The sequence below is a fragment of the Streptomyces roseolilacinus genome (genome assembly GCF_014649335.1).
GTDB classification, from domain to species: Bacteria; Actinomycetota; Actinomycetes; order Streptomycetales; family Streptomycetaceae; genus Streptomyces; species Streptomyces roseolilacinus.
In genome coordinates this window covers 114,905-170,934 of sequence record NZ_BMSV01000006.1, presented here as the reverse complement: position 1 = coordinate 170,934, position 56,030 = coordinate 114,905, and the positions used below count along the sequence as shown (strand labels likewise).

Genomic DNA, 56,030 nt, shown 5'->3' with positions numbered 1-56,030 from the left:
GACCTCGGGCTGCTGCTGGGGCGGATGCCGGCGAAGGGGTACGCCAGCCACGGCGAGTCCTGGTCGTACGCGCTCGCGCTGCGGCTGGCCTCGTACGACCTGCTGCGCGCGGAGGGCAACGAACCCGTGCTCGTGCTGGACGACGTCTTCGCCGAGCTGGACGCGAGGCGGCGGGAGCGGCTGGCGGAGCTGGTCGCCCCCGGTGAGCAGGTGCTGGTGACGGCCGCCGTCGACGGCGACGTGCCGGGGGTGCTGGCGGGGGTGCGGTACGCGGTGTCGGAAGGGGCGGTGGAACGCGTATGAGCACGCAGTCGCCGCAGCCGGCGGGCCCCGTGCGGGCCCCGGCCCCCGAGCCGTCCGGCGTGGACCTCGCGCGCGTGGCGCTGCGCGCGGCCAAGGAGCAGGCGAAGGCGCGGGGCGCCGCCGCCCAGCAGAAGAAGCAGGCGCGGCGCGGCGGCGGGCTGCGCTCCGGGGCGCGCGCCGACGGGCGCGACCCGCTGCCGCTGGGCGCGGCGATCAACCGGCTGATCACCGAGCGCGGCTGGGAGGCGCCCGCGGCGGTCGGCGGCGTCATGGGCCGGTGGCCGCAGATCGTCGGCGAGGACCTGGCGAAGCACTGCGTGCCGCTGCGGTACGACGAGGACCCCGACGAGCGCGTCCTCACCGTCCAGTGCGACTCCACGGCGTGGGCGACGCAGCTGCGGCTGCTCGCCCCCCGGCTGGTGGCCCGGCTGAACGAGGACCTGGGCCACGGGACGGTGCGCCACATCCGGGTGCTCGGGCCCGGCGGCCCGCGCCGCGGGTACGGCCCGCTGCGGGCGCCCGGCAGCACCGGGGCCGGCGACACCTACGGCTGACGGCCCCGCCGGAGGGGCGGGACCCGGCCATTCCCGGGGGCGTACCGGCCGGGATCGGGGCCGGATCGGGCCCCCGGCCGCGCCCCCGCGCGCGCACCGAGCGGCCCCGGGGGTTCCCACCGGCCGGCCGGAGGCGGTGAACAACGCCGTGACCTGGTGCGCAAGGGGTGGCGGAGGGGTTTTCGGAGGGCCGTGGAGGGAGGCGCCCCGGAAGCGGTCGCGGTGGTTGCGGGTGGTTGACAGGCCGAAGCGCTGAGTGCCCGCGTGAGCCTCTTGGAGCCCCTTCCCACATATGGGGAGTCGGCGGGCGCTGGTTCAGAGCGGCACATGCGTACTCAGGTACCGGCAAACCCCCATGAGTGTCAGCGCTACCGGTAGACTGGTAGGTAATCCCGCCCACTGCGGAACATGTCGAACGACGCAGCCACTCCGGGGCTTCCCGAGAGGTGGCTCGCGCTGTGCCAGAAAGGGCGCTTCGTGGCCGATTCCGGCAACCCCAACGAGAACATCCCGTCCACTCCTGCCGGCGAGAGCCGCGAGGTCCCGGCGCCGGGCTCCTCGGCGTACGACGCCAGCGCGATCACCGTCCTCGAGGGTCTGGACGCGGTCCGCAAGCGGCCTGGCATGTACATCGGCTCGACCGGTGAGCGTGGACTCCACCACATGGTGCAGGAGGTCGTCGACAACTCCGTCGACGAGGCCCTGGCCGGCTACGCGGACACCATCGACGTCACGATCCTCGCCGACGGCGGCGTGCGCGTCGTGGACAACGGCCGCGGCATCCCGGTCGACATCCACCCCGTGGAGAAGAAGCCGGCCGTCGAGGTCGTGCTGACCGTCCTGCACGCGGGCGGCAAGTTCGGCGGCGGCGGCTACGCCGTCTCCGGTGGTCTGCACGGCGTGGGCGTCTCCGTCGTGAACGCCCTGTCGAGCCGCGTCTCCGTGGAGATCAAGCGCGACGGCTACCGCTGGACGCAGGACTACAAGCTCGGCGTCCCGACCGCGCCGCTCGCCAAGCACGAGGCGGTCGAGGACTCCGGCACGTCCGTCACCTTCTGGGCCGACCCGGACGTCTTCGAGTCGACCGAGTACTCCTTCGAGACGCTGTCGCGGCGCTTCCAGGAGATGGCGTTCCTCAACAAGGGCCTGACGATCACGCTCACCGACGAGCGCGAGTCGGCCAAGGCGACGATGAACGCCGACGACGCCGACGCCTCCGCCGAGGCGGTGGAGAAGCAGCCGGCGCGCACGGTGACGTACTACTACGAAGGCGGCATCGTCGACTTCGTCAAGTACCTCAACTCCCGCAAGGGCGAGCTGATCCACCCCACGGTCATCGCCGTCGAGGCCGAGGACAAGGACCGGCTGCTCTCGGTCGAGATCGCGATGCAGTGGAACTCGCAGTACACGGAGGGCGTGTACTCGTTCGCGAACACGATCCACACGCACGAGGGCGGCACGCACGAGGAGGGCTTCCGCGCGGCGCTCACCGGCCTCGTCAACCGCTACGCGCGCGACAGGAAGCTGCTGCGGGAGAAGGATGACAACCTCACGGGTGAGGACATTCGCGAGGGCCTGACCGCGATCATCTCGGTCAAGCTCGGCGAGCCGCAGTTCGAGGGCCAGACCAAGACCAAGCTGGGCAACACGGAGGCGAAGACCTTCGTGCAGAAGGTCGTCCACGAGCACCTGTCGGACTGGTTCGACCGCAACCCGAACGAGGCGGCGGACATCATCCGCAAGGCCATCCAGGCCGCCACCGCGCGCGTGGCCGCCCGCAAGGCGCGCGACCTGACGCGCCGCAAGGGCCTGCTGGAGTCGGCGTCCCTGCCGGGCAAGCTGTCCGACTGCCAGTCGAACGACCCGGCCAAGTGCGAGATCTTCATCGTCGAGGGCGACTCCGCCGGCGGCTCCGCCAAGTCCGGCCGGAACCCCGAGTTCCAGGCCATCCTGCCGATCCGCGGCAAGATCCTGAACGTCGAGAAGGCGCGGATCGACAAGATCCTGCAGAACACCGAGGTCCAGGCGCTGATCTCGGCCTTCGGCACCGGTGTGCACGAGGACTTCGACATCGAGAAGCTCCGCTATCACAAGATCATCCTGATGGCGGACGCCGACGTCGACGGCCAGCACATCAACACCCTGCTGCTGACCTTCCTCTTCCGCTTCATGCGGCCGCTGGTCGAGGCCGGCCACGTCTACCTCTCCCGCCCCCCGCTGTACAAGATCAAGTGGGGCCGGGACGACTTCGAGTACGCCTACTCGGACCGCGAGCGCGACGCGCTCGTCGAGCTCGGCAAGCAGAACGGCAAGCGCATCCGCGAGGACTCCATCCAGCGCTTCAAGGGCCTGGGCGAGATGAACGCCGAGGAGCTGCGCATCACCACCATGGACCAGGACCACCGGGTGCTCGGCCAGGTCACCCTGGACGACGCGGCCCAGGCCGACGACCTGTTCTCGGTGCTGATGGGCGAGGACGTGGAGGCACGGCGCTCGTTCATCCAGCGCAACGCCAAGGACGTCCGCTTCCTCGACATCTGAGTCGGTCTCAGCTGACCGTACGAAAGGACTGAAGACCAGCAATGGCCGACGAGATCACCCCCGCCGCCGTGACGCCCGAAGAGGAGCCCGCCGTCCCCGGCGCGGGCCTGCGCGTCGAGCCCGTCGGGCTCGAGACCGAGATGCAGCGCTCGTACCTCGACTACGCGATGTCCGTCATCGTGTCGCGCGCGCTGCCCGACGTGCGGGACGGCCTCAAGCCCGTCCACCGCCGCGTCCTGTACGCCATGTACGACGGCGGCTACCGGCCCGAGAAGGGCTTCTACAAGTGCGCCCGCGTCGTCGGTGACGTCATGGGCACGTACCACCCGCACGGCGACTCCTCCATCTACGACGCCCTGGTCCGCCTGGCCCAGCCGTGGTCGATGCGCATGCCGCTGGTGGACTCCAACGGCAACTTCGGCTCCCCGGGCAACGACCCGGCCGCCGCCATGCGCTACACCGAGTGCAAGATGGCGCCGCTGTCCATGGAGATGCTCCGGGACATCGACGAGGAGACCGTCGACTTCACGGACAACTACGACGGCCGCAACCAGGAGCCGACGGTCCTGCCGGCGCGCTTCCCGAACCTGCTGGTCAACGGCTCCGCCGGCATCGCGGTCGGCATGGCGACCAACATCCCGCCGCACAACCTGCGCGAGGTCGCGGCCGGTGCCCAGTGGGCGCTGGAGCACCCCGAGGCCACCCACGAGGAGCTCCTGGACGCGCTGATCGAGCGCATCAAGGGCCCCGACTTCCCGACCGGCGCCCTCGTCGTGGGCCGCAAGGGCATCGAGGAGGCGTACCGCACGGGCCGCGGCTCCGTCACGATGCGCGCGGTCGTCGAGGTCGAGGAGATCCAGAACCGGCAGTGCCTGGTCGTCACCGAGCTGCCGTACCAGGTCAACCCGGACAACCTCGCGCAGAAGATCGCCGACCTGGTGAAGGACGGCAAGATCGGCGGCATCGCGGACGTCCGCGACGAGACCAGCTCCCGCACGGGCCAGCGGCTCGTCATCGTCCTCAAGCGGGACGCGGTCGCCAAGGTCGTCCTCAACAACCTCTACAAGCACACCGACCTCCAGACGAACTTCGGCGCGAACATGCTCGCGCTGGTCGACGGCGTGCCGCGCACGCTCTCGCTGGACGCGTTCATCCGCCACTGGGTGACGCACCAGATCGAGGTCATCGTCCGCCGCACGCGCTTCCGGCTGCGCAAGGCCGAGGAGCGGGCGCACATCCTGCGCGGCCTGCTCAAGGCGCTCGACGCGATCGACGAGGTCATCGCCCTCATCCGGCGCAGCGACACGGTGGAGGTCGCGCGCGGGGGCCTGATGGGCCTGCTGGAGATCGACGAGATCCAGGCCAACGCCATCCTGGAGATGCAGCTGCGCCGCCTGGCCGCCCTGGAGCGCCAGAAGATCGTCGCGGAGCACGACGAGCTCCAGGAGAAGATCGACGACTACAACTCCATCCTCGCCTCCGAGTCCCGCCAGCGGCAGATCGTCAGCGAGGAGCTGGCGCAGCTGGTGGAGAAGTTCGGCGACGACCGCCGCACGCAGCTCGTGCCGTTCGACGGCGACATGTCCATGGAGGACCTGATCGCCGAGGAGGACATCGTCGTCACCATCACGCGTGGCGGCTACGTGAAGCGCACGAAGACCGACGACTACCGGTCGCAGAAGCGCGGCGGCAAGGGCGTGCGGGGCGCGAAGCTGAAGGAAGACGACATCGTCGACCACTTCTTCGTCTCCACCACCCACCACTGGCTGCTGTTCTTCACCAACAAGGGCCGCGTCTACCGCGCCAAGGCGTACGAGCTCCCCGACGCCGGCCGGGACGCCCGCGGCCAGCACGTCGCCAACCTGCTGGCCTTCCAGCCGGACGAGCAGATCGCCGAGATCCTCGCGATCCGCGACTACGAGGCGGCGCCCTACCTGGTCCTCGCGACCAAGGCCGGCCTGGTGAAGAAGACCCCGCTCAAGGACTACGACTCCCCGCGCTCGGGCGGCGTCATCGCCATCAACCTGCGCGAGCGGGAGGACGGCGGCGACGACGAGCTGATCGGTGCCGAGCTGGTCTCCGCCGAGGACGACCTGCTGCTCATCAGCCGGAAGGCCCAGTCCATCCGCTTCACCGCGACGGACGACGCGCTGCGCCCGATGGGCCGGGCCACGTCCGGTGTGAAGGGCATGAGCTTCCGCGAGGGCGACGAACTCCTCTCGATGAACGTCGTCCGCCCCGGTACGTTCGTCTTCACGGCGACGGACGGCGGCTACGCCAAGCGGACGGCCGTCGACGAGTACCGCGTCCAGGGCCGTGGCGGCCTCGGCATCAAGGCTGCGAAGATCGTGGAGGACCGCGGTTCGCTCGTCGGCGCGCTGGTGGTCGAGGAGGGTGACGAGATCCTCGCCATCACGCTGTCCGGTGGTGTGATTCGCACGCGCGTCAGCGAAGTCAGGGAGACCGGCCGTGACACCATGGGCGTCCAGCTGATCAACCTGGGCAAGCGCGATGCCGTCGTGGGCATCGCGCGGAACGCCGAGGCCGGCGCCGAAGCCGAAGAGGTCGAACTGACCGACGCGGCGGACGGCACGGCCACGGACGCGGAAGGGACCGAGGCCGCCGCCGGTACCGGCGCCGCGGTCGAGGCAGCCGAGGGCACGGAGCCCTCGGCCGGGGAGCACGAGGAGTAAAGCGTGAGCGGAGCCACGGGCGCCGGTTCGGCCGGCTCGGCCGCTTCGAAAAAGAACGGTGCCCGTGGCCCAGCCACGGACTCCCAGGGGGTTGCGGTGACCGACACCCGGGGGCCGAAGCCCCCGTTCGAGACGTACGACGACGGCCCGCTGCCCGGTGAGCGGCCGCCCGCCCAGCAGACGGCCCAGCCGTACCACCCGCCGCAGGCGTACGCGGCGGGTGGGGCCGGCGGGGGCGTCCCGGACGCCGGCACGGTGCGCCGGCCCCGTACGGGCGCCAAGACGACGCCGCGGACGCGCAAGGCGCGGCTGCGGGTGGCCAAGGCCGACCCGTGGTCGGTGATGAAGGTCAGCTTCCTGCTCTCCATCGCGCTGGGCATCTGCACGGTCGTCGCGGCGGCCGTGCTGTGGATGGTCATGGACGCGATGGGCGTCTTCTCGACGGTCGGCGCGACGATCAGCGACGCGACCGGCTCCACCGAGAGCAACGGGTTCGACCTGCAGGCGTTCCTGTCGCTGCCGCGCGTCCTCATCTTCACGTCGGTGATCGCCGTGATCGACGTCGTGCTCGCCACGGCGCTGGCCACGCTGGGCGCCTTCGTCTACAACCTCGCGGCCGGTTTCGTGGGGGGCGTGGAGCTGACACTCGCGGAGGACGAGTAGCGATTTTGGCTGGAGCCGCCCTGTGCGCTAATCTTCAGAGGTCAGCGCGCAGCGCGGAGGGGCTATAGCTCAGTTGGTTAGAGCGCATCCCTGATAAGGATGAGGCCACAGGTTCAAATCCTGTTAGCCCCACAGAATCGAAGGCCCCGGTCGAAAGACCGGGGCCTTCGGCGTTCTCCGTCTCGGGACTCGGTGGCCGCCCGGCGGGACGTCGGGACGGTGTCGTACTGTCGTGCGGGGCTAGGTCACCGATTGATATCGGTTGGTGTGTATAGTCGGGCGCCATAAGGTCCCCTACGTCAACGAAAGACGAGGTCGCGCGGTGAAGAAGCTTCTCCTGGTCGCACTGGCCGCCATCGGCGGGCTCCTCGTGTACCGCCAGATCCAGGCGGATCGCGCCGAGCAGGATCTGTGGACGGAGGCGACCGACTCCGTGCCCGCGGGTTCGTGAGCGCGCCACAGATATGAAGGGCCCCGCCGCTGAGAAGCGGCCGGGGCCCTTCTCCGTCACGGGACCGTGACGGCCCCGCCCTTGAGTTCGCCCACGCGAATCCCTAGCTTGCATGAGCAAAAAGCACGGCCGCCTCCGGGCCGGTCGCCGTCGCGGGCGGCGGCGCCCGCCGGGCAGGATGGTGCGGCCGGGAAGACGACGAGGGGAAGCGCGTGAACGGGCGGGGCTGGAGCGGTGGCGCGGCTGGGGACGGCGGGGCGGGGACGACCGGTGCGGGACGCGTGACGGCGGCCCCGCGCGCGGGGAGGGGCCGCGGGACCGCGCGGGCCGGTGCGGCGGCGGTGGCGGCCGGGGCGGTCGTCCTCACGTCGGGACTGTGCGCGCCGGCGGCCCTGGCGGCCGGTGGACCCGCCCCGTACGCCTTCGCCGAGGACGCCCGGACGGTCAAGGGCTCCCCGACCACGAGCGACGCCCCCCGGCTGACCGCCGGCGCGGTCTACCGGGACGCCCTCCCCCGGGACGGCAAGCTGATCTACCGCGTCGACCTGGACGCCGTCAGCCACGCGTACGTCTCCGCCGTGGCCGTGCCGCCGCCGGGCGCCGGGCTCTCCTTCCAGGACGAGCTGAAGATCTCCCTCCAGGACCGGGACGGCTCCGACTGCAGCAGCGCCACCGCGCGGTTCGGCTCCGCCGAGTTCGCCCGGCCCGTCGCCGCGTACGCCGACCGCACGCTCGACCCCGACCGGTCGCTGTGCCAGGAGGCCGGGTCGTACTACGTCGTCGTCGAGCGGGACGGCAAGGAGACGTCGTCGGGGGAGCCCTGGGGGCTGGAGCTCCGGCACGTCCTGGAACCGCGGCTGAAGGCGCCCGGCCCGACCGCGGCGCCCACGGCCTGGCCCAGCGCCTCGCCCCAGCCGCCCGCGGGCGGGCCCCGCGAGCGGGCCGGCGGCACCGGCTTCTTCGACGCTCCCGGCCTCGCCGAGGGCGAGTGGACCGACCGCATCAAGCCCGGCGAGAGCCGCTTCTACCGCGTCCCCGTCGACTGGGGGCAGCAACTGTTCGTCAGCGCGGACTTGGGCAGTTCGGCCGGTGACGGCTTCGTGGGCAGCGCGCTGCCCGTGTCGCTGTACAACCCGGCGCTCGGCCTCGTCGACAGCGAGGACACCCTGTCGTACGACGGCAGGCAGAAGTCGGCGGCCTTCGAGCCGCTGCCCCCGGTGGCGTACGAGAACCGCTTCAGCTCCGACTCCGAGACCAACGCCCTGCGCTTCGCGGGCTGGTACTACCTGCGCGTCAGCCTCGACCCGGAGGTCGGGGAGAAGTTCGGCGAGAAGCCGTACGGGCTGACCCTGCGCGTCAACGTCGAGGGCGAGGCCGGGGCGGCGCCGCCGTACGCCGGCCCGGCCGGGATCTTCGCGGTCACCGAGGACGACCGGCAGGCGGCGGCCGACGGGGAGAGCGGCCCGCGGGCGGAGGACACCGGCGCGATGAGGCTGGTCGCGGCGGGCGGCATCGGCACCGGGACGGTCCTGCTGCTCGCCCTGGGCCTGTGGACCGCCCTGGCGCGGCGCCGCGCGGCCGGTACGGGTGGTGCGGCCGGTACGGGTGGTGCGGGGGCGGCGGCCCCGGTGGCGGGCGGGCCCGTGCCACCGTCGCCGGACGCGTCGACGCTGTACGGGCCGTCGCGGGGCCGGTAACCCGGGGCCGATGGTCCGGGGCCGATGGTCCGGGGCCGGTGGCCCGGGGCCGATGGTCCGGGGCCTCAGATCCGGGTGAGCGCCCAGATGCCGACGGCGTAGCAGACCAGGGCCAGGAGCACGACCGGGACCGCCACCGCGCGCGGCGGACCCGGCCGCCTCCGCGGAGCGGGTACGGGCGCGGGCACCGTGGCCGCCGCCTCCGGGGCCGTGGTCGTGGCCGGTGTCGGCGCCGGTGCCGGTGCGCCCGGGGCCGGGTACGGCGCCCCGGGGGAGGGGCCGTACGGCTGCGGCGCCGTGGCGGGCGGTGTCGCGGCGGGCGGGGGCGTGGCGGACCGGGGCTGGGGCTGGTGGGACCGCTGGGGCGGCGGGGCGAGGTGGAAACTGCCCGTCTGGGACGGCGCGGGCGCCCCCTGCGCCGGGACGGACGGATGCTCGGGTACGAACGGGGGCGCGGGCGCCGGTACGGGCACGGGGCCGTCGGGGCCGTACCCGGGCGGCAGCGGGCCGAGCTGGTCGAAGACCTCGACCGGCTCTTCCTCGCCGGCCGGGCCGGGCAGCAGCTCCACCGCGGACGCCAGCGCCTTGCGCGCGCCGTTGGCCGTACGGAACCGGGCCTCCGGGTCGGGCTGGAGCAGCCCCGCCAGGACCTGCCACAGCGGTTCCGGGATGCCCGCGGGGGCACCCGGCGTGCCGTGCGCCAGGAAGTGCGCCACGAGCGCCTGGGAGTCCGGCTTCCGGCCCTGGAGCAGGTACAGGGCGACCAGGCCGGCCGCGAACAGGTCGGCCGGGAAGTCCGGTTCGGCGCCCATGAGCTGCTCGGGGGCGAAGTAGCCGGGCGTGCCGACCACGTAGTCGGTCTCGGTCAGGCGCGGTTCGCCCTTGCGCATGGAGATGCCGAAGTCGGACAGCCGCAGGTGCGGCCGCCCCGTGCCGGTGGCCTCCAGCAGGATGTTCGCCGGCTTGATGTCGCGGTGCACGACCCCCTCCGCGTGCACCGCGGCCAGTCCGGACAGCAACTGGTCGAGGAGGGTGCAGACGAACCGCGTCGGCAGCGGTCCGTAGTCCCCGATCACGTGCGCCAGGGAGCCACCGCTGACCAGGTCCATGGTGAACAGGACCTTGTCGTCGTCGGCGGCCCAGCTCGCCGGGGCGAGGACGTGCGGGTGGTCGATGCGCAGGGCCTGCTCGCGCACGAAGCGCAGCAGGGTGTGCGCGTCGCTCTGCTGGAGCACCTTCGCCGCCACGTACCGGCGGCGCCGCTGGTCCCAGGCGCGCCAGACGGCTCCCACGCCGCCCCGCCCGATCGGGTCGATCAGCTCGTACCGCCCCGCGAAGACCTCACCCATCGCGCTGTGTCGCTCCCCGTCCCGTGGCCGCGTCGTCGCCGCGGCGCCGTCGTGCCGCTGTCGTCTTCGCCCTGTCCGCCGCCGTCAGTTCTGATGCGACTCGTAGTGCGCGACCGCGTCCGCGGTGCGACCGGCGCCGTACACCCGGAGGAACTCTGCCAGTTCGGGGTGGGTGGGGGCGAGCGAGTCGGCGGCGTCGATGATGTCGCCGGCCGCCGCGACCGAGCGCAGCAGCGACTGGATCTCCCGGACGACGCGGCGCACCGTGGGCGCGCCCGAGCCGGCGGGGGCCTGGCCGGAGGCCGTCAGGACCGAACCGCCCTGCGACTTCTTGATCTCCTCCATCCGGTCCGTCGCCTCGACGGCGCTGACGCTGCCGTCGGCGACCTGGCCGGCGAGCTCCTGGAGGGCCTGGACGCGCTGGACGACGGCCGGATTGCCGATCTTCGCGCGCTGTCCGCTCATCAGCTGCGACAGCATGGGGGCGGAGAGCCCCAGTATGGCGGCGAGCCGGGCCTGGTTGAGGCCGAGATCGTCGATCAGCCTGCGGAAAAGAGCCCCCAGCGGTTCCCCGTACCAGCTGCGCTGGAGCTCTCTGGCTCTGGCGGTCGCTTCCTGCTGTGCAGCATCCATGGCGTCTCCCCATCGCTTCGGTTCGCTGCTGCGAACCTCGCGGAGCATCTTACGGAGAGCGGTTGCGCACGGGGAGCCCCAATACTTTTGCGGGACACCCCCCGTCACCCGGTACTCTGGTCTGCGACCGCCGCGACCCGGCGGTCTCCGGGGCCTTAGCTCAGTTGGTAGAGCGCTGTCTTTGCATGGCAGATGTCAGGGGTTCGACTCCCCTAGGCTCCACCGCCCGAAGACCCCTCCCACCTGCGTCGACACGCGGTGGGAGGGGTCTTCGCCGTATCCGGGGCGGAAAGGCGCGGCGGGGCCGCGCGCGAGGACGGCGGCATAGGGCCCCGACGGCGGGAGCGCCAGCCGGGAGGGGCCGTACGGGTGGTGTTCATCGGAAGATCTGCGCGTGGGCGGCGTCGCTCCCCCGGATTCCGAGATGCGTACACATCATGAGGAAGGTATGTAGATCGCCCAATCCGCAACGTGATGGGAAAGCGAGGGGCCATGGCCGCCGGCAAGGTCAAGCAGTTCTGGACCGCAATCGTCTCCTTCTTCTGCGAGCTGCTCGCCTCCCTCAGGCCCGCGGCGCCCGTCGCGGACCGGCACCCCGGCGCCGCGGCCACCCGTACGGCCCTGGCCGGTGCCGTGTCCCTGCCGGCGCAGCGGACCGCCGCGGCTCCCGCGACCGGCGCCGGGTGCGGGGCCGGGCGGGGGCGGGGGGTGCCGCGCGAGCGGGCGCTGCCGCCGACGATCAAGCAGCGGATCCGCGCCGAGGCCCACGGAGCCTCCCCCGCCGTACGCCGCCTGCCCGCCGCCGGTGCCCTGGTGGCGGACCGTCCGGCGGACCGGCGGACCGACGACGAGGACGCCGAAGCGGCCGCACCCGCGGGTACGGCCGCCGCGCGCTGACCGCGTACCGGTCGGCGCCCGTCGTGCGCCGACGGACGCCGGTGGAACTCCTCGCCGGACGCCGGCGGAGCTTGCCGCCGGGCGTCGGTGAAGTTCCTCGCCGGGCACCGGGGGACCGTGCCACCGGACGCCGGTGAAGTTCCTCGCCGGGCGTCAGCGGAGTTCGTCGCCGTTCTCCGGCCTCTCCGCCTCGACGGTCCGGGCCTCCGCCTTCGACGAGGCCGGCTCGCTGCCGTCGACCGACGTGAGCGTGGCCCCCTCGGAGACCTCCGTGGGCGGCTCAACCAGCCAGTCGGGGTTGGCCTGGTTGTCCCACCACTTCCACACGGCCACGGCGCCGCCGAAGACCGCGCCCAGGACGACGATCCCCTTCATCGTCCGCCGGGTGCGGGCACGGCGCTCCTGCCGGCGGATCAGCTTCCTGACCTCCTTCGCCGTCACCTGGCCGCGCAGCGCGGCGAGGGCGGCGACCGAACGGGACATCGCCTCCTCCCGTGCGGGACCCGCCGCGGCCCTCGCCTGCTCCAGCCGGGGCGCGGTGTAGGAGGCGGCCTGACGCGCGGCCCTGCGGGTCTGGTACGCGGCGCGGTGCGCCGCCGCGTCGAGCTTCGGCGGTACGTGCGGCGCGACGTACACGCCGTACTGGACGCGCGCCTGCTGAGCGGCTTTGGAGACCTTCGGCGCCATCCTGACGCGCGCCTCGTGCGCGTAGTGCGCGGCTTGGTCCCTGGCTGCGCCGGCGTAGGGCGCCACCACGTCCGCGGCGTGCAGCACGCTCTCCTTCGCCGAATCGGTGGCGGCGCGCACGCTGTCCATGCGGGTCACGGGATCCTCCTCCTCGGTGGCGGTTCGATACCTCACCTTTCCGCCGTTTTGGAAATCATGCCCCGGTGGTTCATGGTCGGCATGCGGTGCGGGCATCCGGGGCATTCCCGTGCGACGCTCCCGGCTTTTCTTCCCCGCCGCGGCTTCCGTGCGAGGATCGGACCCGTAAGAGAAGACCTAAGGAAGGCACATCGTGGCCGAGCAGCTTTACGCCACCCTGAAGACGAACCACGGCGACATCGAGGTCCGGCTCTTCCCGGACCACGCGCCGGTCACGGTTCGCAACTTCGTCGAGCTCGCCAAGGGTGAGCGCGAGTGGACGAACCCGGCGACGGGCCAGAAGACCACCGCTCCGCTGTACGACGGCACGGTCTTCCACCGCGTCATCAGCGGCTTCATGATCCAGGGCGGCGACCCGCTGGGCAACGGCACGGGCGGCCCGGGGTACGAGTTCAAGGACGAGTTCCACCCGGACCTCGGGTTCACCAAGCCGTACCTCCTGGCCATGGCCAACGCCGGCCCGGGCACCAACGGCTCGCAGTTCTTCATCACCGTCTCGCCGACCACCTGGCTGACCGGCAAGCACACGATCTTCGGTGAGGTCACCAGCGAGGCGGGCAAGAAGGTCGTCGACGCCATCGCCGGCACGCGGACGAACCCGCGCACGGACCGCCCGGTCCAGGACGTGGTCATCGAGTCCGTCGTGATCGAGACGCGCTGACGTTCCGGGCGGCCCGCCGCCGCCCCGGTTCCCCCCGGGGGAACCTTTCCGCCCCGCTCGTCCGTAAGGATGGGCGGGGCGTTGGTACGCGCACGACGACGAGGGGATCCCATGGAGCAGGACCAGGCGCCGAACGGGCTGTCGAGCTGCTACCGCCACCCCGGGGTGGAGACCGGTGTCCGCTGCACGCGCTGCGAGCGGCCGATCTGCCCGGACTGCATGGTCGAGGCGTCGGTCGGCTTCCAGTGCCCCGAGTGCGTGCGGAACGGGTCGGGCACGGGCCACGGGCCGGACGCCTCCCGGCCGCGGAACATCGCGGGCGGCGCCATCGCCGGCGGTGACCAGCAACTGGTCACCAAGGTCCTGATCGGGATCAACCTGCTGGTGTTCCTGGCCGGCCTGTTCTTCTCGGGCCTCGTCGACGAGCTGGTGATGATCGGCCTGGCCTTCGACCCGGAGCTGTTCCGGGTGGTCGGGGTGGCCGACGGGGAGTGGTACCGGCTGCTGACGGCGGTGTTCCTGCACCAGGAGGTGTGGCACGTCGGCTTCAACATGATCGGCCTGTGGGTGCTGGGCGGACCGCTGGAGGCGGCCCTCGGCCGTGTCCGCTACCTCGCGCTGTACCTGCTCTCCGGACTCGCGGGCAGTGCGCTCACCTACGCGATCGTGGCGCCGAACCAGCCCTCCCTGGGCGCGTCCGGAGCGGTCTTCGGACTGATGGGCGCGACGTTCGTGCTGTTCCGCCGGCTCCGGTACGACCTGCGGCCGGTGCTGGGCCTGATCGCGCTGAACGTGCTGATCACGGTCGTCTTCCGGGACACCATCGCGTGGGAGGCCCACCTCGGCGGCCTGGTCGGCGGGGCGGTCCTCGCGTACGGCATGGTGAGCGGGCCGCGCGGGAAGCGCCCGCTGCTGCAGTGGGGGGCGGGCGCGCTGGTGCTGGCCGCGGTGGTGGTGACGGCCGTCATGAGGACGGCCGCGCTCAGCTGAGCGGGAGCTTTCCCCAGAGTTGTCCACAGCCGGTGACGACGCTGCTGCAGGGGGTCGGGAACGCCTGTACCCCTCGTCGCTGACCTGGGTGTTTCCAGGGCGGCGAGGGGCAGGTACGGCGGGCTGCGGAGAGGCGTGCGGTCACATCGGCGTCAATGCCATCTGCGTTATCCACAGATCGTCTGAACTTTTCCACGGCTGTGCACAATGCTGTGGATAACCCGAACGAGTGCTTGACGGCGCGAAGGGTCTTCCGCTACTCCGCTACTTCCACTGGGTGGAAACCGCGAAGCCGGCGGCGATGAAGCCGAAGCCGACGGCGACGTTCCAGTTCCTCAGCGACGCCATGGGGAGCGTGCCGTCGGTGACGAAGAAGACCACGATCCACGCCAGCCCGATCGCGAACAGCGCCAGCATGACCGGAGCGACCCAGCTGCGGTTGGTCAGCTTGATGGCGGTCGCCTGCTTCGCGGCGGGGGGCGGCGTGAAGTCGGCCTTCTTGCGGATACGTGACTTCGGCACGAGGAACTCTCCTGTCGATGCGCTGCGTGACCGCGCGGAAACGGTGACTTGTGCTGGTACGGGCTGAGAGTGAGGTGACCCGCCTCCTCGCCCAGGCGTCCGTTAGCGTAGTGCTTCCGCGACGCCTAAGGAGATAAGGGTACGTTGAGCAATTCCGCCGACTCTCCCACGGAGCCGGCCCGGCGCGGCACGTGGCGGCCGGTACGGCTGCTGACGGCTGCCGTCTTCGCGCTCGCGGGCCTGATCTTCGTCACCAGCTTCAACACCGCCAAGGGCACCAACATCCGCACGGACGACTCCCTGCTGCGGCTCTCCGACCTCGTCCGGGACCGCAGCGACAAGAACGCCGAGCTGGAGGAGTCCACCGCGGCCGTACGCGACGAGGTCGACGGACTGGCCCGCCGCGACGACGGCTCCAGCGACGCCGAGGACGCGCGGCTCGGCGCCCTGGAGAAGTCCGCGGGCACCACGGAGGTATCCGGCGACGGCCTCACGGTCACGCTCAACGACGCCCCGCCGGACGCCCGGGCGGCCCCCGGCTACCCCGAACCGCAGGCCAACGACCTGGTCATCCACCAGCAGGACCTCCAGGCCGTGGTCAACGCCCTCTGGCAGGGCGGCGCCCAGGGCATCCAGGTCATGGACCAGCGCCTGATCTCCACCAGCGCCGTGCGCTGCGTCGGCAACACCCTGATCCTCCAGGGCCGCGTCTACTCCCCGCCCTACAAGGTCACGGCCGTCGGCGACACCGGCAGGCTGCGCGAGGCCCTCGCCGCCTCCCCCGCGATCCGGAACTACCAGCTCTACGTGAAGGCGTACGGCCTGGGCTGGAAGGTCGAGGAGCGCGGCGCGATGACCCTGCCCGGCTACGCGGGCACGGTGGACCTGCGGTACGCGCAACCGGCTGCCTAGCGCGGAGCGTCCACGTTTTCCACAGCGGCCCCACCGGGAGGGGAACGCCCCGTACTCTGGTGCGGTATCGAAGGAAGGGACGGCAGACGTCATGTACGGCTGGATCTGGCGGCATCTCCCGGGCAACGCATGGGTGCGGGGGCTGATCTCGCTCGTGCTCGCCCTCGGCGTCGTCTTCCTGCTCTTCCAGTACGTGTTCCCCTGGGCGGAGCCCCTGCTTCCCTTCAACGATGTGACGGTGGACGGACAGTGAGCGCACGCATCCTCGTCGTCGACAACTACGACAGCTTCGTCTTCAACCTCGTCCAGTACCTCTACCAGCTCGGCGCGGAGTGCGAGGTCGTCCGCAACGACCAGGTCGAGCTGGCCCACGCCCAGGACGGCTTCGACGGCGTCCTGCTCTCGCCCGGCCCGGGCACGCCCGAGGAGGCCGGCGTCTGCGTGGACATGGTCCGGCACTGCGCCGGGACGGGCGTCCCCGTCTTCGGCGTCTGCCTCGGCATGCAGTCGATGGCCGTGGCGTACGGCGGGGTCGTCGACCGCGCCCCCGAGCTGCTGCACGGCAAGACGTCCCTCGTCGTCCACGGGGGCCAGGGGGTGTTCGCCGGGGTGCCGTCCCCGTTCACCGCGACCCGGTACCACTCGCTGGCCGCCGAACCGACCGCGCTGCCGGACGTCCTGGAGGTCACGGCGCGCACCGAGGACGGGATCATCATGGGGCTCCGGCACCGTGAGCACGCCGTGGAGGGCGTGCAGTTCCACCCCGAGTCGGTGCTGACCGAGCACGGCCACCTGATGCTCGCCAACTGGCTGGAGCGGTGCGGCGACACCGGTGCGGTCGGCCGCTCCGTGGGCCTCGCGCCGGTGGTGGGCAAGGCCGTCGCGTGACCTCGGCGCGCCCGGAGCACGACGCGGCCGGGGGCGGCTCGGAGGGGTCGCCCTGGTTCCGGGACACGAACCAGCACCCGCGGCAGGAGGACCCGGTGCCCGGAGCCGTGCCGGAGCCCCAGGAGTGGCGGCAGCAGCCGTACGGGGCGCCCGGAGGACCGCCGGGGACGGCCGGGACGTACGAGGCCCCGTACGAGGCGTACGCCCCGTACGGGGCCCAGGGCGACCCGCAGGCCCCGTACGCGGTACCCCAGCAGTACGACGCGTCCCCGCAGTACACCGCACCCCCGCAGTACGACGTGCCCCCGCAGTACGCCGCGCCCCAGCCGCCGCCCGGCGCCGGGCCGCAGGGCCGGGCCCCCCTGGCGTACGACACCCCGCAGCCCTACGACACCCCGCAGCCCTACGCGCGGCCGCAGGGGCACCACGGGCCGGGCCCGTACGAGCAGCCGCACGCGGCGCACGCCCCGGCCGCTCCCGCCCCCGCGACCGAGGTCGGCGCGACGGCGGCGCTCCCCGTCGTCGACGCCACCGACCCGACGGCCGGCCCAGCCGCCGCCCCCGACCCCGGCCCGGCGGCGCCTCCCGCGCGGCGGGACGCCGAGGAACCGCGGACCGGGGGCCGGGCCGAGCGGCGCCGTGCCGCCGCGAAGGGCCGCGGCGGCGGCCGTCGCCGCGCCCCCGGAACCCCGCCCCCGGCGGCCCCTCCGTCCGGTGCCCCCCTGTCCCGGGTCGAGGCGCGCCGCGCCGCCCGCGCCGCGAAGGACGGCTTCGGCGTCATCGCCAGCCGCGTCATGGGCGAGATCTTCATCACGTTCGGCGTGGTCATGCTGCTCTTCGTCGCCTACCAGCTGTGGTGGACGAACGTCCAGGCGGGCCTGGAGGTCGACAAGGCGAAGGACCGGATCGCGCAGGACTGGGCGAAGGACGACTCCGCCCGGAAGCCGGGCGTCTTCGAGGCCGGTGAGGGCTTCGCGATACTCCACATCCCCAAGCTCGACGTCGTCGTGCCGGTCGCCGAGGGCATCGACAAGGAGAAGGTCCTCGACAAGGGCATGGCCGGCCACTACGCCGAGGGAGCGCTGAAGACCGCCATGCCGTCCGACAAGGAGGGCAACTTCGCGGTCGCCGGGCACCGCAACACCCACGGCGAGCCGTTCCGGTACATCAACCAGCTGCGCCCCGGCGACCCCATCGTCGTCGAGACCCGCGAGGCGTACTACACCTACGCGATGGCCAGTATCCTGCCGCAGACCCCGCCGTCGAACGTCTCGGTGCTCAAGCCCGTCCCCGACGGCTCCGGGTTCACCGGTCCGGGCCGGTACATCACGCTGACCACGTGCACCCCGGAGTTCACCAGTACCTACCGCATGATCGTGTGGGGCAAGATGGTCGAAGAACGGCCGCGCAGCAAGGGCGTACCGGACGCGCTCGCGGGCTGACACCTCAAGACGGGACAGATGTTGTGGCACGTGCGCGCAGCCGGATCGCCGGCGTCATCAGTGTCTTCGGCGAACTGCTGATCACCGCAGGCGTGCTGATGGGTCTGTTCGTCGTCTACTCGCTGTGGTGGACGAACGTCCTGGCCGACCGCGAGGCGGACAAGCAGGGTGACGCCGTGCGCGACAGCTGGATTGCCGACACCGGTCCCGGCGCCCTCGACACCCAGGGCGGCCTCGGCTTCCTCCACGTCCCGGCGATGGGCGGGGACGAGGTCCTGGTCAAGGAGGGCACCAGCCCGGACGTCCTCAACCACGGTGTCGCCGGGTACTACACCGACCCCGTCAAGTCGGCCCTCCCGCAGGACCGGACCGGCAACTTCACGCTGGCCGCGCACCGTGACGGGCACGGCGCCAAGTTCCACGACATCCACAAGATGAAGGTCGGCGACCCGATCGTCTTCGAGACGAAGGACACCTGGTACGTCTACAAGGTCTACGAGACCCTCCCGAAGACCTCCCGGTTCAACGTGGACGTGCTCCAGCCCGTCCCGAAGGAGTCCGGCAAGACCAAGCCGGGCCGGTACATCACGCTCACGACCTGCACGCCGATCCTGACCTCGGACTTCCGGTACATCGTCTGGGGCGAGCTGGTCCGCACGGAGAAGGTCGACCACGAGCGGACCAGGCCCGCCGAACTGCGCTGAGCCCGCCCCGGCGGCCCGGCCACCGGTCCGCGCGGTCCCCGGGGCATGACGGAGGCCCGGCACCCGAGTGGGTGCCGGGCCTCCGCCATGCCCCGGGGTGGTGGCCTCCGGTCTACGGCTCGGAGCGGAAGGACGCGCCGGTCACGCCGCCGAACCAGCCGGTGTTGTCACCGTCGCCGTCGTTGTCGCCGTTCCCGTTGTCGCCGCCGTTCCCACCGTTCCCGCCGTTCCCGCCCAGGCCCTGGGTCTTCACGGTGACCGTGGTGTTCGGGTCGACCTTCTGGCCGGGCTTCGGGTCCTGGTCGACGACGAACACCGCGTCGTTGTCCGGGCCCTCGCCGACGGCCAGCTGGAGGCCCCGCTGCGCGAGCACCTGCTTCGCCTGGCCCAGCAGCATGCCGACGACCTGGGGCACCTCGACCTGCTGCTGCTGCGGTCCCTTCGACACCTTCAGGGTGATCGTCGAGCCCTCGGAGACCCGCTCGTCCGGCTTCGGGTTCTGGTCGACGACCTGGCCCGCCGGCTTGTCCGAGTCCACGTCCTCCCGCTGCACCTGGAACTTCAGCGTCTCCAGCTGCGCCTTCGCGTGGTCGAACTGGCTGTCGATGACCCTCGGTACGGACACCTTCCCCTTCACGGCGATGGTGATCGTGACCTCGGTGCCCTTCTCGTGCTCCGTGCCGCCCTCGGGGTCCTGCTTGATGACGGTGCCCTCGGGCTTCTCCGACTCCTCGGTCTTCACCTTGACGGTGAACTTCTCGTTCCTGAGGTTGGACTTCGCCAGTTCCTCGGACTGCTCCAGGACGTTGGGGACCTTGACCTTCTCCGCGCCCTGCGACACCCAGACGCTGATGAGGCCGTTCTCGTCCATCCGCGCGGTGCCGTCCGCGACCGGATCCTGGCGGCAGACCGCACCCTTGGGCTGGTCGCACCGCTCCCCGCCCGCGTTGGTGACCTTGACCCCGGAGCTGACGGCCGTCTTCTCGGCCTCCGCGTACGTCTTGCCGACGAGGTTCGGGACGGTCACCTGACGCGCGCCCTCGCTGCCGAAGACCGACCTGCCGATGAGGATGGCGCCGACGAGCACGAGGATGCCGGCGAGGACCAGCAGGATCGTCGAGAGGTTCGACTTCTTCTGCGGCTGCCGGCGGCGCCCGGCGCCCCGGTCGTCGTAGCCGTAGCCCCCGTCGTCGGGGTTCATCGGCGGCAGCATCGACGTCTGGGCGCCCGGGTCCGCCGCGTGCATGGCCGTGGTCTGCTGGTCCGGGTGCGGGTAGCCGTAGCCGCTGGGCACGCCCATCGCGGCCGCCGCGGCGACCGGCTGGCCGTCCAGGCACGCCTCGATGTCGGCCCGCATCTCGTCGGCCGACTGGTAGCGGTAGTCCGGGTCCTTGACCAGCGCCTTCAGGACGATCGCGTCCATCTCCGGAGTGATCTCCGGGTCGAAGACGCTCGGCGCCTGCGGCTCCTCCCGCACGTGCTGGTAGGCGACCGCGACCGGGGAGTCGCCGATGAACGGCGGGCGGACGGTCAGCAGCTCGTACAGCAGGCAGCCGGTGGAGTACAGGTCGGAGCGGGCGTCGACGGTCTCGCCCTTCGCCTGCTCCGGGGAGAGGTACTGGGCGGTGCCGATCACGGCGGCCGTCTGCGTCATGGTCATGCCGGCGTCGCCCATCGCGCGGGCGATGCCGAAGTCCATGACCTTGACCTGGCCGGTGCGCGTCAGCATGACGTTCGCCGGCTTGATGTCGCGGTGGACGATCCCCGCGCGGTGCGAGTACTCCAGGGCCTGGAGGATGCCGACCGTCATCTCCAGCGTGCGCTCGGGCAGCAGCTTGCGCCCGGAGTGGAGCAGCTCACGCAGGGTGGAGCCGTCGACGTACTCCATCACGATGTACGGGATGGACACGCCGTCGACGTAGTCCTCGCCGGTGTCGTACACGGCGACGATCGCCGGATGGTTGAGCGAGGCGGCCGACTGGGCCTCACGGCGGAACCGGGCCTGGAAGGACGGGTCGCGGGCGAGGTCGGCCCGCAGCGTCTTCACGGCGACGGTGCGGCCGAGCCGGGTGTCGTGGGCGAGGTAGACCTCGGCCATGCCACCGCGGCCGAGCACCGAGCCCAGCTCGTACCGGCCGCCGAGGCGACGCGGCTCATCCATAACTGTTCCAGCCCTCTCCGTCAGTCCCGGCCGCAACCGTGTGTGTGGTCCGGCGGTGTGCTGTTCGCGCAAAGGCTACCGGCCACGGGGAGCCGATCCGTCCGGTACCGCAAGCTGATACGGGACCGGTACACAGGGAACACCGTCACCTCCGGCCGTCGAGCACCGCCTTCATCACGTCGCGGGCGATCGGCGCGGCCAGGCCACCGCCGCTGATGTCGTCGCGGGTCGCGTCGGAGTCCTCGACGACCACGGCGACGGCGACCGGGGAGCCGCTGTCCGTCTTCGCGTAGGAGATGAACCAGGCGTAGGGACGGGCCTTGTTCTTCTCGCCGTGCTGCGCCGTACCGGTCTTGCCACCGACCGTGGCGCCGTCGATGGCGGCCTTGGTGCCGGTGCCCTTCTCGACGACGTTCTCCATCATCTTCTGGACGAGCTGCGCGGTCTCCGGGGACATCGGGCGGCTCATCTCCTCGGGCTCGTTCTTCTCGATCACGTCGAGGTTCGGAGCCACCAGGTGGTCGACCATGTACGGCTTCATCAGCTTGCCGTCGTTGGCGATCGCCGCGGTGACCATGGCCATCTGGAGCGGTGTCGTCGCCGTGTTGAACTGGCCGATGGCCGACAGGGCGTTGCCGCCGCGGTCCATCTTCTTGTCGTAGACGGAGGCGGCCGCGCGGACCGGGGTGTCGATCTCTGGGTTGTTGAAGCCGAACTTCTCCGCCATCTCGACCATCTTGTCGCGGCCGACCTCGTCGCCGAGCTTCGCGAAGACGGAGTTGCAGGAGACCTCCATCGCGTAGTTCAGCGAGGCGTTCTCGCAACCGCCGGCGTGGTTCTTCATCGTCGTCCTGGAGAGCGGCAGGAAGTACGGCTCCGGCGTGTCCGTCGGGGCGTTGATGTCCTTGATGACGCCGTTCTCGAGGGCGGCGGCGGCCGTGAGGACCTTGAACGTCGAACCCGGCGGGTAGATCTCGCGCAGCGCCCGGTTCAGCATCGGCTTGTCCTTGTTGACCTTCTCGTCCAGCGACGCCCAGGCCTTCTCGTCCTCCCGCGAATAACCGGCGAAGGAGCCCGGGTCGTACGACGGGGTGGAGGCCAGCGCGAGGATCTTGCCGGTCTGCGGGTCGATCGCCGCGACGGCGCCCTTCTTCTTGCCGAGGCCCTCGAAGGCGGCCTTCTGCGCGGCGGCGTTGAGGGTGGTGACGACGTTGCCGCCCTTCTTCTGCTCGCCCGTGAACATCGAGAGCGTGCGGTCGAAGAACAGCCGGTCGTCGTTGCCGGTGAGGATTGAGTCGTTCAGCTTCTCCAGCTGGTTCGAGCCGTACGCCTGCGAGGCGTACCCGGTGACCGGCGCCCACATGGGGCCGTCGACGTAGGTCCGCTTGTACTGGTAGAGCGGGTCCTTCGAGTCGACGGAACCGGTGATCGGCTTGCCGTCGACGATGATGTCGCCGCGCACGGAGGCGTACCGCTCGATCGTCACCCGCCTGTTGCGCTCGTGCGAGTTCAGCTCGTCGGCACGGACGAACTGCAGCCAGTTGTCCCGCACGAGCAGCGCGAGCACCAGGAGGCCGCAGAAGATCGCGATGTGGCGCAGGGGCTTGTTCACGGGCGGACCACCTGGGTCATCTCGGCGTCGGGGTTGGGCGCGGGGGCGGGCGCGGGCCGGCGCGCGGTGTCGCTGATGCGGAGCAGGATCGCGATCAGCGCCCAGTTGGCGATCACCGACGAGCCGCCGTAGGCGAGGAACGGCATCGTCATGCCGGTCAGCGGGATGAGGCCCATCACACCGCCGGCGACGACGAAGACCTGGAGGGCGAAGGCGCCGGACAGGCCGGTCGCGAGCAGCTTGCCGAAGGGGTCGCGGGCCGCGAGGGCGGTGCGCAGACCGCGCTCGACGATCAGGCCGTACAGGAGGATGAAGGCCATGGCGCCGGCCAGCCCCAGCTCCTCGCCGACGGTGGCGAAGATGAAGTCGGAGTTGACGGCGAACTTGATCAGGTCGGAGTTGCCCTGGCCGAGTCCGGTACCGATGGTGCCGCCGGAGCCGAACGACATGAGGACCTGGGTCATCTGGTCGCAGGCCCACGCCATGTTGGTGCCCTCCGGCGCGGTCTTGAGGCACTCGAAGGGGTCGAGCCAGGCGGCCACGCGGGACTGCACGTGGGTGGCGAACGAACCGACCACCACCGCGCCGCCCACGGCCATCAGCAGACCCATGACGATCCAGCTGGTCCGCTCGGTCGCCACGTACAGCAGGACGACGAACATGCCGAAGAACAGCAGCGACGTGCCGAGGTCGTTCTCGAAGACCAGGATGGCCAGGCTGAGCGCCCAGATGGTGAGGATCGGGCCGAGGTCGCGGCCGCGGGGCAGGTACAGGCCCATGAAGCGGCGGCTGGCCAGGGCGAGCGCGTCGCGCTTCACCATCAGGTACCCGGCGAAGAAGACCGCGAGGACGATCTTGGCGAACTCACCGGGCTGGATGGAGAACGGGCCGATCCTGATCCAGATCTTGGCGCCGAAGCTGTCCGTGCCCAGACCGGGCACGAGCGGCAGCAGCAGCAGGACGATCGCCACGAACATGGAGATGTACGTGTAGCGCTGGAGCACCCGGTGGTCCTTGAGGAACACGAGTACCAGCAGGAACAGGGCCACGCCGATGGCCGAGTACATCAGCTGCTTCGGCGCGTCGCCGGCGTGGCTGCCGTACTGCCGCATCGAGTCGGCGATCAGGCGCGGCGACTGGTCGAGGCGCCAGATCAGCACCAGTCCCAGGCCGTTCAGCAGGGTCGCCAGGGGCAGCAGCAGCGGGTCCGAGTACTTCGCGAAGCGGCGGACCAGCAGGTGCGCGATGCCGGCCAGCAGGCCCAGGCCCAGGCCGTAGCCCAGCATGCCGGTGGGGACCTCGCCGTCGAGGGCGAGGCCCACGTTCAGGTAGGCGAAGACCGGGATCGCGACGGCGAAGCCGAGCAGCATCAGCTCGGTGTTGCGGCGGCTCGGTGCGTCGATCGCGCCGATGGTGGTCGTGTTGGTGACAGCGCTCATGGTGGTGAAAAGGCCCCCCTACGGGTGCTTACTGCTTGCCGCAGTTCGAGGCCAGCCTCTTCTCGTCCTCCGTGAGGGTGGGGCCCGGGGAGGGAACGGCTGTGGTGGGCGTGGGCTTGGGCTTGGTGGTACCGGCGGAGCCCGTGGTGCCGCCGGCCTGCTCCTCGCTGGGAGGCGTCGTGGTGCGGGCCGCGCGGGCCTGCTCCTGCTTCCTGCAGGCCGTCGCCTGGGCCCCCAGCTCCTTGATCTTGGCCTCGGCCTTCGCCAGGCTGCTGCCGGCGATGGTCTCCTCGACCTGCCGCTGCTGGTAGGTGGGGAGGTACTTGAGTTCGATGTCGGGGTGGTCCTTCTCCACCTTCGACAGCGAGACCCACGCCAGGTCCTGGCTGATGCCGCGGTACAGCGCGACGTGGCCGTCGTTCGCACCGACGTAGTACTGGGTCTGCGTCCAGCGGTAGCCGCCGTACGCGCCGCCGCCGAGGAGGGCGATCACCAGCAGCGCGAAGAAGATCCGCTTGAACCACCTGCGGCCCGTGCGCGGCTTGCTGAGGTCGGCGTCGCCGTACGCGCCGTAGCCGCCGCCCTCGGGGGGCATGCCGTCGTAGCCGATGTCGTCGCCGCTGCCGGGCGGGCCGAAGCCGCCCGCCGGCGCCTGCCCGGACCGGCCCAGGCCGGACGCGCGCCCCGCCGGGGTCTGCATGGCGCCGCCGTCGTTGAGCTGCGGCTGGTTCTCGGCCACCGCGCCGACGACGACCGGGGTGTCGCTGAGCCGGCCGGCGAGGGTGTCGCCGCCGTCGACGTCGAGGACGTCCGCGACGATCACGGTGATGTTGTCGGGGCCGCCGCCGCGCAGGGCGAGCTGGATGAGCTCCTGGACGGTCTCCTGCGGGCCCTGGTAGCTGGCGAGGGTCTCCTCCATCGTCTGGTGGGAGACGACGCCCGACAGGCCGTCGGAGCAGATCAGGTACCGGTCGCCGGCGCGGACCTCGCGGATCGACAGGTCCGGCTCGACGTGGTCGCCGCTGCCCAGCGCGCGCATCAGGAGGGAGCGCTGCGGGTGGGTGGTGGCCTCCTCCTCGGTGATCCGGCCCTCGTCGACGAGGCGCTGGACCCACGTGTGGTCCTGGGTGATCTGGGTGAGGACGCCGTCGCGGAGGAGGTAGGCGCGCGAGTCGCCGACGTGCACGAGGCCGAGGCGCTGCCCCGTCCACAGCAGGGCGGTCAGGGTGGTCCCCATGCCTTCGAGCTGGGGGTCCTCCTCGACCATCACGCGCAGCTGGTCGTTGGCGCGCTGCACCGCGGTGCCGAGGGAGGTGAGGATGTCCGAGCCGGGGACGTCGTCGTCGAGCGTGACGAGGTTGGAGATCACTTCGGAGGAGGCGACCTCGCCCGCGGCCTGGCCGCCCATGCCGTCGGCGATCGCGAGCAGGCGGGGGCCGGCGTAACCCGAGTCCTCGTTGCCCTCGCGGATCATGCCCTTGTGCGACCCGGCGGCGAAGCGCAGTGTCAGACTCATGCGCACCTCACCCGTCGGCTCGGGGTACAGCCGGTCTCGAGCCACACTGCCCACCCTCCGGTCGGGAGCCCCTTCCGGTCCTCTGGGACCGCTGCGGCTCGCTCGCTCCGCTCGCTCATTGTCGTACTACTTCCGCAGCTCGATGACGGTCTTGCCGATGCGGATCGGCGCGCCCAGCGGAATCGGGGTCGGCGTGGTGAGTCGGGTCCGGTCGAGGTAGGTGCCGTTCGTGGACCCGAGATCCTCGACGATCCACTGGCCGTCACGGTCCGGGTAGATCCTGGCATGCCGGCTGGAGGCGTAGTCGTCGTCCAGCACGATCGTGGAGTCGTGGGCCCGGCCCAGCGTGATGGTCTGGCCCTGGAGCGCGACCGTCGTGCCGGTCAGCGTGCCCTCGGACACGACCAGCTTGGTTGGGGCGCCGCGGCGCTGCCGCTGCTGCGGGGGGGCCGCCCCCTGGCGGCCGCCCTGCTGCGGACGCGCGCCCTCGCGGCGCGAACCGCGCTGCGTGACTCGCGTACCGAACAGGTCGCTGCGGATGACCTGGACGGCCACGATGACGAACAGCCACAGTACGGCGAGGAAACCCAACCGCATGACCGTGAGGGTCAGCTCTGACATTGCCCCCGCTTCACCCTTCGGCTTGCCGGTAAACGATGGTGGTACTGCCCACGACGATCCGCGAGCCGTCGCGGAGCGTAGCGCGGGTGGTGTGCTGCCCGTCCACCACGATGCCGTTGGTGGACCCGAGGTCCTGGATCGTCGAGGGCGTGCCGGTCCGGATCTCGCAGTGGCGGCGGGACACGCCGGGGTCGTCGATCCGTACGTCGGCGTCCGTGCTGCGGCCCAGTACGAGGGTGGGACGGGAGATCTGGTGGCGCGTGCCGTTGATCTCGATCCAGCGGCGCACCTGGCCGGCGCCCGGCACGTGGCCGGAGGCTCCGGGCGGGCGGTGCGCGGCGGGACCGGGGCGGTGCGCGCCGCCGGGGGCGCCGGTGCCCGGTGGCGGGGCGGCGGGCATCGGCGGGGCACCGGTGGGCGGGTAGCCGTAGCCGCCGGGGCGACCGCCCTGGCCGTGCGGCGGGCCCGCCGGGTGCGCGCCGTCGACGGGCTGCGCGGACTGCGAGGAACTGGACGCCAGGGTGCGGCTGCGGACCCGGTACAGGCCGGTGTCGAGGTCGTCGGCCTTCTCCAGGTGGACCTTGATGGGGCCCATGAACGTGTACCGCTGCTGCTTGGCGTAGTCCCGGACGAGGCCGGCGAGCTCGTCGCCGAGCTGTCCCGAGTACGGGCTGAGGCGCTCGTAGTCGGGCGTGCTCAACTCGACGATGAAGTCGTTGGGGACGACCGTCCGCTCGCGGTTCCAGATCGTCGCGTTGTTGTCGCACTCGCGCTGGAGGGCCCCGGCGATCTCGACGGGCTGGACCTCGGACTTGAAGACCTTGGCGAAGGTGCCGTTGACCAGGCCTTCGAGTCGCTGCTCGAACCGCTTCAGGACTCCCATGGGGCACCTCCTCCGTCGTTGCCGTCCTGGTACTGCTTACTGATCGTATCCACGCGTCGGGAAATCGGCTGGTTCCCCTTCTCTGCCCTGTGGACGAGTGTCACCTCTCACATCTCCCGTATGGATCGTAGAGGCGGCCTGTGGACAGTGTCCCGCACCCGGGGCCCACCCGGGATGAGTGGGGGGCGGGGCGTTCCGTTCCGTGCCGGTCCATTCCCGTCGTCCCGGGGCGGGGTGTCCATATGTACGTCTCCGTCGGGTGCGTGCCGTGCGCGCCGCGCGGGTCGGGCGGGGTGGGCGGTGCGTGTGTTCCCGGGCGCGTCCGCGCGGACGTCCCCCCTCCTCCTTGTTCGCCCGTCGGGCCCCCGAAACAACGGATGTGAACCCACCCCGTGCGACGTGCTAATCTTCAGATGTCGCCAAGCGGTCGCACCGAAAAGGTGGGGCCCGAGGAGACAACACCCAAATGCGCGGGTGGCGGAATAGGCAGACGCGCTGGATTCAGGTTCCAGTGCCCGCAAGGGCGTGGGGGTTCAACTCCCCCCTCGCGCACCACAGGAGACAGGGTCTCCACTCGGACGAGAGTCCGGGTGGGGGCCCTTTCTCGTTGGGCGATCCGCTCGGGACGGGGTGCTCGGGGCGGGCGGTGGCGCGGCCGGGCGGGTCGAGCGCGGCCGGGACGGCGCCGACGTGCCGTACGACCTCCGGTTCGGTGGGCGTGCCGCCGCACGCCGCTTCGCGGGGGTCTTCCGGCGACTCCCCGGCCCGCCCGGCGCGGTCCTCGAACAGGCCCCGGCGCCGCGGCCGTCGACGAGTCCGGCGACCCGCCGCCGCACGCCCGCCGGACGTACCGGCCGGGGACGGGCACCGGCGGGCCCGGACGCGCGTGGTGGAGGGCGGCGGTGGTGCGCGGCCCCTCACCCCCGGAGAAGGCGGCAGGCGGGCTTCCGGGGCGGCGTCCGGGGCGGCGCCGCGGCGGCCGGCGGACGGGGCGGCGGAGGTGCGTGAATGAGGGCCGTCCACAGGGGGGAGACGGGTGGACGGCAGGAGAGTACGGTCGTCGCACGTTCGGTGGATGTCAGGTGTTGGGGGGCGTATGGACGAGATCCGGGCCGAGGTGCCCGCGCAGCGGACGGGCGACGGCGGCGGTGGTGGCGCGGGCGGCGGCGCGGGGCGGATCCCGGTCGTGCCGGGCTTCGCGCGGCGCACCACCGGGACGCACGGCCCGGGCGGGGCCGGGGGGCCGAAGGCGTACGGCAAGGTCCTGCGCGAGCGGGTGCCGCGCTCCGCGCACGACGCGCTGCCGCTGCGCGCCGGGCGGCCCGACGCGGTGCGCGCGGTCGAGGAGTCGAGCCGCGGCCGGGTGCCCGCCCTGGCGCCGATACGGGTCGGGCGCATGGCGGCGACGCCGTTCGCGTTCCTGCGCGGCGCCGCCGGGCTGATGGCGCACGACCTCGCGGGCACGCCGGTGACGGGCGTGGGCGCGCAGATCTGCGGGGACGCCCACGCGGCGAACTTCGGCCTGTACGGCGACGCGAGCGGCCGGCTGGTCATCGACCTGAACGACTTCGACGAGACCGTGGTCGGCCCGTGGGAGTGGGACCTCAAGCGCCTCGCGACGTCCCTGGTGCTGGCCGGGCGGGAGGCCGGGGCCGACGAGGACGTGTGCCGGGCGGCCGCGCACGACGCGGTGGGCGCCTACCGGCGGACCATGCGGCTGCTGGCGCGGCTGCCGGTGCTGGACGCGTGGAACGCCATCGCCGACGAGGAGCTCGTCTCCCACACGGACGCGCGGGACCTGCTCGGCACGCTGGAGCGGGTGTCGGAGAAGGCCCGCCGGAACACGAGCGCCCGGTTCGCCGCGAAGGCGACGGAGACCTGCGAGGACGGCTCGCAGCGGTTCGTGGACGCCCCGCCGGTGCTGTCGCGGGTGCCGGACGCCGAGGCCGCGGCGGTCGCCTCCGCGCTGGGCCCGTACCTGGCGACGCTGCCGCCGGACCGGCTGCCGCTGCTCGCCCGGTACGCGATCCAGGACGTGGCGTTCCGCGTCGTCGGCACGGGAAGCGTGGGCACCCGCTCGTACGTGGTGCTGCTCCTGGACCACCGGGGGGAGCCGCTGGTGCTCCAGGTGAAGGAGGCCAGGCCCTCGGCGCTGGTGCCGTACCTGCCCGAGGCCGGGTTCGAGGCCGAGGCGGCCGGGCACGAGGGGCGCCGGGTCGTGCTGGGGCAGAAGCGGATGCAGGTCGTCAGCGACAGCCTGCTCGGATGGACGACCGTGGAGGGGCTCCCCTACCAGGTGCGGCAGTTCCGCAACCGCAAGGGCAGCGTCGAGCCGGGGGCGCTGGCGGCCGACCAGGTCGACGACTACGCGCGGATGACCGGCGCCCTGCTGGCGAGGGCGCACGCCCACAGCGCCGACCCGCGGCTCGTGGCGGCGTACTGCGGCAAGAACGACGAGCTGGACGCGGCCGTCGCCGCCTTCGCCGTGGCGTACGCGGACCGCACCGAGGCCGACCACGCCGACCTGGTCGCGGCCGTGCGGGCCGGTCGCATCGCCGCCGAGCTGGGCGTATGACGGGTCGGGCGCCGGTCGCCCGTAGTCTGGTCGGGTGACGACCCCGAGCGACGACCTGACCGGCGCCCCCGTGGACGAGGCCGCTGCCGCCGATCGGCCCCGGCAGCCCGAGCCGCAGGGCCCCCCGCCCGCCGAGCCCGGCGCCACCGAACCGCGGGAGGCCCCGGAGGCGCGGCTCGCCCGTGCCGTGCGGGCGGCCGAGCAGGCGCTGATCGAGTTCGAGATCGCGGTGGAGACCTTCCGGGTCGAGGTGGAGAACTTCTCCCGGCTGCACCACCAGAAGCTCGGGCCGATGTACGCGCGCCTCGACGAGCTGGACGCGCTGATCGCGGAGGCGCGGGCGGCGCGCACCGGTGACCCGGAGGACCTGCGCAGGGCGCAGGAGGCCCGGGGCATGGTGATGCCCATGCCGGGGGTCGACGAGCTCTTCCACAGCTGGATCGACTCCGAGGGCCTGTCCCCGGAGGCCGCCGCGATGCTGAACGAGCAGCCCGTGCAGGCGCCCCGGCGGGTGCGTCCCAGCGACGAGGCGCGCAAGCTCTACCGCGACCTCGTCCGCAAGGCCCACCCCGACCTGGCCGCCGAGGAGGCGGAGCGCAAGCGGCGCGACGAGTTCATCACGCGCGTCAACACCGCGTACGCCCGCGGCGACGAGGCGCTGCTGCGGCAGCTCGCCGGGGAGTGGGAGGCGGGGCCGGCGCCCGCCGAGCCGGTGGTGAGCGAGAGCGAGGAGCTGTACGCCCGCCTGGAGTGGCTGGCGCAGCGCAAGGAACTGCTGGCGGTCGTCGCGCGTGAGCTGGAGGAGAGCGCGATCGGTGCGATGCTGCGGATGGCGCCCGACGACCCCGACCGGCTCCTCGACGAGATCGCCGAACAGCTGATGGCCCAGGTGTCCGCGCGGGAGGCCGAACTCGCGGCGCTGACGACCTCCCCGTACCTGCCTGAAGAGAAGGAATGACCCCCATGAACTTCGCACCGCTGCCCACCGTGGACGCCGCCTCCGTGCCGGGTGACGCCCTGGTCCTGGACGTACGGGAGGACGACGAGTGGGTCGCCGGGCACGTCGAGGGCGCCCTGCACGTGCCGATGAGCGAGTTCGTCGCCCGCTTCGGTGAGGTGACGGAGGCGGTGGCCGACGGGCGGCGCGCCTATGTGATGTGCCGGGTCGGCGGCCGGTCCGCGCAGGTCACGCAGTACCTGGTGCAGCAGGGACTCGACGCGGTGAACGTGGACGGCGGCATGATCGCCTGGGAGAGCGCCGGCCGCCCGATGGTGAGCGAGCACGGCGGCCCCGCGGTCGTCGCGTAACCGGCGACCGCGAGGACCGGGGCGGTCCGGGCGGGGCGGCGTGTGCGCGACGCCGCCGCCCGTCCCTCACCGGTCGAAGTCGAGCTCGACCTCCGGCGTCATCGGATGCGACTGGCACGCCAGCACGTACCCGGCGTCCGTCTCCTCGGCCTCCAGCGCGTAGTTGCGGTCCATCCGCACCTCACCCGAGACCAGGAAGGCCCGGCAGGTACCGCAGACGCCGCCCTTGCAGGCGTACGGCGCGTCCGAGCGGCCGCGCAGCACCGTCTCCAGCAGGGACTCGCCCCCCTGCACCGGCCACGTCCCGGACCGGCCGTCCAGGGTGGCGGTCAGCGTGGCCTCCGCCGCCTCGCCCGGGGCCGGCCGGCGGGCCGCCGACGAGCCGTCGTCCACGTGGAAGATCTCCTGGTGGACGCGGTCCTTCGGCACGCCCAGGCCGCGCAGCGCCTTATCGGCGCCCTGGACCAGCCCGAACGGCCCGCACAGGAACCAGCCGTCCACTTCGTCCACCGCCAGCAGCGCCGGCAGGAGGCGGGACAGCCGCTCCTCGTCCAGCCGGCCGGACGGCAGTCCGGCCTGCTGCTCCTCGCGGGACAGCACCGTCACCAGCTGGAAGCGGTCGGGGTAGCGGTCCTTCAGGTCGGCGACCTCGTCGAGGAACATCGTCGACGCGGCCGTGCGGTCGCTCCGCACGAGGCAGAAGCGGGCCTGCGGCTCCCGTGCGAGCAGCGTCGCCGCGATCGACAGCACGGGAGTGATGCCGCTGCCCCCGACGATCGCCGCGAAGTGCCCCGGCCGCGGTGGCAGGACGAACCTGCCCGTCGGCTCCATGACCTCCACCGTGTCCCCGACGGCGAGTTCCTTCAGCGCGTAGGTGGAGAACTCGCCGCCCTCGACGAGCCGGATGCCGACGCGCAGCACCGGGTCCTCGTCCGGGCCGGCGGCGGGTGAGCAGATCGAGTACGTGCGGCGGACCTCCTCGCCGCCGTCGGCGGCGGCCCGGCGCATCGTCAGGTGCTGGCCGGGGGTGTGGCGGAACGTCTCCCGCAGCTCTGGCGGGACGGCGAAGGTGACGGCCACCGAGTCGTCCGTGAGCCGTTCGACCTCACGCACCCGGAGCGGATGGAACATCTACAACTCCTTGAAGTGGTCGAAGGGTTCGCGGCAGGAGGCGCAGCGGCGCAGCGACTTGCACGCGGTCGAGGAGAACCTGCTCAGCAGCTCGGTGTCGGTCGAGCCGCAGTGCGGGCAGCGGATGGAGAGCGTGAGCGGCACGGGCCCGTCGGCCTCCTGCTGCCGGCGGGGCGGGGCTATGCCGAACTCGGCGAGCTTGCGCCGGCCCTCGTCACTGATGTCGTCGGTGGACCAGGCGGGGGAGAGGACCGTGACCACGGAGACCTCCGCCACGCCCCGCTCGTGCAGGGCCCGTTCGATGTCCGAGGACATCGCCTCGATCGCCGGGCAGCCGGTGTACGTGGGGGTCAGCTCCACCTCGACCCTGCCGGGGCCGAGCACCCGCACGCCCCTCAGCACACCCAGCTCCCCCAGGGTGAGCACGGGCAGCTCGGGGTCGGGGACCGAACCGGCCAGGCGGCTCAGCTCCTCCTCGAGCGGCGTCATGGTCACCATGACGCTCCCGGGTGGCTGCGGTGCAGGTGCTGCATCTCGGCGAGCATCCGCCCGAACGACTCGGTGTGCACGCCCTGCCGGCCCGCGCCCGCGCTCCACGCCGTCGTCCGGGGCCCCTCGGGGAGGGGGAGGGTCGCCCGGTCCAGCACGGCGGACACCGACGTCAGCCAGTCGGCCTCCAGCTCCCGCCAGTCGACGTCGACGCCCTCGACGGGCTGGAACAGCTCGCCGGTGAAGCGCCACAGCGCGTCGCAGGCGGTCCGCATCCGGTCGTGGCTCTCGGGCGTGCCGTCGCCGAGCCGGAGCGTCCACTGCTCGGCGTGGTCCTGGTGGTAGGCGACCTCCTTGACCGCCTTCGCGGCCAGGCCCCGCAGCGCCTCGCGGCCCTCGTCGCCGGGGCGCGGGTCGGCGGTCGCGAGCCGGCCGTACAGCAGGCGCTGGTAGGTGGAGAAGTACAGCTGGCGGGCGATGGTGTGGGCGAAGTCGCCGTTCGGCTGCTCGACGAGCTGGGTGTTGCGGAAGGCCCGCTCCTCCCGGAGGAAGGCCAGCTCGTCCTCGTCGCCGACGAGGGAGAGCAGGACGCGGGCCTGTCCGAGCAGGTCCAGCGCGATGTTGGCGAGGGCGACCTCCTCCTCCAGCACGGGCGCGTGGCCCGCCCACTCGCCCAGCCGGTGGGACAGCACCAGCGCGTCGTCGCCGAGGGCGAGGGCCGCGGTGTTCAGGGAGGTCGTCACAGGTGCTGCACCCCCTCGGGGATCTCGTAGAAGGTCGGGTGCCGGTAGGGCTTGTCGGCGGACGGCTCGAAGAACGGGTCCTTCTCGTCCGGCGACGACGCGGTGATCGCGGTGGCGGGGACCACCCAGAGGGAGACGCCCTCGTTGCGCCGGGTGTACAGGTCGCGGGCGTTGCGCAGGGCCATCTCGGCGTCGGGGGCGTGCAGGCTCCCCGCGTGGGTGTGGGACAGACCCCGGCGCGAGCGCACGAACACCTCCCACAGCGGCCAGTCGCTGGTCGTCATGCCGTTGCCTCCCCGGTCTTCCCGGACTCGTCGCCCTTGTTCCGATCGCTCTGCTTCGCGGCGTACGCCGCCGCGGCCTCCCTGACCCAGGCGCCCTCCTCGTGGGCGCGGCGGCGCTGGGTGATCCGCTGCTCGTTGCACGGGCCGTTGCCCTTGAGGACCTCGCGGAACTCGGTCCAGTCGATCACGCCGAAGTCGTAGTGGCCCCGCTCCTCGTTCCACCGGAGGTCCGGGTCGGGGAGGGTCAGGCCCAGGGACTCCGCCTGCGGGACGCAGATGTCGACGAAGCGCTGGCGCAGCTCGTCGTTGGAGTGGCGCTTGATCTTCCAGGCCATGGACTGCGCGGAGTGCGCCGACTCGTCGTCGGGCGGGCCGAACATCATCAGCGACGGCCACCACCAGCGGTCGACGGCGTCCTGCGCCATCGCGTGCTGGGCCGGCGTGCCCCGCGAGAGGGCGAGCAGCGCCTCGTAGCCCTGGCGCTGGTGGAAGGACTCCTCCTTGCAGACCCGGATCATCGCGCGGGCGTACGGCCCGTAGGAGCAACGGCACAGCGGCACCTGGTTGGTGATCGCGGCACCGTCGACGAGCCAGCCGATGGCGCCGACGTCGGCCCAGGTCAGCGTGGGGTAGTTGAAGATCGACGAGTACTTCTGGCGACCCGAGTGGAGCTTGTCCAGCAACTCGTCCCGGCTGACGCCCAGGGTCTCGGCGGCGCTGTACAGGTACAGGCCGTGCCCCGCCTCGTCCTGGACCTTGGCCATCAGGATCGCCTTGCGGCGCAGGGAGGGCGCGCGCGTGATCCAGTTCGCCTCGGGCTGCATGCCGATGATCTCGGAGTGGGCGTGCTGGGCGATCTGGCGGACCAGCGTGGCGCGGTACGCCTCCGGCATCCAGTCACGTGGTTCGATGCGCTCGTCGGCGGCCACGGCGGCGTCGAACACCGCCGCGTACGCCTCCTGCGAGTCCGCAGTCACTGCCGTCATCCGGGCCCCCTACCGACCGATCGTTCGGTTGAATGACTTCAATGGTGAGTCGACGGCCCGTAAGGTGTCAACCCTGTGGATAACCGGGGTGGAGAGACGCGGATCGGGGCGGGATGGAGTCGTACGACGAGCAGCGCGGACGCGCCGGGGACGCTGTCGGCGGCGAAAGCCCTGATCGCACCGGGTTGGCGGCCCTCTCCCTGCCCTACCAGGTGGTGGGTGCGGTCGCCCTCGCGGTGATCGGGTTGGTCGCCTGCTTCCACGTGGCGGTGGTGTTCCTCCACGTCGCGCCGTCGAACACGCTGACCAAGCAGCACGGCGAGACCGTCGACGCCTGGGTCATGCCCGAGTTCGAGCAGAACTGGAAGCTCTTCGCGCCCAACCCGCTCCAGCAGAACATCGCGGTCCAGGTCCGCGCCGAGGTGGCCGGCGACGGCACCCGCAGGGTCACGCCGTGGATCGACCTGACCGCCGAGGACGCCGAGGGGATCCGCGGCAACCCCTTCCCCAGCCACGTCCAGCAGAACGAGCTGCGCCGCGCCTGGGACTTCTACGCCAACCAGCACGGTGACGACGACCGGGCGAACAGCCTGCGCGCCGACCTCTCCGAGCGCTACATACGCCGCATCGCCGTGATGCGGCTGGAGGACCATCGGCTGGGCGGAAGGATCGAGCGGATACAGGTGCGCTCGTCGACCACGGGCGTCGCCGCCCCGCCGTGGAGCCGCGAGAAGACCGACACGCGGTCGTACTACCGGCTCCTGCCCTGGTGGACCGTGACCGCCGCCGACCTGCCCGGCGGCGTGACCGGCGGCCGCACGGGGGAGGAGGCCCGGTGAACCCGCACAGCGCCCCCCGGCCCGCGGGCCGCAAGGAGAGCCCCGACCGGCGTCTCGCCCGGGCCGTCCAGCGGTGCACCGGCACCGTCCTCGGCCCGTACCAGAGCGCCGTCGTCCGGATCGGCTTCGCCGCGACCTGGCTGTTCTTCCTCCTCCGCGAGTTCCCCCACCGCCACGAGCTGTACGGGCCCGAGGGCCCGTGGGGCTGGCACATGGCGCGGCAGCTGATCGCGGACAACCACTCCTTCACCGTCCTGATGTGGACGGACTCCGTCCTGTGGTTCGAGGTCGTCTACGCGGTCGCCGTGCTGTCCAGCGCCCTGCTGCTGGTCGGCTGGCGCACCCGGGCCACGTCGGCGCTGTTCATGGTGGGCGTCCTCTCGCTGCAGAACCGCTCCGTCTTCATGGGCGACGGCGGCGACAACGTCATCCACCTGATGGCGATCTACCTCGTCCTCACCCGCTGCGGGCACGTCTGGTCACTGGACGCGCGCCGTCGGGCCCGCCGCCCCGCCGGAGCGGGGGCCGATCCGGTCGGGCCGGCGCTGTGGGCGGTGCTGGGCCTCGGTCTCGTGGCGGTCCTGCTGTTCCGCGACCGGAGCGGCGAACCGTGGATCGTCGTGCTGCTGTGGCTGCTGTGGCTCGCCCAGGGAGCGTGGTGGCTGGTGTGCCGCATCGCCCCCGGCCAGCCGCGCGTCCTGCTCGACGTCCTCGCCAACCTGCTGCACAACGCCACCCTCGCGGTGATCATGGCCGAGGTGTGCCTGATCTACGCGACGGCCGGCTGGTACAAGATCCAGGGCTCGCGGTGGCAGGACGGCACCGCCCTGTACTACCCGCTGAAGCTGGACTACTTCAGTCCGTGGCCCGCCCTGTCCGGCCTGCTGGCCGGAGCCAGCCTGGTGGTCATGGCCATCTCCTACGGCACGGTGATCGTGCAGGTGGCCTTCCCCTTCACCCTCTTCAACCGCCGGGTCAAGAACGTGCTGCTCGCGGCGATGATGCTGGAGCACGCAGGGATCGCGCTGCTGCTCGGACTGCCCTTCTTCTCCCTCGCCATGATCACCGCGGACGCCGTCTTCCTGCCGACGGCCTTCCTGCTGTGGCTGGAGGGTCGGGTCCGCCGTGCCGGGAGGCGGCTGCGCCCCGGCCGGGCGGCGGGGGCGGCGGAACAGGGCCCGGCACCGGACGTGCCGGCTCCCCGTACCCTCGTCGGGTGAGCAGCGAGACCCGGGCGGACATCCCCCTCCAGTACGACGACGGCTACGGCCCCGAGGTGGGCGTCGGACCGCACCCCCTGCCCTGGCCGCAGGGCGAGCGGTACGACCCCGAGCTGCTCGCCGGGGGCGACCGGCGCAACGTCGTCGACCGCTACCGGTACTGGACGCGCGAGGCGATCGTCGCCGACCTGGACACCCGCCGCCACGACTTCCACGTGGCGGTGGAGAACTGGGGCCACGACTTCAACATCGGGTCGGTCGTCCGGACCGCCAACGCCTTCCTGGCGAAGGAGGTCCACATCGTCGGGCGCCGCCGCTGGAACCGGCGCGGCGCGATGGTCACCGACCGGTACCAGCACGTGCGCCACCACCCCGACACCGAGTCGCTGACGGCCTGGGCCGAGGCGGAGGACCTGCCGATCATCGGCATCGACAACCTGCCGGGCGCGGTGCCGCTGGAGCGCACGGAGCTGCCCCGCCGCTGTGTGCTGCTGTTCGGGCAGGAGGGGCCGGGCCTCACCGAGGAGGCCCGGAAGCACGCCCGGATGGTCTGCTCCATCGCCCAGTTCGGCTCGACCCGCTCCATCAACGCGGGGGCCGCCGCCGCGATCGCGATGCACGCCTGGGTCCAGCGGTACGCCGAGATCGGCGGCTCCCCCGCCTGAGGACGGGGGAGCCGGGTGCCCGGCCGCCCCGGGGCGTCGGGTCGCCCCGGGGCGGCGGGTCACGCCGGGCGTCGAATCACACGGGCGCCGGGTCACCCCGGGCTTCAGGTCACGCCGGGCGGCGGACCTCCACCACCCGGAAGCGGTTGGCGACGAAGGCGCTGTCACACAGGACGGCGTTCGCGGCGGGGTTGCCGCCCGAGCCGTGGAAGTCGGAGAACGCGGCGGTCTGGTTGACGTAGACGCCGCCCGTCAGGTTCAGCGACAGCTGCGCCGACTCCTCCAGGCAGACCTCCTCGACCGCGCGCTCCACCTCCGGCGAGGTCGTGTAGGCGCCGACCGACATCACGCCCTTCTCGCGGATGGTGCGCCGCAGCAGCTCCAGCGCGTCGGCCGTGGAGTCCACGGCCACGGCGAAGGAGACGGGGCCGAAGCACTCCGACATGTAGACGGCCTCCGCGTCCGGCTTGGAGCCGTCCAGCTTGACCACGAGCGGCGTGCGCACGACGGCGTCCGGGAAGTCCGGGTTGGTGACCTCACGGGAGGGCAGGGCGACCTCGCCCAGGTCCGCGGCCGCCTCCAGGCGGGCCTTCACGTCGGGGTTGACCAGCGCGCCCAGCAGCCCGTTCGCCCGCGCGTCGTCGCCCAGCAGGGCGTCCACGGCGGCGGCGAGGTCGGTGACCACCTCGTCGTACGTCTTCGGACCGGCGTCGGTCGTGATGCCGTCGCGCGGGACCAGCAGGTTCTGCGGGGTCGTGCACATCTGGCCGCTGTACAGGGACAGGGAGAAGGCCAGGTTGGCCAGCATGCCCTTGTAGTCGTCGGTGGAGTCCACGACGATCGTGTTGACGCCGGCCTTCTCCGTGTAGACCTGCGCCTGGCGGGCGTTGGTCTCCAGCCAGTCGCCGAACTCGGTCGAGCCCGTGTAGTCGATGATCCGGATCTCCGGGCGGACGGCCAGCGCCTTGGCGATGCCCTCGCCGGGGCGCTCGACGGCCAGCGCCACCAGGTTCGGGTCGAAGCCCGCCTCGGCCAGCACCTCACGCGCGATCCGCACGGTCAGGGCGAGCGGCAGGACCGCGCGCGGGTGCGGCTTGACCAGGACGGCGTTGCCGGTCGCCAGGGAGGCGAACAGGCCCGGGTAGCCGTTCCACGTCGGGAAGGTGTTGCAGCCGACCAGGAGGGCGATGCCGCGGCCGACCGGGGTGAACGTCTTGCGCAGGTCCAGCGGGCCCCGCTTGCCCTGCGGCTTGGACCACTCGGCCTCCTGCGGCGTGCGGACCTGCTCCGCGTACGCGTACGCCACCGCCTCCAGGCCGCGGTCCTGCGCGTGCGAGCCGCCCGCCTGGAACGCCATCATGAACGCCTGCCCGCTGGTGTGCATCACCGCGTGCGCGAACTCGTGCGTGCGGGCGCTGACGCGGGCGAGGACCTCCAGGCAGACCAGCGCGCGGGTCTCCGGGCCGGCGTCCCGCCAGGCGCCCAGGCCGGCGCGCATCGCCGGCAGCAGCACGTCCACGTCCACGTGCGGGTACTCCACGCCGAGCTCCGGGCCGTACGGGGAGACCTCGCCGCCCGTCCAGCCGTCCGTACCCGGCTGGTCGAGGTCGAAGCGGGAGCCGAGGGTCGCCTTGTGGGCGGCGAGGCCGTCCGCGGCGCTCAGCGAGCCGTTCTCGCCGTACGCCTTGGGGTGCTCCGGGTGCGGCGACCAGTAGGCACGCGTACGGATCGCCTCCAGCGCCTGGTCGAGCGTGGGACGGTGCCTCTCGGACAGGTGGGCGGGGGTCAGCTGCGCGGCGGCCATGGCGGACCAACTCCTCGATGAGCTGGGCAGGAACAGGCGGACAGAGCTAGAGTAACCGAACGATCGGTCGGGACAAGGGGGTCTCTCGAACCTGTGGAGAACGCATCGGGGAGGATCACTGACATGACCGACACAGAGGCCACCGCACGGGCCGCCGGGACCGCCGTCGAACGCGACCGGACCGTCGCCGTCGTCGGGGCCGGGACCATGGGCCAGGGGATCGCGCAGGTCGCGCTCGTCGCCGGCCATCCCGTACGCCTCCACGACGCCGCGCCAGGCCGCGCCGAGCAGGCCGTCGAGGCCGTCCTCGGGCGGCTGGACCGGCTGGTCGCCAAGGGCCGTCTCACCCCGCAGGAGCGGGACGCGGCCGCCGCACGCCTCCACCCGGCCGCCGCCCTCGACGAGCTGGCCGACGCCGCGCTCGTCGTCGAGGCGATCGTGGAGCGCCTCACGGTCAAGCAGGAGCTCTTCACGGCCCTGGAGAAGATCGTCGACGACGACTGCCTCCTCGCCACCAACACCTCCTCGCTCTCCGTCACCGCCATCGGCGGGGCGCTGCGCCTCCCCGGCCGTTTCGTCGGCATGCACTTCTTCAACCCGGCGCCGCTGCTGCCGCTCGTCGAGGTCGTCAGCGGCTTCGCGACGGACATCGCGTCCGCCACGCGCGCGTACGAGACGGCCCGCGCCTGGGGCAAGACCCCGGTCGCCTGCGCCGACACCCCGGGCTTCCTCGTCAACCGCATCGCCCGCCCCTTCTACGCCGAGGCGTTCGCGGTGTACGAGGAGCAGGGCGCCGACCCGGCCACCATCGACGCCGTCCTGCGCGAGTCCGGCGGCTTCCGCATGGGCGCCTTCGAGCTGACCGACCTCATCGGCCAGGACGTCAACGAGGCGGTGACCACCTCGGTCTGGGAGGCGTTCTTCCAGGACCCCCGGTTCCGCCCCTCGCTCGCCCAGCGGCGCCTCGTCGAGGCCGGGATGCTCGGCCGCAAGACCGGCCGCGGCTGGTACGCGTACGACGACCAGGGCGCCCACAGCCCCGAGCCGCACACCGCCGATCCGGCCGACCCGCCCGCGCACGTCGTCGTCGAGGGCGACCTGGCGCCCTTCGGGGTGCTGCTCGACATGATCCGCGAGGCCGGGATCCCCCTCCGCGAGGAGGACGAGGACCGGGGCACGCGCCTGGAGCTGCCCAGCGGCGGCCAGCTGGCGCCGGCCGACGGCCAGACCTCCGTCGAGTTCCGCGACGTCGTCTACTTCGACCTCGCCCTCGACTACCGCAAGGCGACCCGCATCGCGCTCGCCGCCGGCCCGGACACGACCCAGGAGACCCTGGGCCAGGCGATCGGCCTCTTCCAGGCCCTCGGCAAGAAGGTCAGCGTCATCGGCGACGTGCCGGGCATGATCGTCGCCCGGACCGTGGCGCGGCTGATCGACCTCGCGCACGAGGCGGTCGCCAAGGGCGTCGCCACCGAGGAGGACGTGGACACCGCGATGCGACTCGGCGTCAACTACCCGCTGGGGCCCATCGAGTGGAGCCGCAGGCTCGGCAGGAACTGGGCGTACGGCATCCTGGAGGAGCTCCACCAGCGCGACCCCTCGGGGCGCTACGCGCCCTCCCTGGCGCTCTACCGCCACTCCTACGCCGACGACAAGGGGGAGGCCGGGCGATGACCACCGCCAGGCGCGACACCTACACGCCCGAGACGCTGCTCTCGGTCGCCGTCCGGGTCTTCAACGAGCGCGGCTACGACGGCACGTCCATGGAGCACCTCTCCAAGGCGGCCGGGATCTCCAAGTCCTCCATCTACCACCACGTCGCGGGCAAGGAGGAACTGCTGCGGCGGGCGGTCAGCCGCGCCCTGGACGGGCTGTTCGCCGTGCTCGACGAGGGGCCCGCCATCCGCGGCCGGGCCGTCGAGCGGGTCGAGTACGTCACCCGGCGCACGGTCGAGGTGCTGGTCGACGAGCTTCCGTACGTGACGCTGCTGCTGCGGGTGCGCGGCAACACGCGGACCGAGCGCTGGGCCCTGGAGCGGCGCCGCGAGTTCGACCACCGCATCGCCGAGCTGATGAAGGCGGCCGCGGCGGACGGGGACCTGCGCCCCGACGTGGACATAAAGGTCGCGACCAGGCTGCTGTTCGGCATGGTCAACTCACTCGTGGAGTGGTACCGCCCGCAGCCCGGGGACGGGGCCGACCGCCGGCAGGTGGCGGACACGGTGGTCCACCTGGCCTTCGAGGGCCTGCGCACCAGCCGCTGAGCCCCTCCCCGGACCCGGGACCCCCGCACGGGCCGCCCCCGGGGCCCTCGGGCCAGGAGCCCCGGCCCTCGGCGGCCGGCCTCGCCGTCCCCGGCCGGCCCTCCGTCCTCCGCCCTCCGATGGCCGGCCTCGCCGTCTCCGGCGGCCGGCTCTCCGCCCCCGGCGGCCGGGTCCCGCGCCCCTACACCCCGTCGGCCGTGAGCCTGCGGTCGAGGTCCGTCTCCTCGAACACCAGCAGCGTGCGCGTGGACAGCACCTCCGGGATCGCCTGGATCCTGGTCAGGACCAGCTCCCGCAGGCTGCGGTTGTCCGGCGTGTGCACCAGCAGCAGCACGTCGAAGTCCCCGCTGACCAGGGCGATGTGCGCCGCGCCCGGCAGCGCCTGGAGCTGCTCGCGGACCGTACGCCACGAGTTCTGCACGATCTTGAGCGTGATGTACGCGGACGCCCCCTGGCCCGCCCGCTCGTGGTCGACGCGCGCGCTGAAGCCGCGGATCACCCCGTCGTCGATGAGCCGGTTGATCCGCGCGTACGCGTTCGCCCGCGACACGTGGACCCGCTCGGCCACCGACCGTATCGACGCCCGGCCGTCCGTCTGGAGGATCCGCAGGATGTCGCGGTCGATGGCGTCGAGCGGGCGCGGTGGCGCGATGCGGTCGTCGCCCTGCGGCACCTGCTCCCACTCGTCGGCCATTTGTTCAGCTTCCATGTCCCCCCGCCTCTCTCTCGTGGACGACCTGCCCCCATCCCAGGCTGTGCAAAACCGTTTGTCCACAGGGTTGGGGTGCCTGTAGCCAAAATGGCTCCACGACCGAACAATCGGTAGGTGAGGCGCGCCACACTCGCGCCGCCCCCGGGTCTTATGCCCACTCCCACGAGGAGGTGCTGTCATGACGGTCCAAGAGCTGCCTGGTGCGGCCTCTTACCGGCCCACTCCGCCGCCGGCGTGGAAGCCGCGCACGGATCCCGCGCCGCTGCTCCCGGACCCCGAGCCGTACCGGGTGCTGGGCACGGACGCCGCTGCCGACTTCGCTCCCGCCGTGCTGCGCCGGCTCTACGCCGAGCTGGTGCGCGGCCGCCGGTACAACACGCAGGCGACCGCGCTCACCAAGCAGGGCCGGCTGGCCGTGTACCCGTCCAGCACGGGGCAGGAGGCCTGCGAGGTGGCCGCCGCGCTCGTCCTGGAGGAGCGGGACTGGCTGTTCCCGTCGTACCGGGACACCCTGGCCGCCGTGGCGCGCGGACTGGACCCCGTCGAGGCGCTGACGCTGCTGCGGGGCGACTGGCACACCGGGTACGACCCGCGCGAGCACCGCATCGCCCCCCTGAGCACCCCGCTCGCCACGCAGCTCCCGCACGCCGTGGGCCTGGCCCACGCCGCCCGCCTCAAGGGCGACGACGTCGTGGCGCTGGCCATGGTCGGCGACGGCGGCACCAGTGAGGGCGACTTCCACGAGGCCCTGAACTTCGCCGCCGTCTGGCAGGCCCCCGTCGTCTTCCTCGTGCAGAACAACGGCTTCGCGATCTCCGTGCCGCTCGCCAAGCAGACCGCGGCCCCCTCGCTCGCCCACAAGGCCGTCGGCTACGGCATGCCGGGCCGGCTCGTCGACGGGAACGACGCGGCGGCCGTCCACCAGGTGCTCTCCGAGGCGGTGGCCCGCGCCCGGCGCGGCGGCGGACCCACCCTCGTCGAGGCCGTGACGTACCGGGTCGAGGCCCACACCAACGCCGACGACGCGACCCGGTACCGCGGGGACGCCGAGGTCGAGGCGTGGCGGCAGCACGACCCGATCAAGCTCCTGGAGCGGGACCTGACGGAGCGTGGCCTCCTCGACGAGGACGGCGTCCGCGAGGCCGCCGAGCAGGCCGAGGAGATGGCCGCGCGGCTGCGCGAGCGGATGAACGCCGACGCCGAGCTCGACCCGATGGACCTGTTCGCCCACGTCTACGCGGAGCAGACCGCGCAGCTCAGGGAGCAGGCCGCGCAGCTGCGGGCCGAGCTGGACGCCGAAGCGGAAGGTGACCACCGATGACCACCGTGGCAGCCAGGCAGGCGGCCAAGCCCGCCACCATGGCACAGGCCCTCCAGCGGGCCATGCGCGACGCGATGGCCGAGGACCCGACCGTGCACGTCATGGGCGAGGACGTCGGCACGCTGGGCGGTGTCTTCCGCGTCACCGACGGGCTCGCCAAGGAGTTCGGCGAGGACCGGTGCACCGACACGCCGCTCGCCGAGGCCGGCATCCTCGGCACGGCCGTCGGCATGGCGATGTACGGGCTGCGGCCGGTCGTCGAGATGCAGTTCGACGCGTTCGCCTACCCGGCCTTCGAGCAACTGGTCAGCCACGTCTCCCGGATGCGGAACCGCACGCGCGGCGCGATGCCGATGCCGCTGGTCGTCCGCATCCCGTACGGCGGCGGGATCGGCGGTGTCGAGCACCACAGCGACTCGTCCGAGGTCTACTACATGGCGACCCCGGGCCTCCACGTCGTCACCCCCGCGACGGTCGCCGACGCGTACGGCCTGCTCCGCGCCGCCATCGCCTCCGACGACCCGGTCGTCTTCCTGGAGCCGAAGCGGCTGTACTGGTCCAAGTCCGACTGGTCGCCCGACGCCCCGGCCGCGGTGGAGCCGATCGGCCGTGCCGTGGTGCGCCGCAGCGGCCGCAGCGCCACGCTGATCACGTACGGCCCGTCCGTGCCGGTCTGCCTGGAGGCGGCCGAGGCGGCGCAGGCGGAGGGCTGGGACCTGGAGGTCGTGGACCTGCGCTCGCTGGTGCCGTTCGACGACGAGACCGTCTGCGCGTCGGTACGGCGCACGGGCCGCGCGATCGTCGTGCACGAGTCCACCGGCTTCGCCGGACCGGGTGCGGAGATCGCCGCACGGGTCACCGAGCGGTGCTTCCACCACCTGGAGGCACCGGTGCTGCGGGTGGCCGGGTTCGACATCCCGTACCCGCCGCCGATGCTGGAGCGACACCATCTGCCGGGTGTCGACCGGGTCCTGGACGCGGTCGCCCGGCTCCAGTGGGAGGCGGGGAGCTGATGGCCCAGGTGCTGGAGTTCAAGCTGCCGGACCTCGGTGAGGGCCTCACCGAGGCGGAGATCGTGCGGTGGCTCGTCTCGGTCGGGGACGTCGTCGCCATCGACCAGCCGGTCGTGGAGGTCGAGACGGCCAAGGCGATGGTGGAGGTGCCCTGCCCGTACGGCGGTGTCGTCACCGCCCGCTTCGGCGAGGAGGGCGAGGAACTGCCGGTCGGCGCCCCGCTGCTGACCGTCGCCGTCGGCGCCGCGGAGGCGCCGGCCGGCTCCGCCGCCGGGCGGCCGGGCACGGCCCCGTCGGCGGGCGCGTCCGACGGCTCCGCCCGGCCCGCCGACGAGGGCTCGGGGAACGTGCTGGTCGGCTACGGCACGAGCGCGGCGGCCGCCCGCAGGCGGCGCGTCCGCCCGGCGGCGCCGATCGCCGCCTCCGTGCCCCGGACCACCGCGCCCGCCCCCTCCCCCGCGCCGGTGCCCGCCGCGCCCGCGGAGGGCCCGGTCCCGGTGATCTCGCCGCTCGTGCGGAAGCTCGCCCGGGAGCGCGGCATCGACCTGCGGCAGCTGCGCGGCTCCGGCCCGGACGGACTGATCCTGCGGGCCGACGTCGAACGGGCCCCGGCCGCGGCGCCGGCCCTGGCGGACACCGCACCGGCGCGTTCCGTGCCGGCCGGCGGCGCGGCGGCGGGAGCGGCCGTCGCCGAGCGGGTGCCGCTGCGCGGGGTGCGCGGCGCCGTCGCCGACAAGCTGACCCGCAGCCGCCAGGAGATCCCCGACGCCACCTGCTGGGTCGACGCCGACGCGACGGAGCTCATGGCGGCCCGGGCCGCCATGAACGCCGCCGGGGGCCCGAAGATCTCCCTGCTGGCGCTGCTGGCCCGGATCTGCACGGCCGGGCTCGCCCGCCACCCGGAGCTGAACTCCCGCGTCGACCTCGCGGCCCGCGAGATCGTCCGGCTGCCCGAGGTGCACCTGGGCTTCGCGGCCCAGACCGACCGCGGTCTGGTCGTGCCCGTCGTCCGCGACGCGCACACCCGCTCGGCCGAGGACCTCACGGCGGAGTTCGCCCGCCTCACCGAGATGGCGCGCACCGGCTCGCTGTCCCCGGCCGACCTGACGGGCGGCACGTTCACGCTGAACAACTACGGCGTGTTCGGCGTCGACGGCTCCACGCCGATCGTCAACCACCCCGAGGCGGCCATGCTCGGCGTCGGCCGGATCATCCCCAAGCCGTGGGTCCACGACGGGGAGCTGGCGGTCCGCCAGGTCGTCCAGCTGTCCCTCACGTTCGACCACCGGGTCTGCGACGGCGGTACGGCGGGCGGGTTCCTGCGGTACGTCGCCGACTGCGTGGAGCACCCCTCGGTGCTGCTGCGCACCCTGTAGAGCGGGGGTCCCGGCCCCCTCCCCCAGGGCCGGGGCCCCGCCGGGGAGGCCGGGGCACTGTCCGCTCCGCCGCGGCGGCGACCATACTGGGCGCGTGACCCGATTTGACGCCGTCGTGCTGGCAGGAGGCGCCGCGAGGCGACTCGGTGGCGCGGACAAACCCGGCCTGAGCGTCGGTGGGCGCACCCTGCTCGACCGGGTGCTGCACGCCTGCCGTGACGCCGGACGGGCCGTGGTGGTCGGCGGTCGCCGACCGACCGCCCGGCCCGTCGTCTGGGCGCGGGAGGAGCCGCCGGGAGGCGGCCCCGTCGCCGCGCTGGCCGCCGGGGTGCGCGACGTCGACGCCGACACGGTCGTCGTCCTCGGCGGCGACCTGCCGTTCCTGGACCGCGCGGCCGTCCGGCACCTGGTCGACACGCTCGCCGCGTCGACCGCGGAAGCCGTCCTCTCCGTCGACGCGGACGGCCGCGACCAACCACTCGTCGCCGCCTACCGCACCGAGCCGCTGCGCCGCGAGATCGCGCTCCTCGCCACCGAGCACGGCCCCCTCTCCGGGTTGCCCCTGCGTCTGCTGACGCAGGAACTGGACCTCGCCCGGGTCCCCGCCCGACCGCTCGCGTCCTTCGACTGCGACACTTGGGAGGACCTCGCCGCGGCCCGGGCCCGCATCAGGGAGCATGGGAACGTGCTGGACGAATGGATCACCGCGGTCAAGGCCGAGCTCGGCATCGAACTCGACGTCGACATCAACCTGCTGCTCGACCTGGCCCGCGACGCCGCCCACGGCGTCGCCCGGCCCGCCGCGCCGCTCACCACGTTCCTCGTGGGGTACGCGGCGGCCACGGCGGAGGGCGGCGGCCCGCAGGCCGTGGCGGAGGCGACCCGCAAGGCGGCCGCACTCGCCGACCGCTGGGCGAACGAGGCCGAAGCGGGATGAACGAGCCGGACTTCGACGGCGTCGACGAAGCCCTCGCCCTGGTCGGCAGGGCACCGGCCCGCCTCGCCGAGCCCCGCCCGCCGGGGCACCGCGACACGTCCTGGCCCCAGGCGCGCGCCCTCGCCGCCCGGGCCGGCGGCGGCGCGACCCCACGGGTCCGCCGCGCACCCCTGGGCGCGGCGCTCGGGCGGATCCTCGCCGAGCCGCTGACCGCCCTCACCGACCTGCCGTCGTTCGACACCTCCGCCATGGACGGCTGGGCGGTCGCCGGACCCGGCCCGTGGGAGATCCGCGCGGGGGACTCGGTCCTCGCCGGCCACGGCCCGACCCCGGCACTGCCCGACGGCGTCGCGGTGCGCATCGCGACGGGCGCCCGCGTCCCCGCCGACACCACCGCCGTCATCCGCTCCGAGCACGCCCGCGCCGAACCCGGCCGCGGCGACCGCCCCGGTACGGCGCCGAGCGGCGGCCACCTGCACGCGCGGCACGAGGTGGTGCCCGGCCAGGACATCCGCCCGCGCGGCCAGGAGTGCCGCACGGGCGACGAGCTCCTGCCCGCCGCCACGGTCGTCACCCCGGCCGTGCTCGGCCTGGCGTCCGCCGCCGGGTACGACGAGCTGGCCACCGTCGAGCCGCCCCGTGTCGAGGTCCTCGTCCTCGGTGACGAACTGCTCACCTCGGGCGTCCCGCACGACGGGCTCATCCGGGACGCACTCGGCCCCATGCTCGGGCCCTGGCTGCGCGCCCTGGGCGCCGAGGTCCCGGCCGTGCGGCGGGTCGGGGACGACGCCGACGCGCTGTACGAGGCCGTCGCCGGCACCGACGCCGACCTCGTCGTCACCACCGGGGGCACCGCCGCCGGACCGGTCGACCACGTCCACCCCGTCCTGCGCACCCTGGGCGCCGAGCTCCTCGTCGACGGCGTGCGGGTACGGCCGGGGCACCCCATGCTGCTGGCCCGCCTCACCGCGTCCCGGTACCTGGTCGGACTGCCCGGCAACCCGCTGGCGGCCGTCTCCGGACTGCTCACCCTCGCCGAGCCGCTGCTGCGCGGCCTCGCCGGGCGCCGCGCCCCCGAGCCGTGCCGGGCGCCGGTGCGCGACGGGGTGCACGGCCATCCCCACGACACCCGCCTCGTGCCCGTCGTCCACCGCGCCGGATGGGCCGTGCCCCTGCACTACGCGGGCCCCGCCATGCTGCGGGGGCTCGCCGCCGCCGACGGGCTGGCCGCCGTCCCGCCCGGCGGGGCCCGCCCCGGCGACGAACTGGAGATCCTCGACCTGCCGTGGACGGCGTCCACCGCGGCGCCCGTCCCGGCCCCGGCCCAAGGCGGGTGTTTCACGTGAAACACCACGGTAGGGAAGCCCGCGCCAGCCACGAAGAGGACCAGCTGGCCACCGGTCGCATCAGCCTGCCGAGGCCGATCGTCGAGCACCCGCTGAGGCAGGTCGGCCAGCGGCTGGCCCTCGCCCTGTTCGTCATGCTCCTGACGGTGCTCATCGTCATAGCCGACCGCAGCGGGTACAAGGACAACGTCGACGGGCACGTCAGCCTGCTCGACACCGTCTACTACGCGACGGTGACGCTCTCGACCACCGGGTACGGCGACATCGTCCCGGCCAGCGACACCGCCCGACTGGTCAACGTGGTCGTCGTGACCCCATTGCGCGTCCTGTTCCTGATCATCCTGGTCGGCACCACCCTGGAGGTGCTCGCCGAGCGCACCCGCGAGGAGTGGCGCCAGAAGCGTTGGAGGTTGGCCTTGCGAGACCACACCGTCGTCGTCGGTTTCGGTACGAAGGGCCGCTCCGCGCTGGAGACCCTGATGGCCACGGGGCTGAAGAAGCAGCAGGTCGTGGTGGTCGACCCGAGCAGCAAGGTGATCGAGATGGTCAACGCGGAGGGGCTGACCGGCGTCGTCGGCGACGGCACCCGCAGTGACGTGCTGCTCCGCGCCGAAGCCCAGAGGGCCCGCCAGATCATCGTCGCCACCCAGCGGGACGACACCGCCGTCCTCGTCACCCTCACGGCGCGCCAGCTCAACAGGGGCGTGAAGATCATCGCCGCGGTGCGCGAGGAGGAGAACGCCCCCCTGCTGCGCCAGTCCGGGGCGGACGCCGTCATCACCAGTGCCAGCGCCGCGGGACGGCTGCTCGGCCTGTCCGTGCTGAGCCCCACCGCGGGCACGGTGCTGGAGGACCTGATCCACCAGGGCACCGGCCTCGACATCGTGGAACGGCCGGTGACCAAGGCGGAGGCGGGCCGGAGCGTCCGGGACACCGAGGACCTGGTGGTGAGCGTGCTGCGCGGTCACCGGCTGATCGGCTACGACGACCCCGAGGCCAGCCCGCTCCAGCTGACCGACCGGGTCATCGCCATCAAACGGTCGAAGGGCACCGGCGGCACGGCGAACCCCCTGAAGGGCGCGGCGTGGAACGGCTCCTCGACGGGCATGTCGGCGGAGTAGCCTCGCGGCCATGCGTGCGATCACGATTCCCGAACCCGGTGGCCCCGAGGCGCTCGTCTGGGCCGAGGTGCCCGATCCCGTACCCGGCGAGGGCGAGGTCCTCGTCGACGTGGCGGCAGGAGCCGTCAACCGCGCCGACCTCCTCCAGCGGCGGGGCTTCTACGACCCCCCGCCGGGCGCGTCCCCGTACCCCGGCCTCGAGTGCTCGGGCCGCATCGCCGCGCTGGGCACCGGCGTCTCCGCCGACTGGTCCGTCGGCGACGAGGTGTGCGCGCTGCTCGCGGGCGGCGGGTACGCCGAGAAGGTCGCCGTCCCGGCCGGCCAGCTGCTGCCGGTGCCGAAGGGCCTCGACCTGGTGACGGCGGCGGCGCTGCCGGAGGTCACCGCGACCGTCTGGTCGAACGTCTTCATGGTGGCCCACCTGCGGCCCGGCGAGACCCTGCTGGTGCACGGCGGCGCCAGCGGCATCGGGACGATGGCGATCCAGCTGGGCAAGGCGGTCGGCGCCCGGGTCGCGGTGACCGCGGGCGGCCCGGAGAAGCTGGCGCGGTGCGCCGAACTCGGCGCGGACATCCTGATCGACTACCGCGAACAGGACTTCGTCGACGAGCTGCGCCGGGCGACGGACGGCGCGGGCGCGGACGTCATCCTCGACATCATGGGCGCCAAGTACCTGGAGCCGAACGTCAAGGCGCTGGCGGTGAACGGCCGGCTCGCCGTCATCGGCCTGCAGGGCGGCGTCAAGGGCGAGTTGAACCTGGGCACGCTGCTCGGCAAGCGGGCCGCCGTGACGGCGACCTCGCTGCGGCAGCGGCCGCTGGAGGAGAAGACGGCCATCGTCGCCGCCGTACGGGAGCACGTGTGGCCGCTGATCGAGGCGGGCACGGTCCGCCCCGTGGTGCACCGTACGTTCCCCATGGAGAAGGCCGGGGAGGCCCACCGGGTGCTGGAGGACAGCAGCCACGTCGGCAAGGTGCTGCTGACCACGGACCCGGCGGCCTGACGGCCGCTCAGGAGGCGCCGCACCGAGCGGAACGGCCCGGCACACACTCCGTGTGCCGGGCCGTTCGCCGTTCGCCGCCGTACGGGCTAGAGGTACGGGCCGCCCGTCCGGGCGCGGCCGCGCCCCTGCTCGTCGTCGTCCTGCGAGACCATGCCCGGGGGAAGGGCCCGGCGCATCTGCTCCAGTTGGGCGCGGGCCGCCATCTGCTGGGCGAACAGCGCCGTCTGGATGCCGTGGAAGAGGCCCTCCAGCCACCCGACCAACTGGGCCTGGGCGATGCGCAGCTCCGCCTCGGACGGGATCGTCTCGTTGGTGAACGGGAGGGACAACCGCTCCAGTTCCTCGACGAGTTCCGGCGCCAGCCCCTCCTCCAGCTCCTTCACCGAGCTGTGGTGGATCTCCTTCAGTCGGACGCGGCTGGCCTCGTCGAGAGGTGCCGCGCGCACCTCCTCCAGCAGCTGCTTGATCATGCTGCCGATCCGCATCACCTTGGCGGGCTGCTCGACCATCTCCGTCACCGGGATCTCGCGCGACTCGTCGTCATTCTCGCCGCCGCCGAGGGCCATACCGTCCTGCCCGACGATGAGGACCTGCGGGGTCTCCTGCGACCGTTCATTCCTCGGCATCTCCATGCCGCCATTCTCTCGTACAGATGCGTCACCCCACGGTGTGCCCCCGCGCACGGATGATCCACCCTCGCGCGGGGGCGCGAACCGGTGCGACCTCGCTAGGCCGCCGCGCGCCGGGCCACCGCGGCACGGGACCGGGTGAGCAGCGCGGCGAGCAGCGCCGCGCCCAACGGCACGGCGATCAGCAACGCCCCGAACGTCTCCCACGGGATGACGATCGGTACGTGCGGCAGGTCGGCGACCCCTGTCCAGCCGGCGTCGCGGCCCTCCTGGTACATCTGCTCCTTCTGGCGGCGCTCGGTCAGCCGCAGTCCGATCGCGGGGAGCACGCCCGCGACCGTGCCGAGCAGGACGCCCATCACGGCGACCACCCCGCACTGGAAGCCGCTGAGGGTGCGGCGCACCCGCGGCGGCGCCCCGACCGCGGCGAGGGTCTTCAGGTCCGCCTCGGCGTCGGCCTGGGCCAGGCCGGTGGCGATGCCGGCCGCACCGATCGTGATCAGACCGGCGAAGACGGTCAGGGCGAGGAGCACGATGCTGTTCTCGCTGGTGAAGCCCGTCTCGATGTGGAACTGGATCTCACTGCCGATCTTGGCGAGATCGGCGTCGAGGCGCTGCCGCTGCTCGCTGCTCGGCAGGTGGTCGGTGCTGTAGTACGAGCCCAGCGGCGCCGTCCCGAGGCCGGCCGCCTCGGCGGCGGCCGGGCTGAGCAGGCCGGCGATGCCGTACGAGGGGGTGCCGTCCGGGACCTGGTACGCCGGGAAGGCCTTCAGTACGCCGGGGACCTCCTCGTTCCGCTCGGCGGCCTCGTCGGCCGCCTTCGCGTCGGCGATCACCCGCAGGGAGACCTTGCCGGTCGCGTCGACGTGCCTCTTCTGGAGGGAGACGATCCGGCCCTCGGCGAGCGCCCGCTCCACGGCGGGGTCGTCGATCCCGAGCACCTTCAGCAGGGTCGCGTCGGCGACGAGCAGGCCGTCGTTCGTCGGGACGTAGCCGCCGTCCTCGGACCGGCAGCGCCAGTCGTCGGCCAGCTTGCGGCGCTCCTCCTTGGAGAACCGCTCCGCCGGGTCCTCGTCGGTCCCCGTGTCCGCCCACAGCGGGCACTCGTTGGCCTTCGGGATGACGAGCTCGGTCCGGCCGCAGCCCTCGTCCGACGAGAAGGGACCGCAGGAGGACTTGCCGACCGCGAGGCGCGCGACGTCGGCCCGCACGTCGACGGGCACGTGCCGCTGCACGGCCTCGCGGACGGCCGGCACGTCCCGGCCGCCGTCCTCGGTGAGGAAGACGGAGACCGCGCCGTGCGGCAGCTGGGCCGTGTACTCGGCGCGCTGCTGGGCGTCCTGGCTGGTGGCGTACGTGGCGACCGCGACCGTACCGGCGACGGCGGCCAGGACCGCGGCCACGGCGGGCGCCGTACGGCCCCGGTTGCGGACGGAGTCCCGCAGCGCCAGGCGCGGCGACAGCGGCAGCCAGCGGCCGACCCGGCCGAACAGACCCACCAGGGCGGGGGTCATCGCGACGACGCCCAGCTCCGCGAGGGCGCTGCCGCCCGCGACGATCACGAACTGGTCGGAGAACACCGATCCGTACAGGGCGATCGCGGCGCCCAGCAGGGCGGCGACCAGGCCGACGGCGGGCAGGACGCGGTTGCTCCTGCGCACCCCGCGGCGGCCGGTCAGCGACGCCAGCACCGTCTCGCGGGACGAGGTGACGGCGGGCACGACGGCGGCGAGCAGACCGGTCAGCACGGCCAGCGCGCCGATGCCCAGCAGCTCCAGCGGACGCACGTCGAAGGCGCCGAACCGCTGGCCGAAGGCCTGCTCCAGGACGGGCTGGAGCGCGAAGGTGAGGACCAGCCCGAGGGCCGTGCCCGCGACCGCCGCGACGAAGCCGATCACCAGGCCGCCCGCCAGGACGATGGAGCGGATGTGGCGGCGGTCGCCGCCGTTGGCGCCGACGAGCCCGAGCTGGCGGCGCGAGCGGCGGGCTCCCACCGCGAACGCCGGGCCGGCCAGCAGGCAGATCTCCAGCATGGCGAGGCCGACGACGGTGGCCACGGCGACCAGCGCCGCCTTGTCGGAGCCCAGGCCCTGGCCGAACGGAGAGTGGCCCTCGCGCTGGTACAGCGGCACGTCGGCGTCGGCGGGCGGGTCGACGAGGACCGCCCGCGAGACGGCGATCACGCCCTTGGCGTTGACCTCCTGGACCATGTTCCACGTGAAACCGTGCCCGCCGCCCGCCGGGAGCTTCACCAGGTGCTCGGTGGAGATGTCGGGCACGGCCAGGCCGGACGCTTCGAGGCCCTTGCGGAGCGGTTCCAGGAACGCCCCCGGGAGGGCGTTGACCTGGAGCGCCTCCAGGTCGTCGGGGACCTCGTACGAGCCGACGATCCGGTACTCGCGCTCCAGCCCGCGGGCGGTGAGCGTGCCGCCGATCTCCAGGCCGCTCTCCGCGAGGAAGCGGGAGGAGGCGGCGACCTCGTCGGGGCGCTGCGGGAAGCGGCCGTCCAGTGGCGTCAGGATCCCCCGGGCCAGGGGGTCGGCGGCCTTCAGCTCGCGCACCTCGGTGTGGAGCAGGCCGTGGACGGTGCGGAGCTTCCCGTGGCCGATGGTGTCCTTCAGGAGGGTGGCCCCGGCGGGGAGCGCCTTCCCCACGTCGGTGCGGCCCTCGGGCACCGGCTGGGAGTCGTACTTCTCGTCGGCCGGGGCGGTCCTCTGGCCGTCCGGTGACTGCTGGACGGCCACACCGCCGTACCCGGGGTCGGAGACGCGGGCGTCGGCGGCGCCCAGGAGGCGCGTCGCGCGCTCCTGCGGGGACAGCTCGGCACTGCGCAGCGTCAGGTCGGCGGCGCTCACGCCGACGATGGGCAACGCGATCATGGCGAGGACGAGGAAGCTGCGCCCCTTGGAGCGCCAGGCGTCGCGGCGGGCTATCCGCACCGCGGCGCGCCAGGAGTGGAACCAGCCGTTCACCGCTCGCCCGCCTGGCCCGAGAGCAGGGACTCGGCGCCGGTGCGCACGGTCTGGTCGACGACCGCGCCGTCCCGGAGGAACACGACCCGGTCGGCCCACGCGGCGAACCGGGGCTCGTGGGTGACGAGCACCCCGGCGGCGCCCGCGTCGCAGCGGGAGCGCAGCAGGGCGAGGACGGACTCGCCGGTCTCGGAGTCGAGGGCGCCGGTCGGCTCGTCGGCCAGGACCAGGCGGCGGTCGCCGACCAGGGCGCGGGCGATGGCGACGCGCTGCTGCTGGCCACCGGACATCTCGTCGGGGAAGCGGTCGGCGAGGTGGCCGAGGCCCATCTCCTCCAGCGCGGCGACGGCCTCTGTGCGTGCCTTGCGGGCGGACACGCCGTCCAGCTCGCGCGGCAGGGCGACGTTCTCGGCGGCGGTGAGGGCCGGGATGAGGTTGTAGTCCTGGAAGACGTAGCCGATGCTGCGGCGGCGCAGTGCGGCGAGGGTCCTGCGGTCGGCGGTCGTGATGTCGGTGTCCTCGACGACGACCCGCCCGGAGGTGGGGGTGTCCAGGCCGCCGGCGATGGTGAGGAGCGTGGACTTGCCGGAGCCGGAGGGGCCCATGACGGCGACCAGCTCGCCGGGGTACACGTCGAGGTCGACGCCGCGCAGGGCGTGCACCTCGGTGGCGCCGGTGCCGTGGACGCGGGTCAGCTGCTGGAGCCGCAGCACGGGCCTGCGGTCCGCGGCGGAGGGCCCCTCGGCGGAGGGACGGGGCGGACGGGGCTGCTGGGACGGCTGTGGTGTCGGTGATGACATGGCAGGGTTCCCCCCTTGGGCGTGCGCGGGGACGCGGTGGGCCCGCGCGCACGGAGCGGTCGTTCGGTTCTCGGGTGGTCGGTGCGGCCGCGGGAGCGGTCGGCGGTCGCCCCCGCGGCGGTGTCCGGCCGGGGCGGCCGGACGGCGGTCCGCCGGCGGCCCGGTGGTGGAGCGCCGGCGGCCCGGTGGAGCGTCCGGTCGTCCGGTGGAGCGTCGGTCGTCCGGTGGTGGGCCGTGGGAAGGCAGTGGGAGAAGGTCGTCGGAAGGCCGCCGGAGGGCCGGTGGTGGGCCGTCGTGGCCCGGTGGTGGACCCGGACCCCGCCGGCGGTGGTCAGCGGCGCCGGGCGGCGCGTGCGGCGGGCGGCGGCGCCGGGACCTCGGGCGGCGGCGGGTCCTGCGGGGCCGCGGTGGCCGACAGGCGGATCAGCCGGGCCTCGCAGTGGTCCAGCCAGCGCGCCTCGGCCTCCGTCTGGAAGATCAGCTGCTCCAGGACGAGGAGCCAGGCCACGTCGTCGCGCCGCTGCGCGCCGCCCTCCAGGGCGCTCACCGCCTGCACCTTGAGGCGCGTGTAGTCCTGCATCGCCTTGACCGTGTGGTGGCGCTGGGCCTGGATGACCGCGCGGACGTCCACGCCCGGCGCCCCGACCGCCATGGCGAGCTTGATGGCCAGCTCGTCGCGGGCGGGGCTGGTGCGGTCGACGGGCCGCTCGAACCAGGTGCGCAGCTCCGCGCGCCCCGCGTCGGTGATGACGTAGAGCGGGTGGCCCGCCCCGTCCTCGCCGTCCTGGGCGACCATGCCGTCCCGTTCCAGCCGGCTGAGGGTCGTGTAGACCTGGCCGACGTTGAGCGGCCAGGTGGAGCCGGTACGGGACTCGAACTCCGTACGGAGCTGGGAGCCGTAGCGCGGGCCGCGTTCGAGGAGGGCGAGGAGCCCGTGACGGATCGACATACTCAGTATGTATACCGAGTATGCCGACCCGCACAACCGTCTCGGGACGGAGGGCCCGCGTCCCCCTCGGGAGGGACACGGCGGTGGGCGGGGCGGTCAGGCGCGGCGGACGCGGATCCCGATGAAGCCGAGTCCCAGGCCCATCAAGGTGAGTCCCACGCCCAGCGTCAGGACGGGAACGCGCCGGTCGACGCCGGTTTCGGCGGCCTGGCCGTGCGGCTCCCAGGCGGCGGCGGAGGGGCTGTCGTGCGGCGGCACGGCGGCGGGGGAGTCCTCCTCCGGTAGGGCTTCGGGCACCGGGTCCCAGCCGTCGTGGTGGCCGTGGTCCGTTGCCGTCCTGGTACGTGCGGGGTCGGCGGCCGGCGAGGCGGAGGGGGACGGGGAGGCGGAGGGGCTCGGCGAGGGGGGCCTGGTCCGGCCGGGGCGCTGCAGCCCGGCCCCGGCGGGCCGCCCGGCCAGCGAGGGCCACGGGCCGCCGGTGCTCGGCCGGACCGAGGGGTCCGCCCCGGGGCCGCCGCCGGGGACG

At 72.9% G+C, this 56,030-nt stretch carries 52 protein-coding genes and 3 tRNA genes (2 of these 55 running past the window's edge); 33 read left to right on the top strand and 22 right to left on the bottom strand.

Going from position 1 to position 56,030, the window contains the following annotated elements; all coding sequences use genetic code 11:
• The 8 genes from recF to IE106_RS15970 all read left to right on the top strand — a co-directional run.
• A protein-coding gene (gene recF / locus IE106_RS16005; RefSeq protein ID WP_189534443.1) for a DNA replication/repair protein RecF crosses the window boundary here: on the top strand, positions 1-303 show its final stretch. The gene continues 828 nt to the left of window position 1, outside the view; only the last 303 of its 1,131 coding nucleotides appear in the window; its start codon lies off the left edge, out of view; its stop codon occupies positions 301-303.
• On the top strand, positions 300-857 hold the full coding sequence (locus tag IE106_RS16000; RefSeq protein WP_189534441.1) for a DciA family protein: 558 nt from the start codon (positions 300-302) through the stop codon (positions 855-857). The genes recF and IE106_RS16000 overlap by 4 nt, the downstream gene beginning before the upstream one ends.
• 408 nt (positions 858-1,265) lie before the next feature.
• Positions 1,266-3,398: a DNA topoisomerase (ATP-hydrolyzing) subunit B gene (gene gyrB, locus IE106_RS15995; RefSeq protein WP_189534439.1), complete on the top strand. Its 2,133-nt coding sequence runs from the start codon at positions 1,266-1,268 to the stop codon at positions 3,396-3,398.
• Between the two features lie 41 nt (positions 3,399-3,439).
• Complete coding sequence (gene gyrA, locus IE106_RS15990) at positions 3,440-6,091, top strand: DNA gyrase subunit A (RefSeq protein WP_189534438.1); 2,652 nt, start codon at positions 3,440-3,442, stop codon at positions 6,089-6,091.
• Between the two features lie 96 nt (positions 6,092-6,187).
• Entirely contained in the window at positions 6,188-6,754 is a 567-nt protein-coding gene (locus tag IE106_RS15985; protein WP_189534436.1) for a DUF3566 domain-containing protein, read from the top strand.
• 58 nt (positions 6,755-6,812) lie between these two features.
• Positions 6,813-6,886, top strand: a tRNA-Ile gene (locus IE106_RS15980).
• A gap of 190 nt (positions 6,887-7,076) precedes the next feature.
• Positions 7,077-7,205 (top strand): DLW-39 family protein, encoded by a 129-nt coding sequence (locus tag IE106_RS30385; RefSeq protein ID WP_010467770.1) that lies wholly within the window; start codon positions 7,077-7,079, stop codon positions 7,203-7,205.
• A gap of 281 nt (positions 7,206-7,486) precedes the next feature.
• Positions 7,487-8,902, top strand: a complete 1,416-nt coding sequence (locus IE106_RS15970) for a hypothetical protein (protein ID WP_268255303.1) — start codon at positions 7,487-7,489, stop codon at positions 8,900-8,902.
• Between the two features lie 65 nt (positions 8,903-8,967).
• Here IE106_RS15970 and IE106_RS15965 read toward each other — a convergent pair whose 3' ends face one another.
• Together IE106_RS15965 and IE106_RS15960 are read right to left on the bottom strand one after the other, a co-directional pair.
• A complete protein-coding gene (locus tag IE106_RS15965) occupies positions 8,968-10,251 on the bottom strand; it encodes a serine/threonine-protein kinase (RefSeq protein ID WP_189534434.1) in 1,284 nt (427 codons plus the stop codon).
• An 84-nt stretch (positions 10,252-10,335) separates the two neighbouring features.
• Positions 10,336-10,884 (bottom strand): helix-turn-helix domain-containing protein, encoded by a 549-nt coding sequence (locus tag IE106_RS15960; RefSeq protein WP_189534432.1) that lies wholly within the window; start codon positions 10,882-10,884, stop codon positions 10,336-10,338.
• Positions 10,885-11,033: 149 nt separating this feature from the next.
• On the opposite strand from IE106_RS15960, the gene IE106_RS15955 reads away from it, so the two are divergent.
• Positions 11,034-11,106, top strand: a tRNA-Ala gene (locus IE106_RS15955).
• A 252-nt stretch (positions 11,107-11,358) separates the two neighbouring features.
• On the top strand, positions 11,359-11,781 hold the full coding sequence (locus IE106_RS15950; protein WP_229840488.1) for a DUF6344 domain-containing protein: 423 nt from the start codon (positions 11,359-11,361) through the stop codon (positions 11,779-11,781).
• A 153-nt stretch (positions 11,782-11,934) separates the two neighbouring features.
• Here the strand turns inward: IE106_RS15950 and IE106_RS15945 are convergent, their stop codons facing one another.
• Positions 11,935-12,606, bottom strand: coding sequence for a DUF5324 family protein (locus IE106_RS15945; protein WP_229840486.1), 672 nt, complete (start codon positions 12,604-12,606; stop codon positions 11,935-11,937).
• A 193-nt stretch (positions 12,607-12,799) separates the two neighbouring features.
• Here IE106_RS15945 and IE106_RS15940 point away from each other — a divergent pair, with 193 nt between their 5' ends.
• Complete coding sequence (locus IE106_RS15940) at positions 12,800-13,327, top strand: peptidylprolyl isomerase (RefSeq protein WP_189534428.1); 528 nt, start codon at positions 12,800-12,802, stop codon at positions 13,325-13,327.
• A 111-nt stretch (positions 13,328-13,438) separates the two neighbouring features.
• The gene (locus IE106_RS15935) at positions 13,439-14,317 is read left to right on the top strand and encodes a rhomboid family intramembrane serine protease (protein ID WP_189534426.1); all 879 of its coding nucleotides are present in this window, start codon (positions 13,439-13,441) and stop codon (positions 14,315-14,317) included.
• A gap of 264 nt (positions 14,318-14,581) precedes the next feature.
• Here IE106_RS15935 and crgA read toward each other — a convergent pair whose 3' ends face one another.
• Positions 14,582-14,839 carry a cell division protein CrgA gene (gene crgA, locus IE106_RS15930; RefSeq protein WP_189534424.1) on the bottom strand — a complete coding sequence of 86 codons (258 nt, stop codon included), beginning with the start codon at positions 14,837-14,839 and terminating at the stop codon, positions 14,582-14,584.
• Positions 14,840-14,983: 144 nt separating this feature from the next.
• Between crgA and IE106_RS15925 the strand changes: the two genes are divergently transcribed.
• The 5 genes from IE106_RS15925 (at position 14,984) to IE106_RS15905 (ending at position 18,785) form a co-directional block, all read left to right on the top strand.
• Positions 14,984-15,751 carry a DUF881 domain-containing protein gene (locus IE106_RS15925; RefSeq protein WP_189534422.1) on the top strand — a complete coding sequence of 256 codons (768 nt, stop codon included), beginning with the start codon at positions 14,984-14,986 and terminating at the stop codon, positions 15,749-15,751.
• A 91-nt stretch (positions 15,752-15,842) separates the two neighbouring features.
• Complete coding sequence (locus IE106_RS15920; protein ID WP_031134675.1) at positions 15,843-16,004, top strand: hypothetical protein; 162 nt, start codon at positions 15,843-15,845, stop codon at positions 16,002-16,004.
• Positions 16,001-16,639 (top strand): aminodeoxychorismate/anthranilate synthase component II, encoded by a 639-nt coding sequence (locus tag IE106_RS15915; RefSeq protein ID WP_189534420.1) that lies wholly within the window; start codon positions 16,001-16,003, stop codon positions 16,637-16,639. The genes IE106_RS15920 and IE106_RS15915 overlap by 4 nt, the downstream gene beginning before the upstream one ends.
• Positions 16,636-18,081 carry a class E sortase gene (locus tag IE106_RS15910; RefSeq protein WP_189534418.1) on the top strand — a complete coding sequence of 482 codons (1,446 nt, stop codon included), beginning with the start codon at positions 16,636-16,638 and terminating at the stop codon, positions 18,079-18,081. The genes IE106_RS15915 and IE106_RS15910 overlap by 4 nt, the downstream gene beginning before the upstream one ends.
• A 23-nt stretch (positions 18,082-18,104) precedes the next feature.
• Positions 18,105-18,785: a class E sortase gene (locus tag IE106_RS15905; RefSeq protein ID WP_189534416.1), complete on the top strand. Its 681-nt coding sequence runs from the start codon at positions 18,105-18,107 to the stop codon at positions 18,783-18,785.
• A 112-nt stretch (positions 18,786-18,897) separates the two neighbouring features.
• Here the strand turns inward: IE106_RS15905 and pknB are convergent, their stop codons facing one another.
• The 6 genes from pknB to IE106_RS15875 form a co-directional block, all read right to left on the bottom strand.
• On the bottom strand, positions 18,898-20,946 hold the full coding sequence (gene pknB, locus IE106_RS15900) for a Stk1 family PASTA domain-containing Ser/Thr kinase (RefSeq protein ID WP_189534414.1): 2,049 nt from the start codon (positions 20,944-20,946) through the stop codon (positions 18,898-18,900).
• A gap of 145 nt (positions 20,947-21,091) precedes the next feature.
• The gene (locus tag IE106_RS15895) at positions 21,092-22,558 is read right to left on the bottom strand and encodes a peptidoglycan D,D-transpeptidase FtsI family protein (RefSeq protein WP_189534412.1); all 1,467 of its coding nucleotides are present in this window, start codon (positions 22,556-22,558) and stop codon (positions 21,092-21,094) included.
• Entirely contained in the window at positions 22,555-23,997 is a 1,443-nt protein-coding gene (locus tag IE106_RS15890) for an FtsW/RodA/SpoVE family cell cycle protein (RefSeq protein WP_189534410.1), read from the bottom strand. The genes IE106_RS15895 and IE106_RS15890 overlap by 4 nt, the downstream gene beginning before the upstream one ends.
• A 28-nt stretch (positions 23,998-24,025) precedes the next feature.
• Positions 24,026-25,513 carry a Stp1/IreP family PP2C-type Ser/Thr phosphatase gene (locus IE106_RS15885; RefSeq protein ID WP_189534408.1) on the bottom strand — a complete coding sequence of 496 codons (1,488 nt, stop codon included), beginning with the start codon at positions 25,511-25,513 and terminating at the stop codon, positions 24,026-24,028.
• Positions 25,514-25,639: 126 nt separating this feature from the next.
• A complete protein-coding gene (locus tag IE106_RS15880) occupies positions 25,640-26,134 on the bottom strand; it encodes an FHA domain-containing protein FhaB/FipA (RefSeq protein WP_189534406.1) in 495 nt (164 codons plus the stop codon).
• A gap of 10 nt (positions 26,135-26,144) precedes the next feature.
• On the bottom strand, positions 26,145-27,017 hold the full coding sequence (locus tag IE106_RS15875; RefSeq protein ID WP_189534403.1) for an FHA domain-containing protein: 873 nt from the start codon (positions 27,015-27,017) through the stop codon (positions 26,145-26,147).
• A gap of 468 nt (positions 27,018-27,485) precedes the next feature.
• Between IE106_RS15875 and IE106_RS15870 the strand changes: the two genes are divergently transcribed.
• From IE106_RS15870 to IE106_RS15855, 4 genes are all read left to right on the top strand, one after another.
• Positions 27,486-27,572: transfer RNA gene (locus tag IE106_RS15870), tRNA-Leu, on the top strand.
• 541 nt (positions 27,573-28,113) lie between these two features.
• Positions 28,114-29,592: a DUF2252 domain-containing protein gene (locus tag IE106_RS15865; RefSeq protein WP_189534402.1), complete on the top strand. Its 1,479-nt coding sequence runs from the start codon at positions 28,114-28,116 to the stop codon at positions 29,590-29,592.
• 34 nt (positions 29,593-29,626) lie between these two features.
• On the top strand, positions 29,627-30,550 hold the full coding sequence (locus IE106_RS15860; RefSeq protein WP_189534400.1) for a hypothetical protein: 924 nt from the start codon (positions 29,627-29,629) through the stop codon (positions 30,548-30,550).
• Positions 30,551-30,555: 5 nt separating this feature from the next.
• Positions 30,556-30,900, top strand: a complete 345-nt coding sequence (locus IE106_RS15855) for a rhodanese-like domain-containing protein (RefSeq protein WP_189534398.1) — start codon at positions 30,556-30,558, stop codon at positions 30,898-30,900.
• A 66-nt stretch (positions 30,901-30,966) separates the two neighbouring features.
• On the opposite strand, the gene IE106_RS15850 is transcribed toward IE106_RS15855, so the two are convergent.
• From IE106_RS15850 to paaA, 5 genes are read right to left on the bottom strand one after another with little or no spacing between them, the layout of a single operon-like run.
• Positions 30,967-32,031, bottom strand: a complete 1,065-nt coding sequence (locus tag IE106_RS15850; RefSeq protein WP_189534397.1) for a 2Fe-2S iron-sulfur cluster-binding protein — start codon at positions 32,029-32,031, stop codon at positions 30,967-30,969.
• Positions 32,032-32,529, bottom strand: a complete 498-nt coding sequence (paaD, locus tag IE106_RS15845) for a 1,2-phenylacetyl-CoA epoxidase subunit PaaD (protein ID WP_189534395.1) — start codon at positions 32,527-32,529, stop codon at positions 32,032-32,034.
• A complete protein-coding gene (gene paaC / locus IE106_RS15840; protein ID WP_189534393.1) occupies positions 32,523-33,263 on the bottom strand; it encodes a 1,2-phenylacetyl-CoA epoxidase subunit PaaC in 741 nt (246 codons plus the stop codon). Before paaC ends, paaD begins: the two co-directional genes overlap by 7 nt.
• Positions 33,260-33,547 carry a 1,2-phenylacetyl-CoA epoxidase subunit PaaB gene (gene paaB, locus IE106_RS15835; protein ID WP_189534391.1) on the bottom strand — a complete coding sequence of 96 codons (288 nt, stop codon included), beginning with the start codon at positions 33,545-33,547 and terminating at the stop codon, positions 33,260-33,262. The genes paaC and paaB overlap by 4 nt, the downstream gene beginning before the upstream one ends.
• Positions 33,544-34,533: a 1,2-phenylacetyl-CoA epoxidase subunit PaaA gene (paaA, locus tag IE106_RS15830; RefSeq protein WP_189534389.1), complete on the bottom strand. Its 990-nt coding sequence runs from the start codon at positions 34,531-34,533 to the stop codon at positions 33,544-33,546. Before paaA ends, paaB begins: the two co-directional genes overlap by 4 nt.
• 113 nt (positions 34,534-34,646) lie before the next feature.
• Between paaA and IE106_RS15825 the strand changes: the two genes are divergently transcribed.
• The 3 genes from IE106_RS15825 to IE106_RS15815 are packed head-to-tail and all read left to right on the top strand — an operon-like array spanning position 34,647 to position 37,257.
• Positions 34,647-35,372: a DUF5819 family protein gene (locus IE106_RS15825; RefSeq protein WP_189534387.1), complete on the top strand. Its 726-nt coding sequence runs from the start codon at positions 34,647-34,649 to the stop codon at positions 35,370-35,372.
• Positions 35,369-36,592 (top strand): HTTM domain-containing protein, encoded by a 1,224-nt coding sequence (locus IE106_RS15820; protein ID WP_189534385.1) that lies wholly within the window; start codon positions 35,369-35,371, stop codon positions 36,590-36,592. Before IE106_RS15825 ends, IE106_RS15820 begins: the two co-directional genes overlap by 4 nt.
• Positions 36,589-37,257, top strand: coding sequence for a TrmH family RNA methyltransferase (locus IE106_RS15815; protein ID WP_189534383.1), 669 nt, complete (start codon positions 36,589-36,591; stop codon positions 37,255-37,257). Before IE106_RS15820 ends, IE106_RS15815 begins: the two co-directional genes overlap by 4 nt.
• Before the next feature lie 109 nt (positions 37,258-37,366).
• Here IE106_RS15815 and paaN read toward each other — a convergent pair whose 3' ends face one another.
• Positions 37,367-39,061: a phenylacetic acid degradation protein PaaN gene (gene paaN / locus IE106_RS15810; protein WP_189534381.1), complete on the bottom strand. Its 1,695-nt coding sequence runs from the start codon at positions 39,059-39,061 to the stop codon at positions 37,367-37,369.
• Positions 39,062-39,184: 123 nt separating this feature from the next.
• Here paaN and IE106_RS15805 point away from each other — a divergent pair, with 123 nt between their 5' ends.
• Together IE106_RS15805 and IE106_RS15800 are read left to right on the top strand one after the other, a co-directional pair.
• On the top strand, positions 39,185-40,735 hold the full coding sequence (locus IE106_RS15805; protein ID WP_189534379.1) for a 3-hydroxyacyl-CoA dehydrogenase: 1,551 nt from the start codon (positions 39,185-39,187) through the stop codon (positions 40,733-40,735).
• Positions 40,732-41,325: a TetR/AcrR family transcriptional regulator gene (locus IE106_RS15800; protein ID WP_189534377.1), complete on the top strand. Its 594-nt coding sequence runs from the start codon at positions 40,732-40,734 to the stop codon at positions 41,323-41,325. Before IE106_RS15805 ends, IE106_RS15800 begins: the two co-directional genes overlap by 4 nt.
• Positions 41,326-41,506: 181 nt before the next feature.
• Here IE106_RS15800 and IE106_RS15795 read toward each other — a convergent pair whose 3' ends face one another.
• Positions 41,507-42,034, bottom strand: coding sequence for an Lrp/AsnC family transcriptional regulator (locus IE106_RS15795; protein ID WP_373295948.1), 528 nt, complete (start codon positions 42,032-42,034; stop codon positions 41,507-41,509).
• Between the two features lie 181 nt (positions 42,035-42,215).
• Between IE106_RS15795 and pdhA the strand changes: the two genes are divergently transcribed.
• The 7 genes from pdhA to IE106_RS15760 all read left to right on the top strand — a co-directional run bounded on the left by pdhA (position 42,216) and on the right by IE106_RS15760 (position 50,154).
• Positions 42,216-43,358, top strand: a complete 1,143-nt coding sequence (pdhA, locus tag IE106_RS15790) for a pyruvate dehydrogenase (acetyl-transferring) E1 component subunit alpha (protein WP_189534375.1) — start codon at positions 42,216-42,218, stop codon at positions 43,356-43,358.
• A complete protein-coding gene (locus tag IE106_RS15785; protein WP_189534373.1) occupies positions 43,355-44,371 on the top strand; it encodes an alpha-ketoacid dehydrogenase subunit beta in 1,017 nt (338 codons plus the stop codon). The genes pdhA and IE106_RS15785 overlap by 4 nt, the downstream gene beginning before the upstream one ends.
• Entirely contained in the window at positions 44,371-45,747 is a 1,377-nt protein-coding gene (locus IE106_RS15780; protein WP_189534372.1) for a dihydrolipoamide acetyltransferase family protein, read from the top strand. Before IE106_RS15785 ends, IE106_RS15780 begins: the two co-directional genes overlap by 1 nt.
• A gap of 94 nt (positions 45,748-45,841) precedes the next feature.
• Positions 45,842-46,684 (top strand): NTP transferase domain-containing protein, encoded by an 843-nt coding sequence (locus tag IE106_RS15775; RefSeq protein WP_189534369.1) that lies wholly within the window; start codon positions 45,842-45,844, stop codon positions 46,682-46,684.
• Entirely contained in the window at positions 46,681-48,030 is a 1,350-nt protein-coding gene (locus tag IE106_RS15770) for a molybdopterin molybdotransferase MoeA (protein ID WP_189534367.1), read from the top strand. The genes IE106_RS15775 and IE106_RS15770 overlap by 4 nt, the downstream gene beginning before the upstream one ends.
• On the top strand, positions 48,027-49,151 hold the full coding sequence (locus IE106_RS15765; protein ID WP_189534365.1) for a potassium channel family protein: 1,125 nt from the start codon (positions 48,027-48,029) through the stop codon (positions 49,149-49,151). The genes IE106_RS15770 and IE106_RS15765 overlap by 4 nt, the downstream gene beginning before the upstream one ends.
• Before the next feature lie 10 nt (positions 49,152-49,161).
• Positions 49,162-50,154, top strand: coding sequence for an NAD(P)H-quinone oxidoreductase (locus IE106_RS15760; protein ID WP_189534363.1), 993 nt, complete (start codon positions 49,162-49,164; stop codon positions 50,152-50,154).
• A gap of 86 nt (positions 50,155-50,240) precedes the next feature.
• Here IE106_RS15760 and IE106_RS15755 read toward each other — a convergent pair whose 3' ends face one another.
• The 5 genes from IE106_RS15755 to IE106_RS15735 all read right to left on the bottom strand — a co-directional run.
• Positions 50,241-50,786, bottom strand: a complete 546-nt coding sequence (locus IE106_RS15755) for a bacterial proteasome activator family protein (protein WP_189534361.1) — start codon at positions 50,784-50,786, stop codon at positions 50,241-50,243.
• 95 nt (positions 50,787-50,881) lie between these two features.
• Positions 50,882-53,755 carry an FtsX-like permease family protein gene (locus IE106_RS15750; protein WP_189534359.1) on the bottom strand — a complete coding sequence of 958 codons (2,874 nt, stop codon included), beginning with the start codon at positions 53,753-53,755 and terminating at the stop codon, positions 50,882-50,884.
• Positions 53,752-54,555 (bottom strand): ABC transporter ATP-binding protein, encoded by an 804-nt coding sequence (locus IE106_RS15745; RefSeq protein ID WP_373295947.1) that lies wholly within the window; start codon positions 54,553-54,555, stop codon positions 53,752-53,754. Before IE106_RS15745 ends, IE106_RS15750 begins: the two co-directional genes overlap by 4 nt.
• Positions 54,556-54,886: 331 nt before the next feature.
• A complete protein-coding gene (locus IE106_RS15740; RefSeq protein WP_189534357.1) occupies positions 54,887-55,504 on the bottom strand; it encodes a PadR family transcriptional regulator in 618 nt (205 codons plus the stop codon).
• A 96-nt stretch (positions 55,505-55,600) separates the two neighbouring features.
• On the bottom strand, positions 55,601-56,030 hold the 3' portion of the coding sequence (locus IE106_RS15735) for a hypothetical protein (protein WP_189534355.1). Its footprint extends 284 nt past the window's final position; only the last 430 of its 714 coding nucleotides appear in the window; its start codon lies beyond the right edge, outside the window; its stop codon occupies positions 55,601-55,603.

Excerpts from the sequence above, each read along its gene's own strand:
- IE106_RS16000 (WP_189534441.1), top strand. The coding sequence starts at position 300 with ATGAGCACGCAGTCGCCGCAGCCGGCGGGCCCCGTGCGGGCCCCGGCC.
- gyrB (WP_189534439.1), top strand. The coding sequence starts at position 1,266 with ATGTCGAACGACGCAGCCACTCCGGGGCTTCCCGAGAGGTGGCTCGCG.
- gyrA (WP_189534438.1), top strand. The coding sequence starts at position 3,440 with ATGGCCGACGAGATCACCCCCGCCGCCGTGACGCCCGAAGAGGAGCCC.
- IE106_RS15965 (WP_189534434.1), bottom strand. The coding sequence starts at position 10,251 with ATGGGTGAGGTCTTCGCGGGGCGGTACGAGCTGATCGACCCGATCGGG.
- IE106_RS15960 (WP_189534432.1), bottom strand. The coding sequence starts at position 10,884 with ATGGATGCTGCACAGCAGGAAGCGACCGCCAGAGCCAGAGAGCTCCAG.
- IE106_RS15950 (WP_229840488.1), top strand. The coding sequence starts at position 11,359 with ATGGGAAAGCGAGGGGCCATGGCCGCCGGCAAGGTCAAGCAGTTCTGG.
- IE106_RS15935 (WP_189534426.1), top strand. The coding sequence starts at position 13,439 with ATGGAGCAGGACCAGGCGCCGAACGGGCTGTCGAGCTGCTACCGCCAC.
- IE106_RS15920 (WP_031134675.1), top strand. The coding sequence starts at position 15,843 with ATGTACGGCTGGATCTGGCGGCATCTCCCGGGCAACGCATGGGTGCGG.
- pknB (WP_189534414.1), bottom strand. The coding sequence starts at position 20,946 with ATGGATGAGCCGCGTCGCCTCGGCGGCCGGTACGAGCTGGGCTCGGTG.
- IE106_RS15890 (WP_189534410.1), bottom strand. The coding sequence starts at position 23,997 with ATGAGCGCTGTCACCAACACGACCACCATCGGCGCGATCGACGCACCG.
- IE106_RS15885 (WP_189534408.1), bottom strand. The coding sequence starts at position 25,513 with ATGAGTCTGACACTGCGCTTCGCCGCCGGGTCGCACAAGGGCATGATC.
- IE106_RS15880 (WP_189534406.1), bottom strand. The coding sequence starts at position 26,134 with ATGTCAGAGCTGACCCTCACGGTCATGCGGTTGGGTTTCCTCGCCGTA.
- IE106_RS15875 (WP_189534403.1), bottom strand. The coding sequence starts at position 27,017 with ATGGGAGTCCTGAAGCGGTTCGAGCAGCGACTCGAAGGCCTGGTCAAC.
- IE106_RS15865 (WP_189534402.1), top strand. The coding sequence starts at position 28,114 with ATGGACGAGATCCGGGCCGAGGTGCCCGCGCAGCGGACGGGCGACGGC.
- IE106_RS15855 (WP_189534398.1), top strand. The coding sequence starts at position 30,556 with ATGAACTTCGCACCGCTGCCCACCGTGGACGCCGCCTCCGTGCCGGGT.
- IE106_RS15850 (WP_189534397.1), bottom strand. The coding sequence starts at position 32,031 with ATGTTCCATCCGCTCCGGGTGCGTGAGGTCGAACGGCTCACGGACGAC.
- paaD (WP_189534395.1), bottom strand. The coding sequence starts at position 32,529 with ATGGTGACCATGACGCCGCTCGAGGAGGAGCTGAGCCGCCTGGCCGGT.
- paaB (WP_189534391.1), bottom strand. The coding sequence starts at position 33,547 with ATGACGACCAGCGACTGGCCGCTGTGGGAGGTGTTCGTGCGCTCGCGC.
- paaA (WP_189534389.1), bottom strand. The coding sequence starts at position 34,533 with ATGACGGCAGTGACTGCGGACTCGCAGGAGGCGTACGCGGCGGTGTTC.
- IE106_RS15825 (WP_189534387.1), top strand. The coding sequence starts at position 34,647 with ATGGAGTCGTACGACGAGCAGCGCGGACGCGCCGGGGACGCTGTCGGC.
- paaN (WP_189534381.1), bottom strand. The coding sequence starts at position 39,061 with ATGGCCGCCGCGCAGCTGACCCCCGCCCACCTGTCCGAGAGGCACCGT.
- IE106_RS15805 (WP_189534379.1), top strand. The coding sequence starts at position 39,185 with ATGACCGACACAGAGGCCACCGCACGGGCCGCCGGGACCGCCGTCGAA.
- IE106_RS15800 (WP_189534377.1), top strand. The coding sequence starts at position 40,732 with ATGACCACCGCCAGGCGCGACACCTACACGCCCGAGACGCTGCTCTCG.
- IE106_RS15795 (WP_373295948.1), bottom strand. The coding sequence starts at position 42,034 with ATGGAAGCTGAACAAATGGCCGACGAGTGGGAGCAGGTGCCGCAGGGC.
- pdhA (WP_189534375.1), top strand. The coding sequence starts at position 42,216 with ATGACGGTCCAAGAGCTGCCTGGTGCGGCCTCTTACCGGCCCACTCCG.
- IE106_RS15785 (WP_189534373.1), top strand. The coding sequence starts at position 43,355 with ATGACCACCGTGGCAGCCAGGCAGGCGGCCAAGCCCGCCACCATGGCA.
- IE106_RS15780 (WP_189534372.1), top strand. The coding sequence starts at position 44,371 with ATGGCCCAGGTGCTGGAGTTCAAGCTGCCGGACCTCGGTGAGGGCCTC.
- IE106_RS15770 (WP_189534367.1), top strand. The coding sequence starts at position 46,681 with ATGAACGAGCCGGACTTCGACGGCGTCGACGAAGCCCTCGCCCTGGTC.
- IE106_RS15760 (WP_189534363.1), top strand. The coding sequence starts at position 49,162 with ATGCGTGCGATCACGATTCCCGAACCCGGTGGCCCCGAGGCGCTCGTC.
- IE106_RS15755 (WP_189534361.1), bottom strand. The coding sequence starts at position 50,786 with ATGGAGATGCCGAGGAATGAACGGTCGCAGGAGACCCCGCAGGTCCTC.
- IE106_RS15745 (WP_373295947.1), bottom strand. The coding sequence starts at position 54,555 with ATGTCATCACCGACACCACAGCCGTCCCAGCAGCCCCGTCCGCCCCGT.
- IE106_RS15740 (WP_189534357.1), bottom strand. The coding sequence starts at position 55,504 with ATGTCGATCCGTCACGGGCTCCTCGCCCTCCTCGAACGCGGCCCGCGC.